Below are 51,069 nucleotides of genomic sequence, written 5' to 3' on the forward strand. Positions count from 1 at the left end.
TTTTCCGCATTGCCCAACAGAATATTGCCCGCACGCAGCGCCAGCGCATCCATCGCGCCGCTCACCGACACGCCCAGATGGCGCCAGGCGGTGCGACCTGCATCCTGCACGGTATTCAGGGCAGCGCTTTGCATGATCTCAATCACAGTTCAATCCTCTCGGGAACAAAACGAATCGTATCGCCCGGCGCCATCAGCGAAGGCGATGCCGCGAGGGGATCAAACACCTCGATCTCCGCATAGCCAATCGCATTCCAGCCGTTGGGGCCGGTCAGCGCCGACACGCCCGCCTGAGGGCCGCCAATGGTCACGGTGCCTTTCAGCATATGAAGCGAGGGCACTTTTTTACGCGGCGTCGCCAGCAGCGGGTCCAGCCCGTGCAGGTAGCCAAACCCCGGTGCGCTGCCAATCGCAAAGACGGTGTAGCATCCCTGATGATGTCGGCGGATCACTTCACGCGGAGAAAAGCCGGTATGGCGGCAGACCGCCTCCAGATCGGTAGCCTGCTCGCCGCCGTAACAAACCGGGATCTCAATCAGCTTGCCCTGTGGATCGATCGCTTTCGTGGTGCGCCAGGCATGGCGCAGGCGGCGTTCTGTGGCTGCCGGATCGTCTGGTGTGGCGCAGAACAGCACCAGCAGGTTGGTCACCCCGGGGATTAACGCTTCGATATCGTCGCACTGCGTCAGCGTTTGCGCCAGCGACCAGATACGCCGCTGCGCGGGGAGATCGAACGCGCCGGGCGCCTCGATCAGCCATGCGCGGCTGCCCATGGTCGACAGCCTCATCTCGTCTTCCCCTGTCGTCGCACGACGCGCCGTTAATTCATGCAGCACATCCATGATTATTCCAGCGGTTCGAATTTCAGGCTTGAAAGCGGCTGAACGCGCTCTTCCCTCACCATTTTGTATTCGGTATCGGGCCCAATCCAGCTGTTCCATATTTTGTCGATGGTGCCGTTGTCGTCCATGGCTTTCAGACTGCTGTTGACGCTGGCGAGCAGCTGCGGTTCATCACGCTTCATCCCGATGCCGATCGGTTCGAGCGCCATGGGTTCTTTGATCATCGCGAGGTTGATGCCGTCTTTTTTCGCCTGCGAAATCATTTTCATGCCGGTCATGGTATTGGTGACAAAACCGACGGCTTTATTTTGCTCCAGCGCCAGGAAAGCGGAGGCGGCGTCCTGGAACGTTACCGGCTTGCCGCCTTTCAACACGATAGATTGCTCGGAGGTTGTGCCCTTGGTGGCGCTGATGCGTTTATGTTTAAAATCCGCCAGGGTTTTGTTGGCGTTTGCTTCCTTGACCAACAGCATCTCTTTGGCAACGTAATAGGGATCGCTGAACTGAATCTGATTGCCGCGCGTTTTGGTGTAGGCCAGGTTAGCAATCAGCACGTCGGCGCGACCGGTGGCAATGACCGCGATGCGCGCTTCAACTGACGTCGGCATCAGTTGCAGCTTCACGCCCATCTGTCTGGCCAGCGCAGCGCAAAGATCAACGTCCATCCCCGCCAGCTGACGCGTTTTCGGATCGGGCGAAGAGAAAGGCGTCACGTCAGAGTAAACGGCGCATTTTAATTCACCACGCGATTTAATATCCGACAGCACATCCGCTTTAGCGGACGTCATCGCCAGGAACAGCGGCAATACCAGTGCACAGGAGCCATATTTGAGTCTCATTGCTGTTTACCCTCAATCGCTTTTACAGGATGAAAAATGACTATATCGACATTGGATCAGGCCAGGGTAAGAGGGAAAGCCTGTAGGGAGATACAGGATTTATATGACAGCCGATGAAAGACGGGTAATAAGTAAAATCTATCCGGCGAAAACAAAATACTCTTATCCGCTCCGCTTTTTTACCCTCTAAGGTAGCCCTTAATACGGTGTTGCAACCGCCTCTCCCCAATCCGAAGGTAAGCTATTCATGAATGCCAGAGTGGGCGTTTCCCTGAAAATAGTCTCTGCATTATGCGCAACATTAATGCTCGCGTGCGTTAAAGGTTTACAGGGCGCTATTCCAACCGGCGAAGTGATTTTTTTCCGCTCGTTTGTCGCCATGTTTCCCCTGCTGATCTGGTTAAAAATGCAGGGTAAGGTTCTGGAGAGTCTGAAAACACGCAATATTTTCGGCCACTTTATTCGCGGTTTTTCCGGCACCGGCGGAATGTATTTTAACTATCTGGCGCTGGTTTATATTTCGCTGGCGGATGCCACCGCCATCAGCTATGCCGCGCCGCTGTTTACCGTCATTATGGCGGCCCTGCTGTTAAAAGAGAGCGTTCGCCTCGCTCGCTGGATCGCCGTTGTGGTGGGTTTTTCCGGCATTATCATCATGCTTTCGGCAAATTTAACCGCAGGAAGCTCTTTTTTCTCTGCCGGTGGCGCGCACGCTGGCGCGGGAATTGGCGCCGTCTTCGCGCTGATCGCCGCGCTCTGTTCTGCCACCTCAAGCGTTCAGATTCGTTTTCTTAACGGCATGGAGAAACCCGGCGCCATTGTGTTCTATTTTTCCCTGATGACCACGCTGATTGGTCTGGCGACGGCGCTGTTCGGCTGGCGCATGCCTTCTCCAGCGCAGTTTTTATTGCTGACGGGCTGCGGTTTTTTTGGCGGCATGGCGCAGATACTGGTGACGCTCAGCCTGCGTTATACCGACGCCTCTTTGCTGGCGCCGTTTGATTACACCACGCTGGTATGGTCGATGGTCATTGGCTATCTGTTCCTGGGCAGTCTGCCAGGACCGGCAACGCTGGTGGGCGCCTCAATCGTCGCGCTGGCCGGGATCTTTGCTGTCTGGAGCGATCGCCGCCAGCGACGAGGCCATGTGATGCGCTCCACCTGACGCCCGTTATTCGTCATATCGCGCCCTGGCGGCGCGGAAACGATCGGCCGAACTGATGATCCAGTGCCAGAGCGGCAGCATCTGAATCAGTAATTCTTTACCCAGATCGGTGATGGAATAGACCACGCGCGGCCGCTTTTCCTGAAAATCGTGGCGGGCGATGAGGCCGTCCCGCTCCAGCTGGCGTAGCGTTCGCGTCAGCATTCTCTGCGTGACGCCTTGCAGCAAACGGCCGATTTCCGCGTGTCGCAGTGGCCCGCGGGTGCCCAGAAGATGCACCACGCCCAGCGACCAGCGGTTGCCCGCATGGGTGAGAATGTCCCGCTTCAGGCCATCATCGTCATCGCTTAATCCTTCACAAATCGCTTCAGAAAATTGCAGTACCGCTTCCTGATCCCACGCCATTTCGCCTCCGGTATCACTGATGTGCCTGATTGAACACGCTTTCATCACGTGTCAGGCTGATGTCACACAACAGGAGGAAGTATGACCTATTCAACTGAAAAATCAGCCATTGCTGTTTTAGTACTTGGTGCGGGCGAGCTGGGTATGCCGGTGTTGCGGGCAATGAGCCGCAAAGCACAAAGCCATTCACAGGTCACAGTCAGCGTGCTGCTCAGAACACCAGCCGCCCATGCTGCGTCCGGCTCGCAAAAAGCGCGGCGTGACGCGTTAGCGGATTTGAATATTTCGGTGGTAGAGGGCGATTTACAGCAGCAGTCAGTTGCTGAACTGAGCGCGCTGTTCCGCTCGTTTGACGCAGTCATTAATTGCAGTGGCTTTGTTGGCGGGCCGGGAACGCAAATAAAGATCACCCAGGCCGTATTACAGGCAAAGGTGCCGCGATATTTTCCCTGGCAGTTTGGCGTTGACTACGACATCGTGGGCAAAGGCAGTGGGCAGCAGGTATGGGATGAGCAGTTGGAGGTGCGCCACCTGCTGCGCGCGCAGCGCGAGACGGATTGGGTGATTGTTTCAACAGGCATTTTTACCAGTTATCTGTTCGATCCCGCTTTTGGCGTGGTGGATGCGGCGAACAAAACCGTTTATGCCCCTGGCGACTGGCAGAATGCGGTGACGCTGACCACGCCAGAAGATATTGGTGTGCTGACCGCCGAGATATTTTTCCACCAGCCAGAAATTCGTAATGAAGTGGTGTACATCGCGGGCGATACGCTGACGTACGAGGCGCTTGCCGATTTAATGCAGGCTCGCTGGCAGGGAGAGATCACGCGAAAGCTGCTGGATAAAGAAACGCTGCTCGCCGACGTGCAGGCGCGTCCCGATGACGTGGCGGCAAAATACCGCCTCGCCTTTGCGCGCCCTGACGGCGTGGCATGGGATAAGTCGGAGACCTTTAACGCACGGCACAAAATAGCGACCATTACCGCTGAACAGTGGCTTGCCGGTTAGCACGACAGCCAGCCTGCGCTCAGACAAACAAAACCCCGCCGAAGCGGGGTTGTTCAACGCGCATACGAAAAGCATTAAACGGGATCAGAACGGAATATCGTCGTCAAAATCCATTGGCGGCTCGTTACCCGCCGGGGCATTGTTCTGCTGCTGCGGCTGTTGCTGTGGACGGGACTGCTGCTGCTGACCACCGCCGCTGTATTGGTTGCTGCCGCCCTGCGGCTGCTGCGGCTGGCCCCAGCCGTTGTTGTTATTGCCGCCAGCCGGTGCGCCAGCGCCGCCGCCGTTCTGGCGTCCGCCCAGCATCTGCATGGTGCCGCCAATATTGACCACGACTTCAGTAGTATATTTTTCTACGCCAGCCTGATCGGTCCACTTACGCGTTTGCAGTGCGCCTTCAATATAAACCTGCGAGCCTTTACGCAGGTATTCGCCCGCGACTTCCGCCAGCTTGCCGAACAGCACCACGCGGTGCCATTCAGTTTTCTCTTTCGTTTCGCCGGTTTGCTTATCACGCCAGCTTTCAGACGTGGCCAGGGTGATGTTGGCAACGGCGCCGCCATTCGGCATGTAGCGGACTTCCGGGTCCTGGCCCAGATTTCCGACAAGAATCACTTTGTTAACGCCTCTGCTGGCCATGGTCGTGTCTCCGATGAATGTTCTGCTTTAAGTCTAAGCCGAAAATTCTAACATGCCATACCCGCACTTCCTACTTTGGAATAGCGCTCGGAAAGGGTTTATCGCGTTTGCAGCGTTGCAGGCCGCGTCCTGCCTCGGATCGTAAATTTCCGCTGATGTTGCGGCGCGTCTCATGCCTCGCCTGCAAAAGAACACTGTATATCCAATCAGGTTATTTTGTGCCATAATTACTGGCTTAATTCTGGCCGTGTCCGCACGGTGAGGCTCGTGTAACTCCGGGAAGTGTGAATGGATAAGATCGAAGTACGGGGTGCCCGCACCCATAATTTGAAAAATATCAACCTGATCATCCCTCGCGACAAACTGATCGTTATCACCGGCCTTTCGGGCTCTGGTAAGTCCTCGCTGGCGTTTGACACGCTGTACGCAGAAGGGCAGCGTCGCTACGTAGAATCGCTTTCTGCCTATGCGCGTCAGTTTCTCTCCCTGATGGAAAAACCGGATGTTGATCATATCGAAGGGCTGTCGCCTGCGATTTCGATTGAGCAAAAGTCCACTTCACATAACCCACGCTCGACCGTGGGCACGATCACTGAAATTCATGACTACCTGCGCCTGCTGTTTGCTCGCGTCGGCGAACCGCGCTGCCCGGATCATGACGTTCCACTGGCCGCGCAAACCGTCAGCCAGATGGTGGATAACGTGCTGGCGCTGCCGGAAGGGCATCGCCTGATGCTGCTGGCGCCGATTGTCAAAGAGCGCAAGGGCGAGCATACCAAAACGCTGGAAAATCTGGCGACGCAGGGCTATATCCGCGCTCGCATTGACGGTGAAGTGTGCGACCTTTCCGATCCGCCGAAGCTGGAGCTTCAGAAGAAGCACACTATTGAAGTGGTGGTGGATCGCTTCAAGGTGCGTGAAGATCTGCAACAGCGCCTTGCCGAATCGTTTGAAACGGCGCTGGAGCTTTCCGGCGGCACGGCGGTTGTAGCCAATATGGACGATGCCAGCGTTGAAGAGCTGGTCTTTTCCGCCAACTTTGCCTGTCCCGTCTGCGGCTACAGCATGTCTGAACTGGAACCGCGCCTGTTCTCGTTTAACAATCCGGCAGGCGCCTGCCCAACCTGTGATGGTTTGGGCGTGCAACAGTATTTCGATCCCGATCGCGTGGTGCAGAACCCGGAGCTGTCGCTGGCGGGCGGCGCTATTCGCGGATGGGATCGCCGCAACTTCTACTATTTTCAGATGCTGCGTTCGCTGGCCGAACACCTGAATTTTGATGTTGAATCCCCTTTTGATTCGCTGGATGACAAAGCGCGAAGCGTGATCCTTTACGGCTCAGGGAAAGAGAGCATCCAGTTCAAATATATCAACGACCGTGGCGACACCTCGGTGCGTCGGCATCCGTTCGAAGGCGTGCTGCATAATATGGAGCGCCGTTACAAAGAGACGGAATCCTCCGCGGTACGCGAGGATCTGGCTAAGTTTATCAGCAACCGTCCCTGCACCAGCTGTCACGGTACGCGTCTCAAGCGTGAAGCGCGCCACGTATTTGTGGAAAACACCACGCTGCCGGCCATTTCTGATATGAGCATCGGCCATGCGATGGCGTTTTTCCAGAACATGAAGCTGAGCGGACAACGGGCAAAAATTGCTGAGAAAGTGCTGAAAGAGATCGGCGATCGCCTGAAGTTTTTGGTTAACGTTGGCCTCAACTATCTTTCGATGTCGCGCTCAGCAGAAACGCTTTCAGGCGGCGAGGCGCAGCGTATTCGCCTGGCGAGCCAGATCGGCGCAGGACTTGTTGGCGTCATGTACGTGCTGGATGAACCGTCAATCGGTTTGCATCAGCGTGATAACGAACGCCTGTTGGAAACGCTGGTGCATCTGCGCAATCTGGGCAACACGGTGATTGTGGTTGAGCATGACGAAGACGCGATCCGCGCGGCAGATCATGTGATTGATATCGGGCCGGGCGCAGGCGTGCACGGCGGTCAGATTGTGGCAGAGGGAACCGTTGACGATATCATGGCGGTGAAGGATTCACTGACCGGTCAATACCTTAGCGGCAAGCGCGGTATTAAAGTACCGGAAGAACGGGTAAAAGCCGATCCGGGCAAAGTGCTGAAAATCACCGGCGCGAAAGGCAACAACCTGAAGGACGTCACGCTCTCCCTGCCGGTTGGCCTGTTCAGCTGCATTACCGGCGTGTCCGGCTCCGGCAAGTCCACGTTGATCAACGATACGCTCTTCCCGATTGCGCAGCGTCAGTTAAACGGCGCCACCATTGCCGAGGCGGCGCCTTACCGCGACGTAACCGGCATGGAGCATTTCGACAAGGTTATCGATATTAATCAGAGCCCAATCGGCCGCACGCCACGATCCAACCCGGCCACCTATACCGGCATTTTCACGCCGGTACGCGAGCTGTTCGCCGGGGTGCCGGAATCGCGTACGCGCGGCTATACGCCGGGTCGCTTCAGCTTTAACGTGCGCGGCGGCCGTTGCGAAGCGTGCCAGGGCGACGGCGTGATTAAGGTGGAGATGCACTTCCTGCCGGATATTTACGTGCCGTGCGATCAGTGCAAAGGCAAACGTTATAACCGCGAAACGCTGGAAATTAAATACAAGGGTAAAAGCATTCACGAAGTGCTGGAGATGACCATCGAAGAGGCGCGCGAATTCTTTGATGCCGTGCCGGCGCTGGCGCGCAAGCTGCAAACACTGATGGACGTCGGCCTTTCGTATATTCGTCTGGGGCAGTCAGCCACCACGCTCTCCGGCGGCGAAGCGCAGCGCGTTAAGCTGGCGCGCGAACTGTCGAAACGCGGCACCGGTCAGACGCTCTATATTCTTGATGAACCAACCACCGGCCTGCACTTTGCCGATATTCAGCAACTGCTGGAGGTTCTGCATCAGTTGAGGGATCAGGGCAATACCATTGTGGTGATTGAACACAATCTGGACGTGATTAAAACCGCAGACTGGATTGTTGATCTCGGCCCGGAGGGCGGCAGCGGCGGTGGGCAGATACTGGTTTCCGGCACGCCGGAAACGGTGGCGAAATGCGCAGAATCGCATACCGCCCGCTTCCTTAAGCCCTTGCTTAAACTCAAGTAAAATCCTCATGGGGCGACGTTTTTCGCCCCATTTACTGCACGGTTCCTCATCAACTTGCAGGATCAGGCAAGATTCAGACAGGTTTCGGTATACCCGCTTCGCCACTCTCTGACTATCCTTATGGTTCCGCGTTACCTCTACAACGCTTTCATAACTGGAGATACCATGAATATCACTCATGCCTGGGCTGCACAGGATGCAAAATCGAAGCTGGCCCCTTTTGACTACCAGCCACGTGAGCTGCGTGAACACGATGTCCAGATTGAAGTTATATACTGTGGCGTGTGCCATTCCGACCTGCATCAGGCCCGCAACGAGTGGAAAAACACCATTTTTCCGGTCGTACCTGGCCATGAAATCGTTGGACGCGTAACGGCTGTTGGCGGTCATACGCACAAATACAAAGTGGGCGATATTGTCGGCGTTGGCTGTATGGTTGATTCCTGTCGTAGCTGTGCCAGCTGTGATGAAGGGCTTGAGCAGTACTGCGAAAATGGCTTTACCGCAACGTATAATGGCGAAGACCGTCAAACCGGCGATATCACCTACGGCGGCTATTCCACTCAGGTCGTGGTCAACGAAGACTTCGTCCTGCGCATTCCTGAAAACCTGGATCTGGCCGGCACCGCGCCGCTGCTGTGTGCAGGCATCACCACCTATTCGCCGTTGCATCACTGGAAAGTGGGCCCTGGCAAAAAAGTGGGCATCGTCGGCCTCGGCGGCCTCGGCCACATGGGCGTGAAAATTGCCCACGCGATGGGCGCGCACGTGGTGCTTTTCACCACCTCGCCATCAAAAATCGAAGACGGCAAGCGTCTTGGTGCCGATGAAGTGGTAATTTCTAAAGACGCCGACCAGATGGCGGCCCACGTCAACAGCTTCGACTTTATCCTTAACACCGTTGCGGCTGAGCACGATCTGAATCCGTTTATCAACCTGCTGCGCCGTGATGGCAATATGACGCTGGTTGGCGTGCCGGAAAATAATCATCCTTCACCGGATGTTGCCAGCCTGATATTCAAACGCCGTAGCGTGGCCGGTTCACTGATTGGCGGCATCAAAGAAACGCAGGACATGCTGGATTTCTGCGGCAAACACAATATCACTTCAGATATTGAGATGATCAATATGAATGAGATCAACGAAGCCTACGAACGCATGCTGAAAAGCGACGTGAAATACCGCTTTGTTATCGACATTGATACGCTGCGCGGCTGATTGCGCAATCGGGGCGGCCTTGCCGCCGCCCCACCTGCTATTCCTTACCCTTTTCGGGTATTCAGCGCCTGCTGCCAGGACGCATCCACCAGATAGTAGATCTGCGAATCCTTCAGCGTTCCATCCAGTAATACCGTGCTCCAGTGCGACTTGTTCAAATGTTCGCTCGGCAACACATCTTTATGCTCTTCTCGTAGCAGATCGGCCAGCGCAGGGGTACTCTTCAGCGCCACGGCAGGACGTCCCTGCACCTCGTGCACCATTGCAAAAAGCACGTCGTCAATTTTGATCTGCGTGGCTTTCCAGTCGCTGTGCACGCTCTGTTCCGCGCCGGGCTTATCCATGCAGTAAGTGAGAAGATCCGATACGTTCATTGTTTATTCCCCTTGCAGCGTGGCGACAATGCGCCGCGCGCCGCCGTGAATACGATGCTCACCCAGCCAGATGCCCTGCCAGGTGCCCAGCGCCAGCCGACCACGGCTGACCGGCAGCAGCAGCGATACGCCCATCAGCGACGATTTGATGTGCCCCGGCATATCGTCGGCGCCTTCATAATCATGTTCGTAAGGTGCATCTTCCGGCACGGTACGCAGAAAATGCTGTTCCATGTCGCTGCGTACGGTGGGATCGCAGTTCTCATTCAGCGTCAGCGAAGCGGAGGTATGCTGCAACAGCAGATGAAGCATACCCGTTTGCACATCGCTCAGGCGGCGCAGTTCGCCCAGCACCTCATCGGTAATGAGATGAAATCCCCGGCTTTTGGGGCTTAAGGTAATGGTTTGCTGATACCACATCGTTGAACTCCTTAACGCAAATGTTTGTTAAGTGTGTAACATGAGGCGAAAAGATAAACCCGAAAAGGGAAAAAGTTATAGCAGCCGGACACGACGCCCGGCCGCAAGGGCTTACATGACGGCCGCGAAGGCCTCTGCGACCTGATGCACGTTCCTGCTGTTGAGTCCGGCCACGCACATGCGGCCGCTGGCAATCAGATAGATGCCAAACTCATTGCGCAGCCGTTCAACCTGCTGCGCGCTCAGGCCGGTATAGCTGAACATGCCGCGCTGCTTAAGCAGATAGTCGAAGTTTTTACCGGGCAACGCCGTGCTCAACACATCGACTAACGCGTGACGCATATCAATAATGCGCAGGCGCATTGCTTCCACTTCGGCCAGCCATTTCGCCCTCAGTTGTGGATCATTCAGCACGCAGGAAACCACCTGCGCGCCGAAGTTTGGCGGGCTGGAGTAGTTGCGACGCACGGTTGCCTTCAACTGACCAAGCACGCGAGACGCTTCTTCCGCATTGTTACAGACCACCGACAGCCCGCCAACACGCTCGCCATACAGTGAAAAGATCTTTGAGAACGAGTTGCTGACCAGTACGGGCAGTCCGGCATCGGCGATGGCGCGAATAGCGTAGGCGTCCTCCGCCATCCCCGCCCCGAATCCCTGATAGGCAATATCAAGAAAAGGAATGAGCTGGCGCGCTTTCAGCACGTCAGTTACCGCATCCCATTGCGCATCGGTAAGATCGGCGCCGGTTGGGTTATGGCAGCAGGGATGCAGCAGGACGATGCTCTGCGCCGGTAGCGTGTTCAGCGTTGCGATGAATGCGTCAAACTTAACACCGCAGGTCTCGTCGTCGTACCAGGGATAGGTATTTACCGTAAAACCTGCGCCGGAGAAAATCGCCACATGGTTTTCCCAGGTGGGATCGCTGACCCAGACCTGCGACTGAGGAAAATAGGTTTTAAGGAAATCGGCGCCGATTTTCAACGCGCCGGAGCCGCCGACGGTTTGAATCGTCGCGAGACGGCCCGCTTTTAACGCGGCATGATCTTCACCGAAAAGCAGCGGCGCAATAGCGCTGCGGTACGATGGCAACCCATCCATTGGCAGATAAAGCGACGCGCTATGCTCCCCGGCACTGAGGCGATGTTCTGCTTCAGCCACCGCCTGTAACTGCGGAATGGTGCCCTGTTCGTCGTAATATAGCCCGATGCTCAGGTTTACCTTATGCGGTCGCGTATCCTGTTTGAATGTTTCCATCAGCGTAAGGATGGGATCGCCAGCATAGGCATCAACGTTTTGAAACACGGTGCAGATCTCCGTTTTATTAATCAGATTGCCGCTGGGCGACAAAAGCAGGCTGCCACTATAACCCGTATTCAAGGTAAAAGGTCAGCCTCCGATCTGCATTACTGCGAGCCGACGCGGAAAAAAACGATTGCCGTTTCAGCAATTCATTTCATTTCTGAATCACGTTCGCACCGTTTTCTTTCAGTCGATCCAGCACCACGGAGGTTTTGACATGCGAGACGCTGTGATGCCCCGCCACCAACTGACTGATTAAGGCGCTCAGGCCGGGGAGATCCGCCACCGCCACCTTCAGTAAATAGTCAGCATCGCCGGTGGTTTTCCACGCGTCGACGATGGCGGGCTCATTGGCCACCCTGTGATGAAAGCGTTTTACGTATTCGGCAGTGTGGTTAAGCAGGCGAACTTCAATCAGGCCGATCACGCTCAGCCCTACCGCATCGGGCGAGAGCCTGGCGTGATAGCCGAGGATCAGTCCTGACTGCTCAAGGCTGATGCGGCGACGCGAGCACTGCGAGGCGGAGAGGCCAACCAGATCGCTCAGTTCCTGGTTGGTCAGGCGGCCGTTAGCTTCCAGTAACGTCAGTATTTTTACATCATGTTCATCAGTCTGGCTCATCTGCGATCCGTTAGGTTTTTCAGGCGGACAAGTGAGACAGCTAACGGTATTTTTCGTCCCGCTGTCCAACACTATTTCCCAATACCACAGAAGAGTGAACGCGCGCGGCAGCGGGGTTATTCGTCGTCGTACTGTGGCCCGGCATAGTTATCGAAACGCGACCACTGGCCGTTAAAAGTGAGACGAACCGAGCCGATCGGGCCGTTACGCTGCTTACCGAGAATGATCTCCGCGATCCCTTTCAGATCGCTGTTTTCGTGATAAACCTCATCGCGGTAGATAAACATGATCAGGTCGGCGTCCTGCTCAATCGAGCCGGATTCACGCAGATCTGAGTTGACCGGGCGCTTATCAGCGCGCTGCTCCAGCGATCGGTTAAGCTGCGAGAGCGCCACCACCGGCACCTGTAGCTCTTTCGCCAGCGCCTTCAGCGAGCGGGAGATCTCGGCGATCTCCAGGGTACGGTTTTCTGACAGTGACGGCACGCGCATCAGTTGCAGATAGTCGATCATGATCAGGCTCAGCCCGCCGTGCTCGCGGAAGACGCGTCGCGCGCGCGAGCGTACTTCCGTGGGCGTCAGGCCGGAAGAATCATCGATAAACATGTTTTTCTTTTCCAGCAGGATGCCCATGGTACTGGAGATGCGCGCCCAGTCCTCGTCATCAAGCTGTCCGGTACGAATACGCGTCTGGTCAACGCGCGACAGCGATGCCAGCATACGCATCATGATCTGCTCGCCGGGCATCTCCAGGCTGAAGATCAGAACGGGCTTATCCTGCGTCATCGCAGCATTTTCACACAGGTTCATCGCAAAGGTGGTTTTACCCATAGAAGGACGCGCCGCCACGATGATCAGATCCGAACGCTGAAGCCCGGCGGTCTTTTTATTCAGATCCTGATAACCGGTATCAACGCCGGTTACGCCGTCGTGCGGCGTTTGGTAGAGCGATTCAATGCGCGAGATGGTGGCTTCAAGGATCTGATCGACGCTTTTCGGGCCTTCATCTTTATTGGCGCGATTTTCTGCGATTTGAAAGACGCGGGATTCAGCAAGATCGAGCAGATCCTCGCTGGTGCGTCCTTGCGGATCATAACCGGCGTCGGCGATCTCGTTAGCCACGGCGATCATTTCACGGACGACGGCACGTTCGCGTACGATATCGGCATAAGCGCCTATGTTCGCCGCGCTTGGCGTATTTTTGGACAGCTCCGCCAGGTAAGCAAAACCGCCGACCATGCTCAGTTCGCCGCGCGTTTCCATCGATTCGGACAGGGTAATAAGATCGATAGGTTTGCCCTGCTCCAGCAGGCGCTGCATTTCGCCGAAAATCATCCGGTGCGGGCGGCTGAAGAAATCCTGCGCCACCACGCGCTCGGAAACGTTGTCCCAGCGTTCGTTATCCAGCATCAGCCCGCCCAGTACGGATTGCTCCGCTTCCAGCGAATGGGGCGGTAATTTTAGCCCTTCCATCTGCCGATCGCGCGGCTCGCGCTTATCAACGGATTTGTTGGTGGGTTTATTTCCTGCCATAGTGATGCAATACCAAAAATCTGAGTGGTCGGACGCGCAAGTATACCCGTTTGGTGCCCTGTCGTCCTCCCTCAATGACGCGGAATCAACAGGAGGGAATATGGTAAAACGTATACAAATCAGTCAGCATGGCGGCCCGGAAGTGATGCAGCTGATCGACGTCGATTTGCCCGAACCGGCCGCAGGTGAAGTGGTTGTTGAGAACAAAGCGATTGGTATCAATTACATCGATACCTATATGCGCAGCGGACTCTATCCGGCACAGTTGCCAACAGGACTGGGAACCGAAGCCGCCGGCGTGGTAAAGCGCGTGGGTGAAGGCGTAACAGCGGTGAAACCGGGCGACCGGGTCGTTTATGCCCATTCCGCTTTGGGTGCCTATAGCGAATCTCACGTGGTGCCCGTCGATAAACTCGCCGTGCTTCCCGACTGTATTACTTATGAGCAGGCGGCGGCCTCTTTCCTGAAAGGTCTGACCGTTCACTACCTTCTGCGTCAGACCTATGTGATTCAGCCGGATGAGGTTTTTCTTTTCCATGCGGCGGCCGGCGGCGTTGGGCTGATCGCCTGTCAGTGGGCGAAAGCACTGGGCGCACGTTTAATCGGTACGGCAGGATCGGCTGAGAAGGCCGCACGAGCAAAAGCGGCGGGCGCCTGGGCCACCATAAATTACCGCGAAGAGAACGTGGCCGAACGTGTATCGACACTCACAAACGGCAAAATGGTGCGAGTGGTGTATGACTCCGTTGGTAAAGATACCTGGGAGACGTCACTGGACTGCCTGCAACGGCGCGGGCTGATGGTCAGTTTCGGTAACGCTTCCGGCCCGGTAACCGGCGTTAATTTAGGTATTCTGAATCAGAAGGGATCGCTGTACGTTACCCGTCCTTCGCTGCACGGCTATATCACCAGCCGCGAGTCACTGATCAATGCCAGCAACGAGCTTTTTTCAATGATCGCCAGTGGTGCTATCAATGTGGACGTGCCGGACCAGCAGAAGTTCGCGTTAAAAGATGCGCAGCAGGCGCATAAAACGTTGGAAAGCCGTGCCACACAGGGTTCCAGTTTGTTGATCCCGTGATGCGCAGAAATGGCAAGGGCCTCCCGCAAGGAGGCCCTTTTTTCTTTTTTATCGTTCGCGCGGTTTGTAGGGTACGGCGGCGAATCTGGAGGAGCATCCTGGCAGAGTTCATAAGTAAAAAATATGGGTTATCACGGATTCATCTTATGAAGATGCCAGAATGTGATCGCGGCCGCATTCTCACCTGTAACTGTTATCACTTTCACGATTTCTACGCCGTGGCGGTCACTCTGTCGGCGACCAGGGCCAGCGCCTGTTCGACCGTTTCAATACTGGCGCCCGGCTTGTGAGCATTTTCGCTCAGGTAACGACGCCACTGGCGCGCGCCCGGAATGCCCTGAAAAAGGCCAAGCATGTGACGCGTGATATGGCCCAGGTAAGTGCCGTTCGCCAGTTCCCGTTCAATGTAGGGATACATTGCACGCACCACCGCAACCGAATCAACCGCAGGCTGGCTGCTGCCAAACAGTTCGCGGTCGACCTGCGCCAGTATGCCGGGATTTTGATACGCCTCGCGCCCCATCATCACGCCATCCACGTGTTGCAGGTGCGTTCTGGCCTCTTCAAGAGACTTTACGCCGCCGTTAATCGACATCGTCAGATGCGGGAAGTCACGTTTCAGTTGATAGACGCGTGCGTAATCCAGCGGCGGGATTTCGCGATTCTCTTTCGGGCTGAGGCCCGACAGCCATGCCTTGCGCGCGTGGATGATAAATGTCTCGCAGCCGCCCTGCTCCGAAACCTGACGAATAAAGTCGCAGAGAAATTCGTAGCTATCCTGTTCATCAATACCAATGCGTGTTTTCACCGTGACCGGAATCGACAGCTGGTCACGCATCGCCTTCACACAGTCGGCGACCAGCGCCGCCTCGCCCATCAGGCAGGCGCCGAAACGACCATTTTGAACGCGATCGGAGGGACAGCCGACGTTCAGGTTCACTTCACTGTAGCCGCGCGCTTCCGCCAGGCGTGCGCATTGCGCCAGCGCCGCAGGATCGCTACCGCCCAACTGCAATGCGACGGGCTGCTCTTCCTGGCTCCACGCCAGATAGTCGCCTTTACCATGAATGATGGCGCCGGTGGTGACCATTTCCGTATAAAGCAGAGCCTCACGCGTTAGCTGTCGATGAAAATAACGGCAGTGGCGGTCGGTCCAGTCCAGCATGGGTGCGATGGAGAAACGAAGGGCGGGCAGATGTTGGGTCATAGGGCGTGCTAACTCGATGGGTTCAAAAAATCAGCGTAATGATAACACGCGCCCCTGTCGCGATCATCTCAAGCTGTCGCGCAGGCGGTAAAAGGGGCGCACGGAGCGCCCCCGGACAATCAGAACGTAAAGTTCATTTGCGCTACCGCGCCCCAGGTGTTGTCGTCGCCCTTCATACCTGCAAGGTCGAGATGGACTTTATTAAAGGGTGATATGCCAAAACCGGCAGTCACCACGTTGGTGTCGTTAGACTTCATATCTGCACGGTAGCCGGCGCGTAGCTGGAGCCAGCTCAGCAGGCGATATTCGGCACCGACGCCCGCATACTGACTTTGATCCTGCGTTTTAAAGCGTTTGGTCGGCGTCGCATCAACATCCAGTGCGGTGGTCAGGCGGTCGGTATGGAACGAGACGCCGGGCGTGACCACAGGTCGGATCTGATAAGTGTCTTTGAATCCGCTGATCTCTTTGGTTTCAATATCGCGAGAAATCAGGTTTTGCGCACTGACGCCCAGCGTCCAGTTATCGTTCAGATCGGTTGCGGCGCCCGCATCGATGTTGAAACCGGTGTCGTCATTTTTGTAGCGGCCTTTTTTGAAGTCTGATTTGTCGTAGTTATAGACCGACGCGCTGTAGTTATAGAGATAGGTTTTCTGCAATTTCGGCGTCACGCCGAAGGAAACCGGCTGCCCTGCGATGGTGAACTCATGCGCTACGGCAACGCCATAATCGTAAACAATCGCGCCACGGCCCAGCCCGGCAGAGGTCAGCCTGTCTTCATCGCCAGGCAGCGGAAAAATAGTGCCGTCGGCCACGCCCTGAAGGTAATCAATATCGCTCTGGCTGACGGCGGCTCTGACATTCGCCGTGCCGTAGGCTTTGGTGACGAAGGCAAACGGCAGCACCTCATTGGGTACGGTCACAGCAAACGCAACGCCTGCGGTGCCGGAGGCCTGATTGCCCTTCATGCCGCGCAACTGGCTGGCAAGATCGCCAGCTGCGGCCTGCACGCGTGGATAATCGGCCGGAGTGAAGCTACCGCTATTAGCGATGTCCTGGTAACTGTCGACGCTGTCGGTCAAATCATCAATCTTATCAATCAGCTTGTGTTTGTCCGTGAGCTGAACGCCCGCCGCAGGAAGAATAATGCTGACGTTGTCTTCCGGCCGCGCTTTGGTCATTAACGCCGGGTTAGCCAGCACCGCAGTGCCGTAGGTGGATGACGCCACGCCCGTACCGCCCATTGCATCATTACGCGCATCGTAATAGTTGCCGGCTGCAAGCGCGCCGAGAGGGACGGAAAACAGGACAGTAAATACCGCAGGTTGGGAAAATCGTTTCGACATACTGATTTTTTTTGCCATTTTGCTTTAAACCCATCCATAAAAGAAGAGTGCGCGCTCATAACGTGAGCCCGGTGCGATGACCTGCATAATGAACATTTTTGGAACAATTCATTGCTGAGAAAACAGGAACAATTCACTGGCTTTTCTGCTCATTGACCCTTTATTTATCTGTTAACACGCTAATTAATAAAGTGGGCAACAGGGTCATTTTGGCTCGATTCCCTTCCCTGCCTGCCTCTGGCAACAAGTTTCATCTTTATTCACGCCAATGACATTAATATTATTTTAGTGAAAATTTCAGACACGAGCAGAAACAATGAGAAAAATCAGTTTTCATTAACGATAGCGCATTAGGGCAAATACCACCGGTTTCTGGAGTTTCGCTGGTAAGCAACCCTGTGGCAAAGAGGAAATATTTATGGGGAAGCGGAATTCGGCGTTTCAGTTATGCCGTGATAACATAACAATCACTATCGTGCGGAGGGCAATACAATGAACCTGAACAGTCCTGAAAAAATTCTCTCTCAGGCAGAGGTGCTTTGTCAGCAGCGTAATGTCAGATTGACGCCTCAGCGCCTGGAAGTTCTTCGTTTAATGAGCCAGCGCAGCGGCGCAATCAGTGCTTATGACCTTCTGGATCTGCTTCGTGAGTCCGAACCGCAGGCGAAACCGCCCACGGTGTATCGCGCGCTCGATTTTCTGCTCGAACAGGGATTTGTCCATCGCGTAGAGTCAACAAACAGCTATGTGGTCTGCCATCACTTCGAAGAACCTTCACACAGTTCAGCGATGTTGATCTGCGATCGCTGCGGCTCGGTTGCTGAACAGCATGCGGATGGCGTTGAAGAGATATTGAAAACGCTGGCGCTAAAATCAGGTTTTGTACTGGCGCATAGCGTAATAGAAGCGCATGGTTTGTGCGAAGAGTGTACAGTTGTTGAAAGCTGCACCGATCGTAAAGAGTGCAAGCATGATCACAAGGAATGGGTGTCAAAGAAACGCGGGCGCTGAGAAATTCGGGACGATAAGAGGGATTAAGCGGCACTGTCCATGTGCCAGGGTAGGAGTATCATCCTGAAACGCTTAAATGAGTGTCAATCAGGGCTGTCAGAAACGATGGTTGTTGTGGGTTTCCCATTCGCTTAATTCTTTCTCAGCCTGGTCTTTTCCATAACCGTAACGCTCCTGAATTTTACCAACCAGCTGATCGCGTTTGCCTTCAACAATAGTCATATCATCGTCGGTCAGCTTGCCCCATTTCTCTTTCACTTTACCTTTCAACTGTTTCCAGTTACCGCCGGCTTCGTCTTTATTCATCTTGTCTCTCCTCGACCTTAGGTGTTGTCCGCTTAAGTGATATCGTTTTAGCAATAATGCAAAAGCAAGATAATTCGCTTTAAATGCCTAACGTACAGATAATTGTAGTAGAAGATGAGAAATTTTCCGCCCAACCCGAGTGGATTACTCTTATTCCGCCATCAATCCTGTGGCAAAAATGAAAAAAGACAGGCAGATCAGCCGCTAACGAAACGGCAACAACATGTAAAAAAATGTGTCAGGGAAGCCACGTACCGTTTTGCCAGTGTCGTCGCCAGATCCCCCACAGCACCACTCCTCGCAGAACAAGAAAAACGGTTAACGCCAGCCATAAGCCGTGATTACCTAGCAACGGCACGCTGGTCAGCGCCAACCCGTAACCCAATGCGGCAACCGCCATTCCATTACGCATTTCGCTGGCGCGCGTGGCGCCGATAAACATCCCGTCCAGCAGATAGCACCACACGCCGCATACGGGCAGGATGATTTGCCAGATAAGGTAGTTATCTGCCTGCTGCTGTAGTTCAGGAATCGATGTAAGCAGCGCGACGATATTTGTTCCGACAACGGCATAGAAAAGTGAGAAAGCCAGCGCAACCATGCCCGCCTGGCGGCAGGCCGAACGCCATACCAACAGCAGTTGTCTGCCGTCGCGGGCGCCTACGGCTTCGCCGGAGCAGGCTTCTACGGCATAGGCAAATCCGTCAAGCGCGTAGGCGGTAAAGGTCAGGAACATCAGCAATACCGCATTAACCGCCACCACTTCGCCCCCCAGGCGGGCGCCGATAATGGTCAGCGACATAAAGCAGAGTTGCAGCAGCAGCGAGCGCAGCATGATATCGCGGTTCAGGCGCAGCAGTCGGCCAACATTGCCTCGCCAGGCCGTTTTTAGCAACGACAGCGTAATGCCGCGCAGTTTCAACACCTTCACAACCATTAACAGGCCGATGGCCAGCGTGCAGTATTCTGCGATAACCGTCGCTGTCGCGGCGCCCTGTACGCCCATTTTGAGACCAGGCACCAGCCAGAGGTCGAGGACGATATTCACCAGGTTACCTGTAATGAGCAAAATTATCGGTGCACGCGCATACTGCACGCCCAGCAGCCATCCCAGCAAAACTAAATTTGCCAGCGTCGCCGGGGCACTCAGCCAGCGGATGTTCATAAAGAGTGCAGCCTGATGCAGAACGTCGCGGTCACCGCCGACCAGTTTTAATGCCAGGTGGGTGAGAGGAGATTTGAATAAGATGAAGGCAAAACCTGCCACAAAGGCTATCAGCAGCGGTTGCATCAGCGCGCGTGCCAGCGCGGTTTTATCGCCGGAACCCAATGCCTGAGCGGTCAATCCTGTTGTGCTCATGCGCAAAAAAAGCAGCAGCATGAACAGAAAACTGGTTGCCGTGGTGCCTATTGCCACGCCGCCAAGGTAGGTAGGGCTGTCAAGATGGCCGATAACGGCAGTATCCACCAGTCCAAGAAGAGGAACGGTGATGTTCGAGAGGATCATCGGCAGCGCCAGCCGCCAGAGGTGTTTATCAGAGGAGGTGAAGAATCGCATCGGCTTCCACTACGCGACAGACGATAAAACTGCTCGCTGGCCGGGGCAAGTCAGCGAGCAGGCGAGGCGCACGCGCTATTCATCATAACGCGTTAATGAAGTCGGTCAGAGCCAGTTGCCGTTACGAATAACACCGACGGCAAGCCCTTCAATAGAGAGCGTCTGCTGGCGTAGATCGACCACGATAGGCTCAAACTCATTGTTTTCTGGCAGAAGATGAACAATGTTGCCCTGTTTTTTCAGGCGCTTAACGGTGACTTCATCGTCAATGCGCGCCACGACCACCTGGCCGTTACGCACATCCTGCGTTTTATGCACCGCCAGCAGGTCGCCATCCATAATGCCGATGTCTTTCATCGACATACCGGCAACGCGTAGCAAAAAGTCGGCGCCCGGTTTGAACAGATCGGGATCAACCTGGTAGCGCCCTTCAATGTGCTCCTGCGCCAGCAGTGGCTCACCGGCGGCCACGCGACCGATGAGCGGCAACCCTTCTTCTTCTTCCATCATCAGACGGATACCGCGCGATGCGCCAGAAATGATTTCAATCACGCCTTTACGCGCCAGCGCCTTCAGGTGCTCTTCCGCCGCGTTAGGAGAACGAAAACCCAGCCGGGCTGCGATTTCTGCCCGCGTTGGCGGCATGCCGGTCTGATTAATGTGGTCGCGAATCAGGTCGTAGACCTGCTGCTGCCTTGCCGTTAGTGCTTTCATTCCGCCCCCTGGTTGTTTATACAGTCGACTGTGAGTATATACAGGTATTTGCTGATTGAAAACCCAAAATATGGGAAATAACAGCGCGTTGTCAAAATCTGGAAAGATTATCGCATTTGCGGTATTAACAGCATTGCCCACACGAAGAGCGCAAACAGAATGGTTAATAGCACCGCCGCTGAGCCCATATCCTTTGCGCGGCCCGACAGCGGATGAAATTCACTGCCAATGCGGTCGACGACGGCTTCAATCGCGCTATTGAGGATTTCCACTATGATGACCAGCACCACGGAACCAATCAGCAACACGCGCGTAATAGCATCCACATCCAGCCAGCAGGCAATGGCGATAGCCACAACGGCGGCAATCGCCTCCTGACGGAATGCCGCTTCATGACGCCAGGCGGCGCTCAGCCCCTTCCAGGAGTAGCCGGCCGCTTTAATGATCCGGGTCAAGCCGGTGACGTTATTTGCCATGTTCAGGGAACCCTTTGAGATATTTAACGTCAATGTCCCGGTGGCGCACAAATTGCAACACCACAGATTTCACTGGCGCTTTCTGGTATGCTTGCGGCGCTTTGCTAACAAGAGGCTTCATGTTGTCTATGTCAGGTTGGCGTAAATTATATTATAACCTATTGAATTTACCTGTAAAAATACTGGTAAAGAGTAAGGCGATACCCGCCGAGCCGATTACGGAACTGGGGCTGGATACGTCGCGCCCTATTATGTATGTGCTGCCGTACGATTCAAAGGCTGATTTGCTGGCGCTGCGCGAACAGTGCCGTAAAGAAGATCTTCCCGATCCGTTAGAACCGCTGGAAATTGACGGCGCCGTACTGCCCCGCCATGTGTTTATTCACGATGGCCCGCGCGTTTTTCCTTACTTCGTCCCCAATCTTGAATCCGTAAAACTTTTCCATGAGTATCTGGATTTGCACCGCAGCAACCCGCTACTGGATGTGCAGATGGTGCCGGTCTCGGTCATGTTTGGCCGTGCGCCGGGCCGTGAAGTTCAGGGTGATGAGCAGCCGCATCTGCGGGTGCTGAACGGCATTCAAAAATTCTTTGCCGTCCTGTGGCTGGGCCGCGACAGCTTTGTGCGTTTTTCGCCGATCCTGTCGCTGCGCCGCATGGCGACCGAGCACGGCACCGATAAAAGCATTGCGCAAAAGCTGGCGCGCGTGGCGCGCATGCATTTCGCCCGCCAGCGCCTGGCGGCCATTGGCCCCCGACTGCCGGTCAGGCAGGATCTGTTCAGCAAGCTGCTCCAGTCAAAGGCCATTGCCAAGGCCGTTGAGGACGAAGCGCGCAGTAAAAAAATCTCTCATGAGAAAGCGCAACAGAATGCGATTGAGCTGATGGAAGAGGTGGCGGCGGACTTCTCTTACGAAGCCATTCGCCTGACCGATCGCATCATGGGCTGGACGTGGAGCAAGCTTTATCAGGGCATTAACGTCAACGGCGGCGAACGCGTTCGTCAACTGGCGCAGGATGGTCATGAGATCGTCTATGTGCCCTGCCATCGCAGCCACATGGATTATCTGCTGCTTTCTTACGTGCTTTACCATCAGGGGCTGGTGCCACCGCATATCGCCGCAGGCATCAACCTGAATTTCTGGCCCGCCGGTCCTGTTTTCCGCCGCCTTGGCGCATTTTTTATTCGCCGAACCTTTAAGGGTAATAAGCTCTATTCCACGGTTTTTCGCGAATATCTCGGCGAACTGTTCAGCCGTGGTTATTCGGTAGAGTATTTCGTTGAAGGCGGTCGCTCACGTACCGGTCGTTTGCTGGATCCAAAAACCGGCACGCTGTCGATGACCATCCAGGCGATGCTGCGCGGCGGCAACCGCCCGATTACGCTGGTGCCGATTTATATCGGCTATGAGCACGTAATGGAAGTCGGTACTTACGCCAAGGAACTGCGTGGCGCAACCAAAGAAAAAGAAGGACTGATGCAGATGGTGCGCGGACTCAGTAAGCTGCGCAATCTCGGCCAGGGCTACGTGAACTTTGGCGAACCGCTTCCGCTGGTGAACTATCTGAATAAGCACGTGCCCGAATGGCGCGACGCTATCGATCCTATTGAGTCCCAGCGTCCCGCCTGGCTCACCCCGGCGGTGAATGATATCGCTGCACGCGTGATGGTGAGGATCAACAACGCAGGCGCGGCTAACGCCATGAACCTCTGCGTCACCGCCCTGCTGGCTTCCCGTCAGCGCTCGCTCACCCGCGAGCAGTTGACCGAGCAGTTGGACTGTTACATGCAACTTCTGCGTAACGTGCCCTACTCATCCGACGCCACCGTGCCGGATATGACGCCGGAAGCCCTGCTCAGTCACGCCCTGAGCATGAATAAGTTTGAGATTGAGCAGGACAACATCGGCGAGATCATCATTCTGCCGCGCGAGCAGGCGGTACTGATGACCTACTACCGCAACAACATTCATCACATGCTGGTAATGCCTTCGCTCATCGCCGTTATTTTGATGCAGCATCGCGAGCTGAGTCGGGCAGAACTGCTGCGTCAGTTAAGCGTTATCTATCCGATGCTGAAAAGTGAACTGTTCCTGCGATGGAATAAAGAGGATCTGCCTGGGGTGGTCGACGCGCTGGTCAGCGAAATGGCGCGTCAGGGCCTGCTCACCGCCGACGAGCACGCGCTGCGCCTCAGTCCTGTTCGCTTCCGCACGCTGCAACTGCTGGCGGCGGGCGTCCGTGAAACGCTCCAGCGCTATGCGATTACGTTCTCAATCCTTAGCGCCAACCCGGCCATCAACCGCGGGACGCTGGAGAAAGAGAGCCGCACCATGGCGCAGCGCCTGTCGGTTCTGCACGGCATCAACGCGCCGGAATTCTTCGATAAAGCGGTATTCTCAACGCTGGTGCTGACGCTGCGCGATGAAGGCTACATCAGTGATACCGGCGATGCGCGCGTTGAGCAGACGCAGCGGGTTTATCAGATGCTGGCGGATTTGATTACTCAGGAGGTCAGGATGACCATTGAAAGCGCCTCGGCGCACGAGTAACGCGCTAAAAAAGGGGGACAAACGTTCCCCTTTTTTTGAATGAATCTTACCACCACCCCGCCAGCGGCGCCGTGCTCAGCGCAACGCCAACAAACAGAATCAATCCTACGTAATTGTTATTCAAAAAAGCCCGGAAGCAGGCATCGCGGTCGCGTGTGGCGATGATCTTTTGCTGTCGGATAAACAGCAGCCCCGCCAGTAATACCGCAACGTAATATATTCCGCCCAGCGCCAGCCGCCAGCCGATCAGCGTCATCAGGAGTAGCGTAGAGAGCTGCAACAGGCCGACGATGAGTTTCTCAAAGCGCCCAAAAAGAACAGCGGTGGATTTCACGCCGATTTTCAGGTCGTCATCGCGATCCACCATCGCATACAGCGTATCGTAAGCAACCGTCCAGCAGATGTTGGCAAAGAATAGCAGCCAGCAGGTAAGCGGCACCGTTTCGCTTACCGCCGCCCAGCCCATTGGGATCGCCCAGCCAAACGCTGCGCCCAGCACTACCTGCGGCAGATGCGTATAGCGCTTCATAAACGGGTAAACCCACGCCAGGGCCAGCCCGGCAAACGAGAGCCAGATGGTCATTGCGTTCATGGTCAGCACCAGACAGAACGATGCCAGCACCAGGCCGGCAAACAGCAGCCGGGCCTCTCGGGCCGTGACCGCACCGCCGGGCAGTGGCCGGGTGCGGGTACGTTTAACGTGACCGTCTATTTTGCGATCGGCATAGTCATTCACCACGCAGCCTGCGGCGCGCATAAAAAATACGCCCAGCACAAAAACGATCAGCACCTTCAACGGAGGAACCTGCATCCCAGACAGCCACAGTGCCCAGAGCGTCGGCCACAGCAACAGCAGCGAACCGATGGGTTTATCAATACGCATCAGGCGGCTGTAGGATCTTAATTTACTTTCCGGCAGGCTTCTTTCCATGGCACCAGGTTTCCTTCATTGATTGCGCATCGCCTGATAGAGCGGTGCAGGCGGTAAAAACAGTTCGGTAAGGAGCAGCGGTTTATCAGAAAGGCGCAATCGCGAGCGCCGCCCCCATAATCCTTCCACCTGTCCCGGTTCAATAAAATCGCGCGTCAGGGTGGAAGAGGAGAACAGGTAACGGCCAAGCGGCCGCGTTCCCAACTGCTGAAGCATCTGCTCCGGGCCCATTAAGGTGGATTCCGGCACCAGCGTGCGGCCAGCCAGCCAGGGCACGCCATCGCCGCACAGCAGGATTTCGCGCAGCCAGTATTTTGTTGACAGCGGCAGCAGTGTCGCCTCCTCGCCAGCCTCATCAGCACTGATAAAACCTTCATGCTGGATCTCAACGGTAACCTGACCGCAGTGGCGCTCAAAACGTCGGGTCATGGAGTCCTCCTCCATCAGCCAGTCGAGCAGCGGCGCGGTAAGCAGCGGGGAAGAGTCAGTCAGCCATGTCATGGCGCGCAGTTGCAGCAGCGCGTTATCAGCCATACGGCGTCTCCGGGAGAAATCAGGGTGCCATAGTGTAGCGCAGTCACGCGCCGGGTACACAGCGCCCGACGCGCAATTTTTTGATTTTTGGCTGTGTGCTACTCGCGCTTCAGCCGGTTACTGTTGGCGAGCCAGAGGGTAATGACGAGGATCAGGATCGCAATGGAATAGGCCAGCGTATCGAACGGATTTTTATGGTCGACAATGATCAGACGGATAATCGCCGTGATGCCGATATAGACAAAATAGCGCAGCGGGAAGTGATAGCCAGACTGAAAATACTTCACGATCAGCGCGATAAATTCAAAGTAGAGGAAATAGATGACAATGCCGTCTATCAACAGGTAGGACGACTTTTGTTCGCCCGTATTAAGCAACACGTTAGCAAGGTGAAACGTCTCCTTGCCCAGAAAAATAACCAGTATACCCGCCAGCACAATCAGCCCAATATTCAGCACCGTTTGTAACACCCACGCAATGCGTGTTGCAGTGATCATCGAAAACATCCTTAAAAATCGCACAGGTAGTCGCCAGAGTTGGCGCCGATCATGGCGTAGTTTCAGAGAGCTGGCAAGGCTCTCTGAAGGCCGCATCAGCGCTTTTTATCGTTCGCAGCGCCAGGGGCAGACCTGATGGCGTCGGCAATAATGTTAAAAAGACGATCCGCCCGCGGCGCAAAAGATGGCTGGTCGTTAAGCCAGCCGAGCGCAGCGATCAGCGCCATCAGATCCGCGCCATCGATATCTTTCCGCGCGCTACCTGCCGCCTGAGCGCGGCCTAACAGGCGTGCGCCGGATGATTTCACCTGCGTGCAGGACGCATGCAACGCAGAATTTTCGTCAGCCATTGCCACAGCCATCAGATCGACAATACCGCTGTATTTCTGCGTGAACGCGACCGCCGCGCGCGACCAGTTAAGCAGGGCTTCATCCGCTGCGTCTGAGGCTTCAAGCGTCTTTGCATGCTGCGTCAGCTCGTCCAGACTTGAACGGAGCAACGCCTCCAGCAACGCCTCCCGCGAGGGAAAGTGGCGATAGAGCGTGCCCATTCCCACATCGGCTTTACGCGCAATATCACGCAGAGACGCCTCCACGCCCTGCACGGATACCACCTCACCGGCGATGGTCAGAAGATGGTTGTAATTCTTTTTTGCGTCGGCTCGCATAGGCCTCCTTGACAAACGGAACAGTGCTCCATATATTTATCCGGAGCGGTGCTCCGTTCATTATGGCGCATCTTTCCGGCACGATCCAGCAATCGGTGCAAGCCGCACCGTTTATCTGACCGGCTTTTACGCGCTTTTCCGCGCAGCGAGGCCATCCACGAGATTGACAGGAGTAATGATGGGAAAGCTTGACGGTAAAATCGCAGTGATCACGGGCGGCACCAGCGGCATGGCGCTGGCGACCGCGCAATTATTTGTTGCGGAAGGCGCTTACGTTTTCATTTCCGGGCGACGGCAGGAGACGCTTGATAAGGCAGTAAAACTGATTGGCCGCAACGTTACCGGCGTGCAGGGCGACGCGGCCAGCCTGGACGATCTGGATCGTCTGTTCGATACGGTCAGGCGCGAAAAAGGCAAAATCGACGTGCTGTTCGCCAGCGCCGGGTCGGGTGAGTCGGCCAACATAGGCGACGTGACCGAAAAACATTTTGATACGGTGTTTGGTCTTAACACCCGCGGAACGCTGTTCACGGTGCAGAAAGCGCTGCCGTTATTTAACGATGGCGGATCGATTATCATGAACGGCTCAATGGCGGCGGTGAAAGGTTTTCCCGGATTCGGCGTCTACTCCGCGAGCAAGGCAGCGCTTCGCTCGTTTGCACGGACGTGGCTGAACGAACTTAAGGATCGCAGGATACGGGTAAACGTGTTGCATCCCGGACAGATCCGCACGCCAATTCAGGAACAGCTGTTTGATGCGGAAACCATAAAGCAGTTTGAATCGCTGATCCCGCGCGGAGAGATGGGCACGTCTGAAGAGATCGCCACGGCCGCCCTGTTCCTCGCCTCAGATGACTCGACCTACGTGAACGGCATCGAACTGTTTGTCGATGGCGGTACGTCGGCTATCTGAAGGAACAGAAACAACAACGCCATCCGCTCAGCGAGCAGGATGGCGTTCATCATTGATACCGGGCGATCTGCCCTGTACGGTTGTTATCAGCGGTAGTTGATATCCCTGTCGCTGGTCATGTCGTAGAGCTGATATTTACGGCCCAGCATCTGACCGCCGTCACGCGTCAGCGGCGTCCAGTTGACCTGCGCACGACCCCGCGTTGGCGAAGCGGTAAACAGATCCATAGGAATAGAGACGTAGAAGCCTTTGGTGAAGTCGCCTTCGCCGTACTCTTCTGCGGACACGTCGGTCTTAGTGGCGTAAGCGCCCACTATCACACCGCTGTCGAAACGACGGGAGATGTCCACCGTTGCCCCTTTGTCTTCTGCCAGATACTGCCCCACGCTGGCTTTCACCAGAACGCCGTTCATAAACCACGGATGCCAGTAGGCGGTCAGGTTGCCCACCTTCGCATCGTAGTTGTCAAACTGCATCATGTTGTCCCAGTCGCGACGCTTAACGTAGTTAGCATCCACGCCAACGGCCCAGTCAGCATCCAGCGGACGATAAAGCACTTCACCGCCCACGCCGCCGTACATGGTTTCCAGATAGCCGCCGTAGACCTGACCATAGAAGCCGTTACCCAGCGCATGCATGTAGTTGGCTTGCAGGTTGTTAACGTAAACGTTGTTATCCACGTAGTCGCGAATGTGCGTACGCACGCGCGGCAGCGAGGAGTCAGTCGGTGCGCCGTTGTAGTTAAACTTATCGTAGTTGTTGGCGATGTTGGCAAACACGCTGCCATCTAACAACAGATGGTCGGTAAGCCAGTAGTTGGCGTTCGCCATCACGCCCACCTGATAAAGGTAGAAGCTTTCCGGGCCGCCGACCGACTGGTTAAGCACCGGCGACAGGCTGGCGTTGAAGCGATCCGGCGCGATATGGAAACCCTGTTCGGTACGGCCCGGATCGCGCGGTTCAACCCGCTGCTGATCGAGCGACTTCTCTTTGCCCAGCGGATAGCCTTCCAACTGCTGGCGCAGGCTGTCGACATGCGTCACGGTGGTGACCTGCGGCATATTGTTGCGGGTTTCGGTTACGCTGAGCGTATCAATATCCGCTGGAAGATTGTTCATCATGATCACGTTCGCGCGATCGACGCCTTCCTGCGTATTACGATATTTGCTCTGCTGCCCGGTAGCGTAAAGCGTATTGCCTTTCACCTGAAGGTTCGGGCCGCTCAGGCCGGCATTGTATTTCAGGTCGGTAAGCTGGTTCGCCACCACGGTCGGCTCAAGGAAGCGATCCTGCGGCTGCGGTTTGTAAGCGGGCTTTGGCGAATCAATGGCGGCAGAGCGCAACTCGTTAAAGTTGGTGCGCAGGGTAAAACCGGCCATAAAGGTGTTGCCGCGCTCGTAGCTGACATTCACGTCCGCCCAGTCGGTCAGGCGATAGATCGCGCCGACGTTAACCTTACTGCGCTGCTCCAGGCGGCCAGCAAAGTCGCCCTGATAATCGTTGCCTTCATACTCCGCTTTCAGACGCAGCGGCTGCCACGGCGTCTGGTACTCCACACCGCCAAAGAGAGAGGCCGGTCCTTTAAACAGGTCGTCGCCGTTGACAGAACCCGCCTCGCCGTTGCCGTTGGAACGATTACAGTAGCTGCTGTCCGCCTGGCAGAAGGGGTTTTTTACGTTGCCGCTGTTGCCCAGATAGCCAAAGCCCATACCCAGCGTGAAGTCAAATGGCCCCCATGCTTTGGTGGCCGCGATGAATTCGCTGTCGAACAGGCCGGTGCCGCCGAGGTCGCGCGCGCCAACCGACACTTCCGGCAGCCAGAACCCTTCCTGCCAGAGGCGAAGCTTCAGATCGAACGCTTTGTCTTTATAGGTCTGGTTGCCGCTGAAGCTTGAATCGGCGCTGTAGCGACGGGTTTTCACGTCGGTGTAACGGATAGTCGCTTCCAGCCAGGGGAAAAGCTGTACCGAAGAGGAGTAGAAACGGTACTGATCGTTATAGCGATAGTTGAGGCTGAACTCGCCGTCCTTCGCCATACGCGCGGTCGGCACCTGAAGCAGGCCGACGCCGCCCATATCCGATTGTGACGGCGCGACCAGATCGTTGTCCGACGCGCTGGCCTGACATGCGCAGGCGACAGAGAGAGCCAGCAGGCTGAAAAGATATGTTTTTTTCATCACTCAGGGATCCGGTGCGTCAGAACAGAGACAATCTGCTGGTTAAGATCGGCATACTCGCCGGGAAGCGACCATGAAGAGAAGCCAAGGTAAATAATGCTGCCCGCTTCAGGCTCAACATGACGGCGGTTCCAGTACGCGATGGGCACCTCGCTGACCTTGCCGTCAGGGGCGATCAGCACCGCATTGTTGCGCTCCGCGCCTGCCAGACGTTCGCGATCGTTCACATAATCCCGCACGCTGCGCCCCGGCTGCCAGGACGTTTTGCCGCTGTCAGTGAGCAGACCGGCCATCGTCAGCGTGGTGGGTTTGGTTAACGTATAGAGGCCGTACTCACCCTCCAGCCGACGATTCGCCTGCGGCTGTATGCGTACCCGATCCGGATCGAGATCCGCTGTTTGTCGGCCGGTCACTTTTACCGCTGCGACCTGCTGATAAATGTTATCGACCCGTGCGGCTTTTTCACCGTCGTTATCTGCCCGCAGCGCGGCGCTCCAGCCTTTCAGGCGCGCCAGCAGTTGCTGTTGCTGCTGCACCGCCACGGCGGTGGCCTGCCTTTCGGCGATCACCGTGCCGGGCCACCAGGTTTTGCCCGCCAGTGCCGGATTCGTCACCAGCTGCGCCAGGTTTTGCGCGTTGCTGACCACCACCGTCTGTCCGGGAAGATAGACCGTGACCTGGCTTTGCGCATGCGCGCTCAGTGAGGCGCAAAGCGGGATCCCTGCGAGAAGAAGCGTTATTTTTTTCATGATTTCGCGGGCTTCAGAATAGTGGTTTCAATAGTGAAGGCGTTGCCGCCAGGGCGCTGTATTGACTGGCGAATCTGACCGTTGGTGGTATCCACCCAGAAGGTGTTGGTCCATGACTTACCGTCGGCGGTCAGCTCAACCTCTTCCTGCCACACGCGGCAGGCCACGCGTTTTCCGGCCAGCGTCAATACCTCGTCGTCCGTGCGTGTGAAGTGAGAAACCGCCGCAGCCGCGTGGAACTGGCCCTGTTCTGTCCAGCTAATCAGGCGTGTCCAGCTGGCGCCCTCGGTAAGATGCAACGGATTGCCGAGCGGGTCCTGCTGGAGATTGCTCACGTCAGTCAGGTTGGTTGCCAGCCCCAGGGTTTTAACCAGTCGGCCATGCTGCGTGACCACCATCGCTTTATCGCGCGTGATCCATTTTTGCTGACCGTTTTCATCAAAGCCCAGCACGACAAAAATCCGCTGGCCGTCGTTCAGGCGCAGATACATGCTGGCATAGGGAAGGTTTTCTACCTGCTCGTCAGAAACCTGAACATCATCCGGCCCCAGCAGGGCAAGCTTAACCGTCTCTCCCAGACCTTTTTGTGTTTGAGTACAGCCCTGGAGGAGCAGGCAAATCAACAGCAGTGACAAATTGCGCAAGGGTGTGTGTCCCTGAAAAGTCCGACAATGTCGAAAAATAACCACACAACCGTGTGGTTATGATTAAGTTTTGTACTTAGCGAGAAGTACTGGTCGTCGTGGTTGTTGTGGTGCCGGTATTAGAACCATTACCACCGCTACTTGCGGCCAGCGCAACGCCTACCAGTGCGCCAAGTGCGCCAACACCTACTGCGGTCGTCGTTCCCGATGAGAGCGATTCAGCAGAGGCGCCAGCTGCGCCAGCTTCTGCGGGCGCGGCCATCACAGCGGAACTGCCCGCCAGATAAGCCAGAGTTGCAGCAGCCCATAACAGTTTTTTCATACTTTTCTCCCTTCAATGAATGAATGGATACCTGCCTGAAGGGTTTCAGGCGGCTTCAGTATAAAGTAATAAATTACCAGAATTCAGCGGCGCTGAGAGGCTGCAACGGGCGTGTTTACGCTGCATGAAATTAATACAATTCAGCCGTATCAGGCCACTTTTAACTGAATAATTTTAAAAATTGATATTTATAACTGACTAAGAAGGAAGAATTAGCGCCATCCGCTATTAATAGCCGTTAGCATGTGATTTTTTGTGCTCTGCGGCTGCGTCTGAACGTAAAGAAGTAATTATTAGTATTTCAATCAGTTACCGACAGATGCAGATAAATCCGCTTCAGAAAGCTTTTTTGCATTTCAGATTTATCCGTCATCAAAAAGCCGTTAACCTGCGGTTTTTTAAGAATTTCCTTAGCCTTCGACCGTTAACTTGATTAATAAATGGGGGTAAATAATGGGTTATCCAGCGTGGGATCGGGGGTAACCGACGGGCGATACGGGAAGGGACGCCCCGCTGTGATTCGTCAACCCTGAGCCAGATCAGGATCAAACGGATCTACATTGAGCGCTGCGATCGGACTAACGTTATTAAAAAGGGCCGGCGAGAAACCGCCAGCCCTGACGTTCGCCTTTTACAGGCAGCTAAACGCCGTCGCTTAACCGCGCCAGTTTTTATAACGGTTGATTAAGCCGTTGGTCGAACTGTCGTGGCTGTTGACCTGCTCGCTGCCGGACAGCTCAGGCAGAATACGATTCGCTAACTGTTTACCCAGTTCAACGCCCCACTGATCGAAGGTGAAGATGTTGAGGATCGCGCCCTGCGTGAAGATTTTGTGCTCATACAGCGCAATCAGCGCGCCAAGGCTGTAAGGAGTAATATCACGCAGCAGGATGGAGTTAGTTGGGCGGTTGCCTTCGAACACCTTAAACGGCACCACGTGCCCGACAGATTTCACCTCTTTTCCGGCATCGGCAAACTCTTTTTCCACCACATCGCGCGACTTACCAAACGCCAGCGCTTCAGTTTGCGCGAAAAAGTTCGACAGCAGCTTGTCATGATGATCGCCCAGTTTGTTATGAGTGATCGCAGGTGCGATAAAGTCGCACGGCACCAGCTTGGTGCCCTGATGAATCAGCTGATAGAACGCGTGCTGACCGTTGGTGCCCGGTTCGCCCCAGATTATCGGGCCGGTTTGATAGGTCACCGGGTTGCCGTCACGATCGACGTTTTTACCGTTAGATTCCATATTGCCCTGCTGGAAGTAAGCGGCAAAGCGGTGCATATACTGATCGTAAGGCAGAATCGCTTCCGTTTCTGCGCCGAAGAAGTTGTTGTACCAGATACCAATCAGCGCCAGGATCACCGGCAAATTCTGTTCGGCTGGCGCGGTGGAAAAGTGCTGATCCATCGCGTGCGCGCCGCTCAGCAGCTGCTCGAAGTTATCAAAGCCGATTGACAGAATGATCGACAGGCCAATTGCCGACCACAGCGAGTAGCGTCCGCCCACCCAGTCCCAGAACTCGAACATATTGGCGGTATCGATGCCGAAATCGCCCACGGCTTTGGCATTGGTGGACAGCGCGGCGAAGTGTTTAGCAACGTGCTTTTCATCACCCGCCGTTTTCAGGAACCAGTCACGCGCGCTGTGAGCGTTGGTCATGGTTTCCTGAGTGGTAAAGGTCTTGGACGCAACCAGGAACAGCGTGGTTTCCGGACTGAGATCCTTCACCGCTTCCGCAATGTGCGTGCCGTCAACGTTGGAGACAAAGTGCATATTGAGATGGTTTTTATACGGACGCAGCGCTTCGGTGACCATAAAGGGGCCGAGATCCGAGCCGCCAATACCAATGTTCACCACGTCAGTAATCGGCTTGCCGGTATAGCCTTTCCATTCGCCGCTGATAATGCGCTCAGAAAACGCCTTCATCTTATCCAGTACGGCATTCACTTCCGGCATCACGTCTTTGCCGTCGACCTTCACCGGCGTATTGCTGCGATTGCGCAGTGCGATGTGCAGTACGGCGCGATCTTCGGTGCGGTTAATTTTCTCGCCGGAAAACATCGATTGAATCGCGCCTGCGAGGTCGGTTTCTTTCGCCAGCGCCTGAAGCTTGTTAAGCGTTTCAGCCGTCACGCGGTTTTTCGAAAAATCCACCAGCATCAGATCGTCGAAAGTAGCGGAGAAGTTCGCAAAACGGTTGTTGTCTTTGGCGAACAGCTCCGCGATGGTGACATCTTTCATCTGGTCGAAATGCTGCTGCAAAGCTTGCCAGGCAGCGGTTTGCGTCGGATTAATATTTTTCATAGCAACATACTCTTTCTATTTGGAAACCGTCATTCAGACCGGACGCCATATTACTCGCTGCAAGCGTTTCGCTTTCCTTTTCCTGCAACAGGCCGCAACTATCAGCCAGGGCGCCGGTACTCGCAATGTTTAAAGGGATAGCGGGATTGCCGCTCAGCGTTTCAGTATGACTATTCTTCACGCTTATAGGAAAAAATTTATGCGGCGAGGCCGCGCGCGCAGCCTGCTTATTGACGTAGCCAGCATGCGTTCGCCAGACGAGCAGCGCAGACAGCGCGCAGAAACGATTATTTTCCGGCGCCGTTTTTTCGGCATTGTCCTGGGTCACGATTAGCCCGCTTCCTGCTGTTAACCGGCAAAATAGCGCGTATCGCCCGGCAGTGATTGACAGCGCAGCCGGAAAACGCTATTTGTGGTCAGCTATTTGCGCATTTGATGCGCAAGCCAGAAGAGGCGCGTCGCCCAGGCAGTGTGTTGGAGGAACCGAATCCGTAGAAAACACATCAGGGGGAGCGACGCCGAGATGCAAACCATGCGGAGTGGCGCGCATCGGCTACAGGGGCTGAATCCTCTGGGTTGTCACCCGGCACGTTCGGCAGTCGGACGTCCGTACCCTGATTATCATGCCGTTACGCGGTGGATAAATGGGTATACAAGGTGGGGCGCTTCTGGGTGACTCGTAGTTATCCCTTTCTACGTCTGCCCCGTTTCTGCTCTTTCCTTGTGCCAAGGCTGATGGAATCTAACCTGACACGAGGTATGTTAAGACATGTCGCAACACCCTTTAATCGTGGCAAAATTTGGCGGCACCAGCGTTGCCGATTTTAGCGCTATGAACCGCAGCGCCGACGTGGTGCTGGCCGATCCCCACGTTCGTCTGGTGGTGCTTTCCGCCTCTGCGGGCGTCACAAACCTGCTGGTTTCGCTGGCGGAAGGCCAGGAGCAGACGCATCGCGCCTTCCTGTTGGACGAAGTACGCCGCATCCAGTACGCCATCGTTGATCGGCTCGCGCAGCCCGACGTCATTCGCGATGAAATCGACCGCATGCTGGAAAATATCACCATGCTGTCCGAGGCTGCCGCGCTGGCCACTTCCGCCGCCCTGACCGATGAACTGGTCAGCCACGGCGAACTGATGTCCACCCTGCTTTTTGTTGAGATCCTGCGCCAGCGTGATGTTGTCGCCGAATGGTTCGACGTACGTAAAGTGATGCGCACTAACGATCGCTTCGGGCGGGCAGAGCCGGACGCTGCCGCGCTCGCTGAACTGACCAGACAGCAACTGGCGCCGCGCCTGCAAAATGCGCTGATCGTCACCCAGGGTTTTATTGCCAGCGAAGCGAAAGGTCGCACCACCACGCTTGGACGCGGCGGCAGCGACTATACTGCCGCGCTGCTCGGTGAAGCGCTGAACGCCAGCCGTATTGATATCTGGACTGACGTTCCCGGCATTTACACCACCGATCCGCGCGTGGTGCCTTCTGCGCAGCGCATTGATGAAATCACCTTTGAAGAAGCCGCCGAGATGGCGACATTTGGCGCTAAAGTGCTGCATCCGGCTACGCTGCTGCCTGCGGTGCGTAGCGATATTCCGGTTTTTGTCGGCTCCAGCCGCACGCCATCGGCAGGCGGCACGCGCGTCTGTAACGAAACGGAAAATCCGCCGCTGTTTCGCGCGCTGGCGCTCAGACGTAAGCAAACCCTGCTGACGCTGCACAGCCTCAATATGCTGCATGCGCGGGGCTTTCTGGCCGAGGTATTCAATATTCTGGCGCGCCACAATATTTCGGTCGACCTTATCACCACCTCCGAGGTGAGCGTTGCGCTGACGCTGGATACCACCGGATCGACCTCGACAGGCGACAGCCTGCTGACCCAGGCGCTGCTGACCGAGCTGTCGTCACTGTGCCGCGTAGAGGTTGAAGAGAACCTGGCGCTGGTGGCGCTGATTGGTAATAACCTGTCGCAGGCATGCGGCGTGGGCAAGGAAGTGTTCGGCGTGCTTGAGCCGTTTAACCTGCGCCTGATCTGCTACGGCGCCAGCAGCCACAACCTCTGTTTCCTGGTCCCTGGCCAGGATGCGGAACCGGTGGTACAGGCGCTGCATCGCAATCTGTTCGAACAGGGCAACGCCGGTAATTAGAATTTTTATGATTGTGTTCAGGGAGCGCATGACGATAATCACCCTCCTTTAATCATAAGGATTGTGAGGACATCATGCGCAGATTAGCGGCTGAATTTGTAGGAACGTTTGTTTTGGTGCTGGGCGGTTGCGGCAGCGCCGTGCTGGCGGCAGCGTACCCGGAACTGGGTATTGGTTTTGCGGGCGTCGCGCTGGCGTTTGGTCTGTCGGTGCTGACCATGGCCTACGCGGTCGGGCATATTTCAGGCGGCCATTTTAACCCGGCGGTCACTATTGGCCTGTGGGCCGGCGGACGTTTCCCCGCAAGCCTGACCTTTGGCTACATTTTCATCCAGGTGATGGGCGGCATCGCGGCGGGCGGCGTGCTTTATATCATCGCCAGCGGCCAGGGATCGTTTGATGCGGCAGCCAGCGGCTTTGCCTCCAACGGCTTTGGCGAGCATTCGCCCGGCGGGTTCTCACTGCTGGCGGGCATGGTTATTGAGGCAGTGCTGAGCGGCATCTTCCTGATTATCATTCACGGCGCGACGGAAAAACGCGCACCGGCAGGTTTCGCGCCGATCGCGATTGGTCTGGCGCTGACGCTTATCCATCTGATTTCCATTCCGGTGACCAATACCTCTGTCAATCCTGCGCGCAGTACAGCCGTGGCGATATTCCAGGGAAGTTGGGCCATCGAACAGCTATGGATGTTCTGGCTGATGCCGGTTGTGGGTGCCGTCGCGGGCAGCCTGATTTATCGTTTCCTGCTGGCGCAAAAAGACTAAATCCCTCTTTATCTGGCGGAGCCGCCGCGCTTCGCCAGCTTTCCGGTTATTTTCCCACTGTTCGATGTTATGATCCTTTTCGCTTTTCTCCCGTTCCGGGAAAAGCGACGTTTATGGCAAATCCTGCACAAAAAAACACAACATCTTATAAGGAAGTCTGGCTATGCTCGCCACCGTTACCCGACTGTTCCCGCTGTGGGCGGTTCTGCTCTCTGTTGCTGCTTACTTTTCACCTGGTATCTTCCTCGGCATTGGCCCGTGGGTTTCATATCTGCTGATGCTGATCATGTTCGGCATGGGCGTTACGCTGAATATTAACGATTTTAAACGCGTGCTGATCCGCCCCGCGCCGGTTATCGCCGGCACGTTCTTGCACTACCTGGTGATGCCGCTGGCTGCCTGGGCGCTGGCGAAGCTGTTCCATATGCCGCCCGATCTCGCTGCGGGAATGATCCTGGTGGGCAGCGTGGCCAGTGGCACCGCATCTAACGTAATGATCTATCTGGCGAAAGGCGATGTGGCGCTGTCGGTCACCATCTCTTCCGTGTCCGCGCTGGTGGGCGTATTTGCCACGCCGCTGCTGACCCGTCTCTACGTTGATACCCATGTTGAAGTGGATGTGGTGGGTATGCTGCTCAGCATTGTGAAAATCGTGGTAGTGCCGATTGGCATCGGCCTGATTGTTCATCACACCCTGAACGGTCTGGTAAAACGCGTGGAGCCGTATCTTCCGGCGTTCTCCATGGTCTGCATTCTGCTGATCATCAGCGCGGTAGTAGCGGGCAGCCAGGGCTTTATCGGATCGGTGGGGCTGGTGGTGATTGCTGCGGTGATACTGCACAACGCGATTGGCCTGTTGGGCGGCTACTGGGGCGGCAAGCTGTTTGGCTTCGATGAGTCAACCTGCCGCACGCTGGCGCTGGAGGTGGGCATGCAAAACTCCGGGCTGGCCGCCACCCTCGGCAAGCTCTACTTCTCACCGCTGGCCGCGCTGCCCGGCGCGCTATTCTCCGTCTGGCACAACCTTTCCGGCTCACTGCTGGCAGGCTACTGGTCCGGTAAGCCGGTTAAGAAGAAGTAGCTGATGCGCTTCCCCGCAATGGATACGCGGGGAAGCACGGCGTTCTATTCTGCTTCGCGCTCGTCTTCCGGCTGCTCAAGCACGCTGTAGGCGACCGCGCAGAACAGCGAATTCAGCCGCTTCATGTCGCCGAGCAGGCCAAGGTGCAACGAGCTGGTTTCGATGCTCTGCACATTTTGCTGATGCAGGCGATCGACATGTTTATGCGAGTAGCGACGATTGGTGATGCGGAAACGGTGCTTGCTGCGGCGCAGCCGCTTCGCGCTGGCCATGTCCTGCGACAAAAACACCGAAAGCGCCAGCCGCAGGTTACCGGTGAGCTGCTCCATCAGCGTATCCAGCTCGGCAAGCCCGTCAACAGAGAAAGGCCGCCGCGCATTGAGCGATTTGTCGGCGACGTCGCCGCTCATGCGCTCAAGAATATCGCCCGCCATCTCCAGGTTCAGCGCCATCTCAATGATTTCCGCCCAGCGACGCGAATCCTCTTCGGGCAGATCCTCTTTCGGCATCTGCGCAAGATAGAGCTTGATGGCGGTATACAGCACATCCACGTCATCATCCAGCTTGCGAACTTCACGCTCTTGCCGCACTTCGCCGTGCATTACTTTGCTGAACGCGCCCAGCATCTGCTCCAGCACGTCGCCCATACGCAGCGTTTCGCGCGACGCGTTGACTAATGCCAGCGCGGGCGTGTCCAGCGCGCTGCTGTCCAGATGCCGTGGCTTCATACGCAGCTCGGTCTGCGGCTCTTCGCCAATCAGACGGCGACACAGACGCGCCATCGGGTCGGCAAACGGCACCAGGATCAGACAGCGGATCAGGTTGTAGAAAACGTGGAAGAAAATAACCAGCTCTTCTTCATTTACCGGAAGTTTATGCAGCCAGTCGGCCAGCGGATCGATAAACGGCAATACTGCCACCGAACCGATAAATTTAAACAGCAGGCTGCCGAGCGCCACGCGTTTTCCGGCGGCGTTGGAGGTGCTGTTATTCAGCATCGCCAGCAGGCCGCTGCCGAGGTTGGCACCAATCACCAGACAGAGTGCGACCTTGAATGAGATGACGCCGGTGGCGGTCAGCGTGGCGGTCAGCAGCACTGCCGCCAGGCTGGAGTAGCTGACAATCGCAAAGACGGCGCCGATCAGCGCATCCATCGTCACATCGCCGGTCAGCGAGGAGAACAGGACTTTCACGCCTGCCGCCTGAGTGATCGGCGTGGCGGCGGCGACAATCAGCTGCAATGCCAGCAGAATCAGCCCCAGACCGATGCTGGCGCGGCCAATCTGTCCGGCACGGGTCTGTTTACGCCCTAAAAAGAACACCACGCCAAAAAAGATCAGCAGCGGTGAGAGCCAGGAGAGATCGAAGGTAAGTAACCGCGCCATCAGCGCGGTGCCGACGTCAGCGCCAAGAATAATCACCAGCGCCGGCGTCAGGCCTACCAGCTCCTGCGCGACAAATGAAGTCACCAGCAGCGTGGTGGCGTTACTGCTCTGTACCAGCGCGGTAACGCCAATACCGGCAACGAACGCCATCGGCTTTTTCGCTACGCTGCGGCTCAGCACGCGCCGCAGATCGGCGCCGTAAACCCGCATGATCCCGGTACGCACGATATGCGTTCCCCAGACCAGCAACGCCACGGCGGAAAGTAAATTAAGCAGGGTTAACAATGATATCGACCTCATAACACAAAAACGAAAAAAGCTTCGGGTTAACGCCCGACGCATTAAGTTTAGCCGTCCTGTGAAAAAAATGTGTTGAATCAGCGCGATATATTACGAAGCATCGTCAACGTTTATCAGCGACAGGGCTCGCAGGACGCGTCAACAGCACGCGTCCTGCGGTTAACTAATCCGCATCGTAACCGAGGTTGGGCGCCAGCCAGCGCTCCACGTCACTGACCGTCATCCCTTTGCGCGCGGCGTAATCTTCTATCTGATCGCGCTGAAGCTGCGCAACAGCGAAGTACTTACTGTCCGGATGACTGAAATACCAGCCAGAAACGGAGGCGCCTGGCCACATCGCGAAGGATTCGGTCAGCTTCATGCCGGTATGCTTTTCCACGTCCAGCAGCGCCCAGATGGTCGATTTTTCAGTATGCTCCGGGCAGGCCGGATAACCGGGTGCCGGGCGAATTCCCTGATAGTTTTCGCGGATCAGCGCCTCGTTGCTGAGATTTTCCGTCGCCGCATAACCCCAGATGACCTTGCGCACCCGCGCATGGAGATATTCTGCAAACGCTTCAGCAAGACGATCGGCCAGCGCTTTTACCATGATTTTATTGTAATCATCATGCTGCGCGTCAAAGGCGTCGGCCAGCGCATCCTCCTCAAGACCACCAGTGACGGCGAACGCGCCCAGATAATCGGCTTTGCGGCTGGACTTCGGTGCGATGAAGTCGGCCAGGCAATAGTTAGCAAACCCCGTTTTTTCAGTTTGCTGACGTAAGTGATGACTCACTTCTAAAACATGCTGACGGGACGCGTCGGTGTAGATTTCAATATCATCCTCCACGCGATTTGCCGGAAAGATACCCACGACGCCGCGTGGTGTGAGTGACTGCTTTGCGCTCAACTCGTCTAACATTGCGTTGGCATCGGCAAACAGGCGCTTCGCTTCTTCGCCAACAATTTCATCTTCCAGAATGCGTGGATACTTCCCTGCCAGCGACCATGTCATAAAGAACGGCGTCCAGTCGATATAGTGACGCAGGGTTTCGATGTTAGCGCTCACTTCGCTCACGCCCGTTCGGTGAGGCGCAGGCGGCGTGTAGGTTTCCCAGTCAAACGCCAGATCATTGTCCCGCGCGGCCTGAAGCGTGACCGGCGGCGTTCGCGGCTTTTTACGCGCATGCTGAATACGGACGGTTTCGTACTCTTTGCGGGTGCGTGCGACAAAGTCGTCATATTGCGTGGCTGAGAGCAGCGCCGAAACCACGCCAACGGTGCGTGAGGCGTTCTGCACGTAAACCGTCGGGCCGCTGTAGTTCTGCTCGATTTTCACCGCCGTGTGCGCTTTGGAGGTGGTGGCGCCGCCGATCAGCAGCGGCAGCGTAAAGCCCTGGCGCTCCATCTCTTTCGCCACGCTGACCATTTCATCAAGCGAGGGCGTGATCAGGCCGGAAAGCCCGATGATATCGGCGTTGTGCTCCCGCGCGGTTTTAAGAATTTTATCGCCCGGCACCATCACGCCTAAGTCGATGATTTCGTAGTTATTACACTGCAACACCACGCCGACGATGTTTTTGCCAATGTCGTGCACGTCCCCCTTGACGGTCGCCAGCACAATCCTGCCGTTGGTGCTGCCTTTCTCCTTGCTGGCCTGAATGTAAGGTTCCAGGTACGCCACCGCCTGCTTCATCACGCGGGCGGATTTAACCACCTGCGGCAGAAACATTTTTCCTTCGCCAAACAGGTCGCCGACCACGTTCATACCTGCCATCAGCGGCCCTTCAATGACTTCGATGGGTCGGCTTGCGTTCTGTCGCGCGGCTTCCGTGTCCTCTTCGATGAATTCGGTGATGCCTTTCACCAGCGAATATTCCAGCCGTTTTTCCACCTGCCAGCTGCGCCATTCCGCCTGCGGCTTCGCGCTGTCGTCGCCTTTGTTGCCGCGATATTTTTCCGCCAGCGCCAGCAGACGATCGGTGCCATCAGGCCTGCGGTTAAGGATCACATCCTCAACCGCCTGTTTCAGATCCGCATCCAGATCGTCGTAAATAGCCAGTTGTCCGGCGTTGACGATCCCCATATCCATGCCGTTGCGAATGGCGTAGTAAAGGAACACCGCGTGGATCGCTTCGCGTACCGCGTCGTTGCCGCGAAACGAAAAAGAGACGTTTGACACACCGCCGGAGATCATCGCATAAGGCAGTTCGCGCTTGATGTCTTCGCAGGCACCGATAAAATCCATCGCATAGTTGTTGTGTTCGTCGATACCGGTGGCGACAGCAAAAATGTTGGGATCAAAAATAATATCTTCAGGCGGGAAACCCACTTCTTCAGTCAGAATCTGATAAGCACGACGACAGATTTCGATTTTACGCTCGCGCGTGTCGGCCTGCCCCACTTCGTCAAAGGCCATCACCACCATCGCCGCGCCATAGCGTCGCACCAACCGCGCGTGATCAATAAAGGTGTCCACGCCCTCTTTCATCGAAATGGAGTTAACGATCCCTTTGCCCTGAATGCACTGTAAACCCTTCTCGATGACTTCCCACTTTGAGGAGTCGATCATGATCGGCACGCGTGCGATATCCGGCTCGCCCGCAATCAAATTCAGGAATCGCACCATCGCCGCTTCAGCGTCAAGCATTCCTTCGTCCATATTGATATCAATAATCTGTGCGCCGCTTTCCACCTGTTGCAGTGCAACCTCAAGCGCTTCGTTATATTTCTCCTCTTTAATCAGGCGCTTAAATTTTGCCGAACCGGTGACGTTAGTCCGCTCGCCAACGTTGACGAACAGCGACTCCGCACTTATCGTCAGCGGCTCCAGGCCAGACAGGCGGCAGGCGATCGGGATGTCAGGCAGCGGACGCGGCGCAACGCCTTCCACCGCTTTCGCCATGGCCGCAATGTGCTCAGGCGTGGTGCCGCAGCAGCCGCCAACGATATTGAGAAACCCCGCCTGCGCCCACTCGCCAATCTGCTCCGCCATCACCCGCGCGTCCAGATCGTACTCACCAAAGGCATTCGGCAGCCCGGCGTTTGGATGCGCGGTGACGTAACCTTCAGCAATACGCGACAGTTCCGCCACGTACTGGCGAAGCTCGTCCGGGCCGAGCGCGCAGTTCAGACCAAAGGAGAGCGGCCGGGCGTGGCGCAGCGAATTGTAGAAGGCTTCGGTAGTCTGGCCGGAAAGCGTGCGGCCGGAAGCATCGGTAATGGTGCCGGAGATCATCAGCGGCAGCTCAATGCCGAGCGCGTCGAATTCGCTCTGCACGGCAAAGATCGCCGCTTTGGCGTTGAGCGTGTCGAAAACGGTTTCGATCATGATGATATCCGCACCGCCCTCAACCAGCGCGCGGGTGGATTCGCGGTAGGCCTCAACCAGCTGATTAAAAGTGACGTTGCGGAAAGCGGGATCGTTCACGTCTGGCGAGATTGAGCAGGTGCGATTGGTGGGGCCAAGCACGCCGGCCACGTAGCGCGGCCTGTCCGGCGTGCGCGCGGTCCATTCATCGGCGCAGGCGCGGGCCAGCTTCGCCGCCGAGAGGTTGATCTCCGCCGAAAGCGATTCCATATGGTAATCGGCCATCGCAATGGCCGTGGCGTTGAAGGTGTTGGTTTCAAGAATGTCTGCCCCGGCGGCCAGATAGGCGTTGTGGATCTCGCTAATCACATCGGGCCGGGTCAACACCAGCAAATCGTTGTTCCCTTTTAAATCACTTTGCCAGTCGGCAAAGCGTTCACCGCGAAAATCCTTTTCTTCCAGGCGATAGCTCTGGATCATGGTGCCCATACCGCCATCCAGCACCATAATACGCTGCCCGAGCTGCTGTCGAATTGCTGATAATTTCACACTTGCCTCTTTCACGTCATCCTGTGGCCAAAACGCCCGACATCCATACTGGCACAACTTTTGCCCTGCTCAAAGCGATGACAGACGCGCCGTTTTTACCGTGCCGATTCGCGGTAAAACGTTGAGGAAGATCACAGATGGGCGCAATGTCCGGCGGTTTTTATTGCGGACGAACGAAATTAGCATAACAATGTTACCGGTAACAAAAAACTCTCTCAGCCGTCAGCGCAGGCGATCGCCCGGGCAGTGCGGCATCAGCTACAGGAAGCCTCCGCATGAGCACTCTCAACGCCACTTTAGATGCCGTTACCCGGCGCATTATTGACCGCTCCACCGCCACGCGCCACGATTACCTCGCGCGTATTGAGGCCGCCCGCGCGCGAACGGTACATCGCGCCCGGCTCGCCTGCGGAAATCTGGCTCACGGCTTTGCCGCCTGCCAGCCCGATGACAAAGCGATGCTGAAAAATATGGTGCGCAGTGATATCGCCATTATTACCGCCTACAACGATATGCTCTCGGCACATCAACCTTATGAAAATTATCCCGAAAAGCTGAAGCGCGCGCTTAAGCAGGTGGGCGCGGTGGGTCAGGTGGCCGGCGGCGTGCCTGCAATGTGTGATGGCGTGACGCAGGGGCAGGACGGCATGGAGCTGTCGCTGATGAGCCGCGATATTATCGCCATGTCCGCCGCCGTGGGCCTTTCTCACAATATGTTCGACGGGGCGCTCTATTTGGGGATCTGCGATAAAATTGTTCCCGGCCTGATGATGTCGGCGCTGTCGTTTGGCCATCTGCCTGCGCTGTTTGTGCCGGCGGGCCCCATGAGCAGCGGCCTGCCGAATAAAGAGAAGGTGCGCGTCCGTCAGCTCTACACGGAAGGCAAAGTTGATCGTCAGGCGCTGCTGGAGGCTGAATCCGCCTCTTATCACAGCATCGGCACCTGCACGTTTTATGGTACTGCCAACAGCAACCAGATGGTGATGGAGGTGATGGGTTTGCATCTGCCGGGCGCCTCGTTCGTTCATCCTGACTCTCCCCTGCGCGAGGCGCTTACCGATGCGGCGGCACGGCAGATCACCCGCCTGACCGAAACCGCCGGGAACGCGATGCCGCTCGGCCGGTTAGTGGATGAGAAAGTGGTGGTCAACGGCATTGTGGCGCTGCTGGCGACCGGCGGTTCAACTAACCTGACCATGCATCTGGTGGCGATGGCGCGCGCGGCGGGCATCATCATCAACTGGGACGACTTCTCCGATCTTTCTGAAGCGGTACCGTTGCTGTGTCGCATCTATCCAAACGGCCCGGCGGATATCAATCAGTTTCAGGCGGCGGGCGGCGTGCCGCTGGTGGTGCGCGAGCTGCTCAGTCATGGCCTGCTGCATGAAGACGTGAACACCGTAGCCGGTTTCGGCCTGCATCGTTACACCCGGGAACCCTGGCTGAATAACGGCGAGCTGGCGTGGCGCGAAGGTGCCGACGCATCGCTGGACGATGGCGTTATTGCCTGCGTCGCCCGACCGTTTGCACCTCATGGCGGCACAAAAGTGATGTCCGGCAATCTGGGCCGCGCGGTAATGAAAACCTCTGCCGTGCCTGTTAATAATCAGATTATCGAAGCGCCCGCCGTGGTGTTCGACAGCCAGCACGATGTGCAGCCTGCCTTTGACGCGGGAGAGCTGGATAAGGATTGCGTGATCGTGGTGCGTTTTCAGGGTCCGCAGGCCAACGGCATGCCGGAGCTGCACAAGCTGATGCCGCCGCTGGGCGTGTTGATGGATCGTGGTTTCAATGTGGCTCTGGTGACCGATGGCCGCCTTTCCGGCGCCTCTGGCAAGGTTCCTTCGGCCATTCATGTGACGCCAGAAGCCTGCGCCGGCGGCATGCTGGCGAAAATTCGTAATGGCGATCCGATACGGGTTGATGGACGCAGCGGCGAACTGAGCGTGCTGATCGATCCGCTGACGCTGGCGGCGCGTGAGGCGTATCGGCCGGATTTACGCGCAGAACATATCGGCTGTGGCCGCGAGCTGTTTGCCGCGCTTCGCAGCCAGCTGTCCGGTGCCGAACAGGGCGCCTGCTCTATTCCCTTTTGAGGAGACGCTTTTATTCAAGCGTTGGATTCATATGGCGCAGGTCAAACGGCGTGATCTGATAAACGTAATAGTTCAGCCAGTTTGAAAAGAGCAGATTGCCGTGGCTGCGCCAGCTTGCGCGCGGCGGCAGCTCCGGGTTGTCCTGTGGAAAATAGTTACAGGGCACCTCAGGATTCAGACCGGCTTCATAGTCACGATGGTATTCACCGGACAGCGTCAGCGCGTCATATTCAGGATGGCCGGTGACAAACGCCAGCCGCTTGTCTTTACTGGCAAACAGGTAAGCGCCGGTGTCTTCGGATTCCGCAAAAATTTCCAGATCCGTATAATCACGTAACAGATGAGAGGGAAAATCGGCGTAGCGTGAATGCGGCGCAAGAAACGTATCATCAAAGCCCCGCGTCAGCAGCGCATGAGGATGCAGGATTTTATGTTCATAAACGCCTGAGAGCTTGGTTTCCCGCGTTTGCTTGGGAATACCATAAAGAATGTTCAGCGCCGCCTGTACCGCCCAACAGACAAAAAGCGTTGACGTAACATGTTCCTTTGCCCAGTGCAGAACGCGCTGGATCTGCGGCCAGTAGGCCACGTCGTTAAAATCCACTAACCCCAGCGGCGCGCCGGTGACAATCAGTCCATCGAAGTTATCATGCTGAATGTCATCAAAATTACAGTAGAAGTTGTTCAGGTGCTCCATCGGCGTATTGCGCGACTCACGGCTGTCGATACGTAGAAGCTGGATATCTATCTGTAAGGGCGAGTTGGAAAGCAGCCGTAAAAACTGATTTTCGGTTTCAATTTTTTTTGGCATCAGATTCAGTACCAGCACTTTTAGCGGACGAATTTCCTGCGTGCGGGCACGCGTCGAGGTCATCACAAAGACATTTTCGTTACGCAAAAAATTTACTGCGGGTAATTCATCGGGCACCCTGATTGGCATTATCTGCTTCCTCAACTAACCATTTATACGTTTAGACATCCAGACAGCCAAAGATAACGTGATGTCCGCGCGTTGTCGAGAACTCATCCGGCTGTTGAAAATATTTCATCTCAGACAGCATCAAATAGATCGACGAAAGGAAGCGTGACGGCGGCGTCCACGCCGGTGTGACGATAGAGCAGCCAGGTGCGGCTTTTCACCGCCGCGCCATTGAAAACAATCGGCGTGCGCGCCAGCGAAGCAGGCAGCGGCTGATAGCTGGACACGATGGCGTAGCCTAATCCCTTTTCCACCATCGCCAGGCAGACCTCCAGTTTATCCACGCGCATTGCCACGCGTGGCGCCGTGGCGTAGTTGGCATTCCACCAGCGCTCAATCAGTTCGGTAATATGGCCGCCGTGGTTGAGATTGATTTGCGGCAACTGCGGCAGACGCGCCAGCTCAACAGGCTGGCGGCTGATCACGTAGTAATCATCCTCATCAATCAGTTTTTTACCCTCTTTCCAGCCGTAGTCGTCTTTCACGATCGCCAGATGCACCTCATGGCGTTGCAGGCTGGAAAACATCTCTTCACTCAGCCCGCTGATCAGATTAACGTCAATGCCAGGGTGGCGACGGTTCAGGGCAGTCAGCCGATCCGGCAGGCGGTAAGCCGCATAGTTGCTGGTCGCACCAATCCGCAACTCGCCCTGCTGGGGCGATGTCAGGCTCTGCAAGGTGGTCTTCAGCTGTCGGTGCTGCTCAAGTACGATCTCTGCATGCTGCGCCAGATAGCGTCCCTGTGCTGTAAACGTCAGCCCACGTCCGCCCTGTTCAAACAGCCGAATACTCAGCTTGCGCTCAATTTGCTTCAGCCGATAGCTGAGCGCTGGTTGCGAGGTGAAAAGCTGCTCAGCCGCACGGGTAATATTTCTGTATTGCCACACGGCCCGAATGATTAACCAGTCTTTTTCGTTCATCGTGCTCCGCCTCTGCTGCCCCTTCCATAAAATATTTTTTGGTAATGCAAAGCAAGCGATAAAAAAGCTCAATTGGGAATCAGCGTCCAAAAAGCCTATATCTGTATAACACGCTGCTTTTACGGCAGTTAATTGCACCAAACCGGAGCCCCTTTATGGATGAACGCACCATCAGCGAGCAGAAGAATAAAATTATTTATGCCACTGAGGCTATCGCCGGTCAGATGCGCGCGCTGGCGCTAACGATCCATCAGTGTCCTGAACTCAGCTTTGAAGAGCATCGCTCTGCTGCCGCCCTCGCTGCGCCGCTACGCGAGGCGGGCTTTACGGTTGAAACCGGCATCGCCGGGCTTGAAACCGCCTTTCGCGCCCGCTGGCAAAATGGGGTCGGCGGCCCCACTATCGCGTTGCTGGCGGAATATGACGCGCTACCTGAACTCGGCCATGCCTGCGGCCATAACCTGATCGGCACGGCTTCCGTCGCCGCCGCGCTGGCGCTCAGGGCGGCAGATCTGCCTTTTAATGGCTGTATTGAGGTTATCGGTACCCCTGCCGAAGAAGAAGGCGGCGGTAAAATCATTATGGTCGAACAGGGCATCTTTGACGGCGTGGATGCCGCGATGATGTTCCATCCGCGCGAGAAAAATATGGTGATACGCGGCGCGCTGGCCTGCCACGACTCCACATTCAGGTTTTATGGTAAAGCTGCGCATGCGGCTTCGGCGCCGCAGCAGGGCATCAGCGCGCTGGACGCGGTTATTCATACTTTCAACGGTATCAATGCGCTGCGTCAGCTTTTTACCGACGATGTTCGCGTGCACGGCATCATCACTCACGGCGGCAGCGCGGCGAATATTATTCCTGCTTTCGCCGAGGCAAAGTTTATTCTGCGCGCCGCCACCGTAGGCGGCCTGGAAGCCGTGCGGCAAAAAGTGTATGCCGCCGCGCGAGGTGCTGCTGAAATGACCGGAGCACGTCTTGAGATCGACCAGGGGCTGATTTACGCCGAACGTAATAACAATCTGGCGCTTGCCGCCAGCTTTACGCGGAATCTGGCTCTGCTTGGCGTAGAGCATGAAGCGCCACCGGTCAGCGGTGGCGTTGGCTCGTCCGATATCGGCAACGTCAGCCAGCTTACCGCCGTCATCCATCCCTATTTGCGCATTGGCGACGTAACGCCGCATACGCCTGAATTTGCCGCAGCGGCAGGCTCGGACACGGCGCTGGATACCATGCTCGTTGCCGCTAATGCGCTGGCACTGACGACGTGGGAGTTATGCACCGATGCGGCGACGCTGGCAGCGGTAAAACATGAATTCACTCAATGGCAGTCAGACCGGAGATAATCGATGAACAGATTCCCCCTTACCCTGCTGGTTACGCTGGCGCTCGGCAGCACCTCTGCGCTGGCCGCAGGCGAGACGCTGCGCGTCGGCGCCGATCTCTCTTATCCGCCGTTCCAGTCCCGTGATGTTAACGGCACGCCGACCGGTTTTGAAATCGATATTACTAACGCCGTCTGCAAAGCGATTGATGTGAAATGCGAGTATGTGGTCAGCAGTTTTGATGCGGAAATCCCGTCGCTGCTGGCGAAAAAGGTCGATTTCATTTCACCGCTTGGCGCCACGGAAAAGCGCAGAAAATCGATTGGCTTCAGCGACTTTATTTACCATATCCCGACTCACCTCGTCGCACGCAAAAGCACGCCGCTTCAGCCCACACCTGAGTCCCTGAAGGGTAAGAATGTTGCTGTCCAACAGGGAACGATTCAGGAGATGTATGCAAAAAAATTCTGGGCACCAAAGGGCGTCGAAGTAAGACCCTATCCCGATCAGGACGCTATCTATCAGGATTTGGTGGCGGGACGGCTTGATGCCGCACTCAGCCCTTCTGTGGCCGTGACGTTTGGCTTCCTGCAAAAGCCGGAGGGCAAAGACTTTGCGCTGACCGGCCCTGAAGTTCGCGACGACGTGTTATTCAGTATTGGTTCCGCCTGGGGCGTGCGCAAGGAAGACAAAAAGACGCAGGAAATGCTGAATAAAGGCCTGGCGAAAATCATGGCCGACGGCACCTGGGAAAAAATCAAGCAACATTACTTTGGCGATATAAAGATGAAAGTTGAGCCTGCGGAGACGCATAATGCCGCTAAATGAGCCGGATGCGCATGCTTTGCGTCCGCTGATGAATGCGCTGCTTGATGATTTTGAACCATTGCATCGCCTCTCCGGCTGTCAGGATGCCGAGCAAGCCGCTGACCAACTGTTACAGCGGCTCTCCGCGCTGGGTATGACGCCGGTGCGGGAGCGGTGTACGCTTTTTCTCAGCGATCCGCTGGCTGCATCGCTTGAACTGATGGACTTTCCTCTCTGGACAGGCAAGGTGAAAACACGCTCGTTTTCCGCTCATTGTCCGGATGGCGTGTCGGGCGCGCTTTTTTACGATAAGCGTTCGCTTGAGGAGATCGCCGACAGGGATCGCGCCCGTTGGGAGGCATCGGTGAAGGGGAAAATCGTTATTGCCGATCAGGGTTTCGAAGACTATGTGCAGCGGCTGAATCGTGCCGGTGCGCTGGGCTTGATACACATCTGGGGCTCGGCTGAGGAGGCACTGCACGAAGAAACGGTCGGACCGGTATGGGGAACACCGGTGCCTGACGACGAGCAACTCTATCCGACCATCCCGGTCATTTCTGTGAATCAGGCTCAGGGACAAGAACTGCTGGAAATGTTAACGCAGCAGGCGGGCGACGCGACGGCACGTATGACCACGGAACTTCATGAGCATGTCGCGCAGTGTAGTCTGCCGGTGGTCGAGATCCCAGGCGAGCGCGATGAGTTTGTGTTGCTTTCTTCACACTACGATTCCTGGCATGAAGGGCTGACGGATAATGCAACCGGCAATGCGCTCTGTCTGGCCGTTGCGGCGCATTTTTTCAGCCAGCGCGCGTCGCTCAAACGCGGATTACGTATCGCATGGTGGCCCGGCCACTCCAATGCGCGCTACGGCGGCTCCACATGGTATGCCGACCGTTATCGTCAGCTTTTGCAGCAAAAGTGCGTGGCGCACATTAACGTCGACTCGCCAGGCTGCCGCGACGCAACCCGGATCGTCATCAACGCCAGCGGCGCGGAGGCACACGGCTTTCTTCACCAGGCGGTATATGATGTGACGGGTTTTCCGGCAAAACGCATTACGCCGCCGGGTAAAGGCGGCGATCAATCCTTTTGGGGCTGCGGTATCCCGCTGCATATCGCTTTTCGCGAAGAGCCTGAAGTAAAAAGCAGTCACTCTCCCGGCAGCGGTGGGGGATGGTGGTGGCATACTGAAGCCGATACGCGTGACAAAGTGGACAACGATCTGCTCTGGCGCGATACGCAGATCCATATTGCCTGGCTGAGCCATATGCTGGGTAAGGATGCGCTGCCGTATGCCCCCGACAGCTATCTGACGCAGCTTCTCTCTGAACTGGATGGGTTACAGAATGAATTGGATCCTCAGTTTGCGCTAAGCACAATCAAAGAAGCGCTGCTCGCGCTGCGGTGCCAGTTGCAGGAAATAACCTGGGAAAACAGTGAAGTGGGCCGGCAAGTGATTGGTCAGGCGATAGCGCTCTGGCACCGCGTTCGCTATATCTCTACTGATGATTTTCATTACGATCGTAGTTATCGCGGCGGCGCATGGCCCGGCTTGCAGGTTTTACGTGGTCAGTTGCAGCAGAACTCTTCCGCGCGCGCTTTTCTGATGATGACGACGCAGTTTACCCGCCAACGTGACCGGACGCTTTCGCTGTTATCGCAAAGTAGTGCGCTGCTTGAGACGCTGAAAAGTTGAACCGGTGTAATATGTCCTGGCGATGCATAAACGAAAAAAGCCTCATGCTTTCGCATGAGGCTTTTCCGTCTGTATGATGCCTGGCAGTTCCCTACTCTCGCATGGGGAGACCCCACACTACCATCGGCGCTACGGCGTTTCACTTCTGAGTTCGGCATGGGGTCAGGTGGGACCACCGCGCTAAAGCCGCCAGGCAAATTCTGTTATCCGGAACTCCGCTGAAAATTCTTTTTCGTCTCTCATTACCACCAGA

At 56.0% G+C, this 51,069-nt stretch carries 44 protein-coding genes, 1 rRNA gene, 1 pseudogene and 1 riboswitch; of the genes and pseudogenes, 15 read left to right on the forward strand and 31 right to left on the reverse strand.

The genetic code is table 11. The annotated features are described in order from the left end of the window. The 3 genes and pseudogenes from GS12_RS24270 to GS12_RS08815 all read right to left on the reverse strand — a co-directional run. Positions 1-146, reverse strand: a pseudogene (locus tag GS12_RS24270) (allophanate hydrolase); the annotation flags it as partial. Continuing rightward, positions 143-841, reverse strand: a complete 699-nt coding sequence (gene pxpB, locus GS12_RS08810) for a 5-oxoprolinase subunit PxpB (protein ID WP_052118403.1) — start codon at positions 839-841, stop codon at positions 143-145. The pseudogene GS12_RS24270 and the gene pxpB, both read right to left, overlap by 4 nt. Positions 842-843: 2 nt before the next feature. Beyond that, positions 844-1,680 carry a transporter substrate-binding domain-containing protein gene (locus GS12_RS08815; RefSeq protein ID WP_034946019.1) on the reverse strand — a complete coding sequence of 279 codons (837 nt, stop codon included), beginning with the start codon at positions 1,678-1,680 and terminating at the stop codon, positions 844-846. A gap of 247 nt (positions 1,681-1,927) precedes the next feature. Here GS12_RS08815 and GS12_RS08820 point away from each other — a divergent pair, with 247 nt between their 5' ends. After that, positions 1,928-2,845: a DMT family transporter gene (locus GS12_RS08820; protein WP_034946022.1), complete on the forward strand. Its 918-nt coding sequence runs from the start codon at positions 1,928-1,930 to the stop codon at positions 2,843-2,845. A 6-nt stretch (positions 2,846-2,851) separates the two neighbouring features. Here GS12_RS08820 and GS12_RS08825 read toward each other — a convergent pair whose 3' ends face one another. Further along, positions 2,852-3,250, reverse strand: coding sequence for a winged helix-turn-helix transcriptional regulator (locus GS12_RS08825; protein WP_034946025.1), 399 nt, complete (start codon positions 3,248-3,250; stop codon positions 2,852-2,854). Between the two features lie 81 nt (positions 3,251-3,331). Between GS12_RS08825 and GS12_RS08830 the strand changes: the two genes are divergently transcribed. Next, positions 3,332-4,258 carry an aromatic alcohol reductase gene (locus GS12_RS08830; RefSeq protein WP_034946028.1) on the forward strand — a complete coding sequence of 309 codons (927 nt, stop codon included), beginning with the start codon at positions 3,332-3,334 and terminating at the stop codon, positions 4,256-4,258. An 84-nt stretch (positions 4,259-4,342) separates the two neighbouring features. Here the strand turns inward: GS12_RS08830 and GS12_RS08835 are convergent, their stop codons facing one another. Beyond that, the gene (locus tag GS12_RS08835) at positions 4,343-4,897 is read right to left on the reverse strand and encodes a single-stranded DNA-binding protein (protein ID WP_034946031.1); all 555 of its coding nucleotides are present in this window, start codon (positions 4,895-4,897) and stop codon (positions 4,343-4,345) included. 288 nt (positions 4,898-5,185) lie between these two features. Here GS12_RS08835 and uvrA point away from each other — a divergent pair, with 288 nt between their 5' ends. Both uvrA and GS12_RS08845 read left to right on the forward strand, forming a co-directional pair. Continuing rightward, a complete protein-coding gene (gene uvrA / locus GS12_RS08840) occupies positions 5,186-8,017 on the forward strand; it encodes an excinuclease ABC subunit UvrA (RefSeq protein WP_034946034.1) in 2,832 nt (943 codons plus the stop codon). A 165-nt stretch (positions 8,018-8,182) separates the two neighbouring features. Further along, entirely contained in the window at positions 8,183-9,235 is a 1,053-nt protein-coding gene (locus GS12_RS08845) for an NAD(P)-dependent alcohol dehydrogenase (protein ID WP_034946037.1), read from the forward strand. A 44-nt stretch (positions 9,236-9,279) separates the two neighbouring features. On the opposite strand, the gene GS12_RS08850 is transcribed toward GS12_RS08845, so the two are convergent. From GS12_RS08850 to dnaB, 5 genes are all read right to left on the reverse strand, one after another. Then, positions 9,280-9,609 (reverse strand): MmcQ/YjbR family DNA-binding protein, encoded by a 330-nt coding sequence (locus tag GS12_RS08850; protein ID WP_034911465.1) that lies wholly within the window; start codon positions 9,607-9,609, stop codon positions 9,280-9,282. A 3-nt stretch (positions 9,610-9,612) separates the two neighbouring features. Next, positions 9,613-10,029 (reverse strand): secondary thiamine-phosphate synthase enzyme YjbQ, encoded by a 417-nt coding sequence (locus GS12_RS08855; protein ID WP_034911464.1) that lies wholly within the window; start codon positions 10,027-10,029, stop codon positions 9,613-9,615. A gap of 111 nt (positions 10,030-10,140) precedes the next feature. Further along, the gene (locus tag GS12_RS08860; protein ID WP_034946107.1) at positions 10,141-11,334 is read right to left on the reverse strand and encodes an amino acid aminotransferase; all 1,194 of its coding nucleotides are present in this window, start codon (positions 11,332-11,334) and stop codon (positions 10,141-10,143) included. A gap of 151 nt (positions 11,335-11,485) precedes the next feature. Continuing rightward, entirely contained in the window at positions 11,486-11,953 is a 468-nt protein-coding gene (locus tag GS12_RS08865) for an Lrp/AsnC family transcriptional regulator (RefSeq protein ID WP_034911461.1), read from the reverse strand. Between the two features lie 116 nt (positions 11,954-12,069). Continuing rightward, the gene (gene dnaB, locus GS12_RS08870) at positions 12,070-13,485 is read right to left on the reverse strand and encodes a replicative DNA helicase (protein ID WP_034911458.1); all 1,416 of its coding nucleotides are present in this window, start codon (positions 13,483-13,485) and stop codon (positions 12,070-12,072) included. 100 nt (positions 13,486-13,585) lie between these two features. Between dnaB and GS12_RS08875 the strand changes: the two genes are divergently transcribed. Next, positions 13,586-14,566 (forward strand): quinone oxidoreductase, encoded by a 981-nt coding sequence (locus GS12_RS08875; RefSeq protein WP_034946040.1) that lies wholly within the window; start codon positions 13,586-13,588, stop codon positions 14,564-14,566. A gap of 211 nt (positions 14,567-14,777) precedes the next feature. On the opposite strand, the gene dusA is transcribed toward GS12_RS08875, so the two are convergent. Beyond that, a complete protein-coding gene (dusA, locus tag GS12_RS08880) occupies positions 14,778-15,773 on the reverse strand; it encodes a tRNA dihydrouridine(20/20a) synthase DusA (protein WP_034946043.1) in 996 nt (331 codons plus the stop codon). Positions 15,774-15,892: 119 nt separating this feature from the next. Then, positions 15,893-17,137 (reverse strand): conjugal transfer protein TraF, encoded by a 1,245-nt coding sequence (locus tag GS12_RS08885; protein WP_034946045.1) that lies wholly within the window; start codon positions 17,135-17,137, stop codon positions 15,893-15,895. Positions 17,138-17,611: 474 nt separating this feature from the next. On the opposite strand from GS12_RS08885, the gene zur reads away from it, so the two are divergent. Beyond that, positions 17,612-18,130, forward strand: a complete 519-nt coding sequence (gene zur, locus GS12_RS08890; protein WP_034946048.1) for a zinc uptake transcriptional repressor Zur — start codon at positions 17,612-17,614, stop codon at positions 18,128-18,130. A 96-nt stretch (positions 18,131-18,226) separates the two neighbouring features. On the opposite strand, the gene GS12_RS08895 is transcribed toward zur, so the two are convergent. The 4 genes from GS12_RS08895 to GS12_RS08910 form a co-directional block, all read right to left on the reverse strand. Continuing rightward, positions 18,227-18,436: a CsbD family protein gene (locus tag GS12_RS08895; protein ID WP_034911449.1), complete on the reverse strand. Its 210-nt coding sequence runs from the start codon at positions 18,434-18,436 to the stop codon at positions 18,227-18,229. Between the two features lie 238 nt (positions 18,437-18,674). Further along, positions 18,675-19,994 carry an MATE family efflux transporter DinF gene (dinF, locus tag GS12_RS08900; RefSeq protein ID WP_034946051.1) on the reverse strand — a complete coding sequence of 440 codons (1,320 nt, stop codon included), beginning with the start codon at positions 19,992-19,994 and terminating at the stop codon, positions 18,675-18,677. A 105-nt stretch (positions 19,995-20,099) separates the two neighbouring features. Further along, positions 20,100-20,708 (reverse strand): transcriptional repressor LexA, encoded by a 609-nt coding sequence (gene lexA, locus GS12_RS08905; protein ID WP_034946054.1) that lies wholly within the window; start codon positions 20,706-20,708, stop codon positions 20,100-20,102. 107 nt (positions 20,709-20,815) lie between these two features. After that, positions 20,816-21,184, reverse strand: coding sequence for a diacylglycerol kinase (locus tag GS12_RS08910; RefSeq protein ID WP_034946056.1), 369 nt, complete (start codon positions 21,182-21,184; stop codon positions 20,816-20,818). A 128-nt stretch (positions 21,185-21,312) separates the two neighbouring features. On the opposite strand from GS12_RS08910, the gene plsB reads away from it, so the two are divergent. Beyond that, on the forward strand, positions 21,313-23,736 hold the full coding sequence (gene plsB, locus GS12_RS08915; protein ID WP_034911440.1) for a glycerol-3-phosphate 1-O-acyltransferase PlsB: 2,424 nt from the start codon (positions 21,313-21,315) through the stop codon (positions 23,734-23,736). Positions 23,737-23,782: 46 nt separating this feature from the next. Here plsB and ubiA read toward each other — a convergent pair whose 3' ends face one another. The 4 genes from ubiA to GS12_RS08935 all read right to left on the reverse strand — a co-directional run bounded on the left by ubiA (position 23,783) and on the right by GS12_RS08935 (position 26,366). Further along, the gene (ubiA, locus tag GS12_RS08920) at positions 23,783-24,667 is read right to left on the reverse strand and encodes a 4-hydroxybenzoate octaprenyltransferase (protein ID WP_034946059.1); all 885 of its coding nucleotides are present in this window, start codon (positions 24,665-24,667) and stop codon (positions 23,783-23,785) included. A gap of 15 nt (positions 24,668-24,682) precedes the next feature. Beyond that, positions 24,683-25,201: a chorismate lyase gene (gene ubiC, locus GS12_RS08925; protein WP_034911437.1), complete on the reverse strand. Its 519-nt coding sequence runs from the start codon at positions 25,199-25,201 to the stop codon at positions 24,683-24,685. A 98-nt stretch (positions 25,202-25,299) separates the two neighbouring features. Further along, a complete protein-coding gene (psiE, locus tag GS12_RS08930; RefSeq protein WP_034911435.1) occupies positions 25,300-25,698 on the reverse strand; it encodes a phosphate-starvation-inducible protein PsiE in 399 nt (132 codons plus the stop codon). Between the two features lie 95 nt (positions 25,699-25,793). Then, positions 25,794-26,366, reverse strand: coding sequence for a TetR/AcrR family transcriptional regulator (locus GS12_RS08935; protein ID WP_034946061.1), 573 nt, complete (start codon positions 26,364-26,366; stop codon positions 25,794-25,796). Positions 26,367-26,541: 175 nt separating this feature from the next. On the opposite strand from GS12_RS08935, the gene GS12_RS08940 reads away from it, so the two are divergent. After that, entirely contained in the window at positions 26,542-27,279 is a 738-nt protein-coding gene (locus GS12_RS08940) for an SDR family NAD(P)-dependent oxidoreductase (protein WP_200884509.1), read from the forward strand. 86 nt (positions 27,280-27,365) lie between these two features. Here the strand turns inward: GS12_RS08940 and GS12_RS08945 are convergent, their stop codons facing one another. The 6 genes from GS12_RS08945 to GS12_RS08970 all read right to left on the reverse strand — a co-directional run bounded on the left by GS12_RS08945 (position 27,366) and on the right by GS12_RS08970 (position 33,804). After that, complete coding sequence (locus GS12_RS08945; protein ID WP_034946064.1) at positions 27,366-29,456, reverse strand: YjbH domain-containing protein; 2,091 nt, start codon at positions 29,454-29,456, stop codon at positions 27,366-27,368. Further along, entirely contained in the window at positions 29,456-30,205 is a 750-nt protein-coding gene (locus GS12_RS08950) for a capsule biosynthesis GfcC family protein (protein WP_034946067.1), read from the reverse strand. The genes GS12_RS08945 and GS12_RS08950 overlap by 1 nt, the downstream gene beginning before the upstream one ends. Further along, on the reverse strand, positions 30,202-30,849 hold the full coding sequence (locus GS12_RS08955) for a YjbF family lipoprotein (RefSeq protein WP_034946070.1): 648 nt from the start codon (positions 30,847-30,849) through the stop codon (positions 30,202-30,204). The genes GS12_RS08950 and GS12_RS08955 overlap by 4 nt, the downstream gene beginning before the upstream one ends. Positions 30,850-30,925: 76 nt before the next feature. Continuing rightward, on the reverse strand, positions 30,926-31,171 hold the full coding sequence (gene yjbE, locus GS12_RS08960) for an exopolysaccharide production protein YjbE (protein WP_034911420.1): 246 nt from the start codon (positions 31,169-31,171) through the stop codon (positions 30,926-30,928). Positions 31,172-31,826: 655 nt separating this feature from the next. Next, complete coding sequence (gene pgi, locus GS12_RS08965) at positions 31,827-33,476, reverse strand: glucose-6-phosphate isomerase (protein ID WP_034946073.1); 1,650 nt, start codon at positions 33,474-33,476, stop codon at positions 31,827-31,829. Then, entirely contained in the window at positions 33,463-33,804 is a 342-nt protein-coding gene (locus GS12_RS08970; RefSeq protein ID WP_034946075.1) for a hypothetical protein, read from the reverse strand. Before GS12_RS08970 ends, pgi begins: the two co-directional genes overlap by 14 nt. Positions 33,805-33,916: 112 nt before the next feature. Further along, a riboswitch (Lysine riboswitch) is annotated at positions 33,917-34,152 on the forward strand. A gap of 93 nt (positions 34,153-34,245) precedes the next feature. On the opposite strand from GS12_RS08970, the gene lysC reads away from it, so the two are divergent. From lysC to panS, 3 genes are all read left to right on the forward strand, one after another. Further along, positions 34,246-35,619 (forward strand): lysine-sensitive aspartokinase 3, encoded by a 1,374-nt coding sequence (lysC, locus tag GS12_RS08975; RefSeq protein ID WP_034946078.1) that lies wholly within the window; start codon positions 34,246-34,248, stop codon positions 35,617-35,619. Positions 35,620-35,690: 71 nt separating this feature from the next. Beyond that, positions 35,691-36,386 (forward strand): aquaporin Z, encoded by a 696-nt coding sequence (gene aqpZ, locus GS12_RS08980; protein WP_162473387.1) that lies wholly within the window; start codon positions 35,691-35,693, stop codon positions 36,384-36,386. 163 nt (positions 36,387-36,549) lie between these two features. Beyond that, positions 36,550-37,467: a ketopantoate/pantoate/pantothenate transporter PanS gene (panS, locus tag GS12_RS08985; protein WP_034946084.1), complete on the forward strand. Its 918-nt coding sequence runs from the start codon at positions 36,550-36,552 to the stop codon at positions 37,465-37,467. Positions 37,468-37,511: 44 nt separating this feature from the next. Here panS and GS12_RS08990 read toward each other — a convergent pair whose 3' ends face one another. Together GS12_RS08990 and metH are read right to left on the reverse strand one after the other, a co-directional pair. After that, the gene (locus GS12_RS08990; protein WP_034911407.1) at positions 37,512-39,137 is read right to left on the reverse strand and encodes a Na/Pi cotransporter family protein; all 1,626 of its coding nucleotides are present in this window, start codon (positions 39,135-39,137) and stop codon (positions 37,512-37,514) included. A 178-nt stretch (positions 39,138-39,315) separates the two neighbouring features. Then, positions 39,316-42,990 (reverse strand): methionine synthase, encoded by a 3,675-nt coding sequence (gene metH, locus GS12_RS08995; protein WP_407637854.1) that lies wholly within the window; start codon positions 42,988-42,990, stop codon positions 39,316-39,318. Between the two features lie 275 nt (positions 42,991-43,265). On the opposite strand from metH, the gene edd reads away from it, so the two are divergent. Beyond that, entirely contained in the window at positions 43,266-45,086 is a 1,821-nt protein-coding gene (gene edd / locus GS12_RS09000; protein ID WP_034946090.1) for a phosphogluconate dehydratase, read from the forward strand. Positions 45,087-45,096: 10 nt separating this feature from the next. Here edd and metA read toward each other — a convergent pair whose 3' ends face one another. Both metA and GS12_RS09010 read right to left on the reverse strand, forming a co-directional pair. Further along, entirely contained in the window at positions 45,097-46,026 is a 930-nt protein-coding gene (gene metA, locus GS12_RS09005) for a homoserine O-acetyltransferase MetA (RefSeq protein ID WP_034911400.1), read from the reverse strand. Positions 46,027-46,136: 110 nt separating this feature from the next. Further along, positions 46,137-46,985, reverse strand: coding sequence for a LysR family transcriptional regulator (locus GS12_RS09010; protein WP_034946093.1), 849 nt, complete (start codon positions 46,983-46,985; stop codon positions 46,137-46,139). 155 nt (positions 46,986-47,140) lie between these two features. Here GS12_RS09010 and GS12_RS09015 point away from each other — a divergent pair, with 155 nt between their 5' ends. Genes GS12_RS09015 through GS12_RS09025 form a run of 3 tightly spaced genes read left to right on the forward strand, consistent with a single transcriptional unit; the run spans position 47,141 to position 50,816 of the window. Next, positions 47,141-48,331, forward strand: coding sequence for a M20 family metallopeptidase (locus tag GS12_RS09015; protein ID WP_034946096.1), 1,191 nt, complete (start codon positions 47,141-47,143; stop codon positions 48,329-48,331). 3 nt (positions 48,332-48,334) lie between these two features. Continuing rightward, positions 48,335-49,138: a transporter substrate-binding domain-containing protein gene (locus tag GS12_RS09020; protein WP_034946099.1), complete on the forward strand. Its 804-nt coding sequence runs from the start codon at positions 48,335-48,337 to the stop codon at positions 49,136-49,138. Continuing rightward, a complete protein-coding gene (locus GS12_RS09025; protein WP_034946102.1) occupies positions 49,125-50,816 on the forward strand; it encodes a M28 family metallopeptidase in 1,692 nt (563 codons plus the stop codon). The genes GS12_RS09020 and GS12_RS09025 overlap by 14 nt, the downstream gene beginning before the upstream one ends. Positions 50,817-50,894: 78 nt before the next feature. Here GS12_RS09025 and rrf read toward each other — a convergent pair. Beyond that, positions 50,895-51,010, reverse strand: a 5S ribosomal RNA gene (gene rrf, locus GS12_RS09030). Positions 51,011-51,069: the final 59 nt, after the last annotated feature.

It is taken from the genome of Erwinia oleae (genome assembly GCF_000770305.1).
GTDB classification, from domain to species: domain Bacteria; phylum Pseudomonadota; class Gammaproteobacteria; order Enterobacterales; family Enterobacteriaceae; genus Erwinia; species Erwinia oleae.

Coding starts and splice junctions, on each gene's coding strand:
- GS12_RS08935 (WP_034946061.1), bottom strand. CDS start 26,366: ATGCGAGCCGACGCAAAAAAGAATTACAACCATCTTCTGACCATCGCC.
- GS12_RS09015 (WP_034946096.1), top strand. CDS start 47,141: ATGGATGAACGCACCATCAGCGAGCAGAAGAATAAAATTATTTATGCC.
- GS12_RS08845 (WP_034946037.1), top strand. CDS start 8,183: ATGAATATCACTCATGCCTGGGCTGCACAGGATGCAAAATCGAAGCTG.
- GS12_RS09025 (WP_034946102.1), top strand. CDS start 49,125: ATGCCGCTAAATGAGCCGGATGCGCATGCTTTGCGTCCGCTGATGAAT.
- GS12_RS08895 (WP_034911449.1), bottom strand. CDS start 18,436: ATGAATAAAGACGAAGCCGGCGGTAACTGGAAACAGTTGAAAGGTAAA.
- GS12_RS08835 (WP_034946031.1), bottom strand. CDS start 4,897: ATGGCCAGCAGAGGCGTTAACAAAGTGATTCTTGTCGGAAATCTGGGC.
- GS12_RS08875 (WP_034946040.1), top strand. CDS start 13,586: ATGGTAAAACGTATACAAATCAGTCAGCATGGCGGCCCGGAAGTGATG.
- dinF (WP_034946051.1), bottom strand. CDS start 19,994: ATGCGATTCTTCACCTCCTCTGATAAACACCTCTGGCGGCTGGCGCTG.
- zur (WP_034946048.1), top strand. CDS start 17,612: ATGAACCTGAACAGTCCTGAAAAAATTCTCTCTCAGGCAGAGGTGCTT.
- GS12_RS08865 (WP_034911461.1), bottom strand. CDS start 11,953: ATGAGCCAGACTGATGAACATGATGTAAAAATACTGACGTTACTGGAA.
- edd (WP_034946090.1), top strand. CDS start 43,266: ATGAGCACTCTCAACGCCACTTTAGATGCCGTTACCCGGCGCATTATT.
- GS12_RS08850 (WP_034911465.1), bottom strand. CDS start 9,609: ATGAACGTATCGGATCTTCTCACTTACTGCATGGATAAGCCCGGCGCG.
- GS12_RS08820 (WP_034946022.1), top strand. CDS start 1,928: ATGAATGCCAGAGTGGGCGTTTCCCTGAAAATAGTCTCTGCATTATGC.
- psiE (WP_034911435.1), bottom strand. CDS start 25,698: ATGATCACTGCAACACGCATTGCGTGGGTGTTACAAACGGTGCTGAAT.
- plsB (WP_034911440.1), top strand. CDS start 21,313: ATGTCAGGTTGGCGTAAATTATATTATAACCTATTGAATTTACCTGTA.
- metA (WP_034911400.1), bottom strand. CDS start 46,026: ATGCCAATCAGGGTGCCCGATGAATTACCCGCAGTAAATTTTTTGCGT.
- GS12_RS08885 (WP_034946045.1), bottom strand. CDS start 17,137: ATGGCAAAAAAAATCAGTATGTCGAAACGATTTTCCCAACCTGCGGTA.
- dnaB (WP_034911458.1), bottom strand. CDS start 13,485: ATGGCAGGAAATAAACCCACCAACAAATCCGTTGATAAGCGCGAGCCG.
- GS12_RS08910 (WP_034946056.1), bottom strand. CDS start 21,184: ATGGCAAATAACGTCACCGGCTTGACCCGGATCATTAAAGCGGCCGGC.
- pgi (WP_034946073.1), bottom strand. CDS start 33,476: ATGAAAAATATTAATCCGACGCAAACCGCTGCCTGGCAAGCTTTGCAG.
- dusA (WP_034946043.1), bottom strand. CDS start 15,773: ATGACCCAACATCTGCCCGCCCTTCGTTTCTCCATCGCACCCATGCTG.
- GS12_RS09020 (WP_034946099.1), top strand. CDS start 48,335: ATGAACAGATTCCCCCTTACCCTGCTGGTTACGCTGGCGCTCGGCAGC.
- GS12_RS08825 (WP_034946025.1), bottom strand. CDS start 3,250: ATGGCGTGGGATCAGGAAGCGGTACTGCAATTTTCTGAAGCGATTTGT.
- lexA (WP_034946054.1), bottom strand. CDS start 20,708: ATGAAAGCACTAACGGCAAGGCAGCAGCAGGTCTACGACCTGATTCGC.
- yjbE (WP_034911420.1), bottom strand. CDS start 31,171: ATGAAAAAACTGTTATGGGCTGCTGCAACTCTGGCTTATCTGGCGGGC.
- GS12_RS08855 (WP_034911464.1), bottom strand. CDS start 10,029: ATGTGGTATCAGCAAACCATTACCTTAAGCCCCAAAAGCCGGGGATTT.
- GS12_RS08830 (WP_034946028.1), top strand. CDS start 3,332: ATGACCTATTCAACTGAAAAATCAGCCATTGCTGTTTTAGTACTTGGT.
- pxpB (WP_052118403.1), bottom strand. CDS start 841: ATGGATGTGCTGCATGAATTAACGGCGCGTCGTGCGACGACAGGGGAA.
- GS12_RS08950 (WP_034946067.1), bottom strand. CDS start 30,205: ATGAAAAAAATAACGCTTCTTCTCGCAGGGATCCCGCTTTGCGCCTCA.
- uvrA (WP_034946034.1), top strand. CDS start 5,186: ATGGATAAGATCGAAGTACGGGGTGCCCGCACCCATAATTTGAAAAAT.
- ubiC (WP_034911437.1), bottom strand. CDS start 25,201: ATGGCTGATAACGCGCTGCTGCAACTGCGCGCCATGACATGGCTGACT.
- GS12_RS08815 (WP_034946019.1), bottom strand. CDS start 1,680: ATGAGACTCAAATATGGCTCCTGTGCACTGGTATTGCCGCTGTTCCTG.
- GS12_RS09010 (WP_034946093.1), bottom strand. CDS start 46,985: ATGAACGAAAAAGACTGGTTAATCATTCGGGCCGTGTGGCAATACAGA.
- ubiA (WP_034946059.1), bottom strand. CDS start 24,667: ATGGAAAGAAGCCTGCCGGAAAGTAAATTAAGATCCTACAGCCGCCTG.
- GS12_RS08940 (WP_200884509.1), top strand. CDS start 26,542: ATGATGGGAAAGCTTGACGGTAAAATCGCAGTGATCACGGGCGGCACC.
- lysC (WP_034946078.1), top strand. CDS start 34,246: ATGTCGCAACACCCTTTAATCGTGGCAAAATTTGGCGGCACCAGCGTT.
- GS12_RS08945 (WP_034946064.1), bottom strand. CDS start 29,456: ATGAAAAAAACATATCTTTTCAGCCTGCTGGCTCTCTCTGTCGCCTGC.
- panS (WP_034946084.1), top strand. CDS start 36,550: ATGCTCGCCACCGTTACCCGACTGTTCCCGCTGTGGGCGGTTCTGCTC.